Raw genomic sequence first — 44,907 nt, 5'->3', positions numbered from 1 at the left:
TTTCCCACAACCGCTCTCTCCAGCAATTCCAAACACTTCCCCCTTCTTGACTTCGAAACTTACTCCATCAACTGCTTTTACAAATCCGATTGGGGTTGAGTAGTAAATCTTGAGATTCTCAACCTTAAGCATCTCACTCCCTCCTCAACCTCGGATTAAACACCTCCTCAAGACCAAGGTTCACAAAGAACAACGCCGTGATTATGAGAGTTATAAACAGTCCTGGTGGAATGAACCACCACCACCAGCCGAACTGAAGGGCGTTGTGCATAATTGCTTTTTGAAGTATTACTCCCAGGGAGACCATAGTTGTTGGTCCTAGTCCTATGAAATCTAGGGTTGCTGAAGCCAAGATTGCTCCACTAACTTGGAGGATCCCAGCCATGAAGATGTAGGAGATCATATTGGGAAGAATGTCTTCCATTATTATTCTGAGATCTCCAAGTCCCATTATCTTAGAGAGGTGGACGAATTCCCTATTCTTTAGCGAGAGCGTTTGTGCTCTAACTGATCTAGCTACCCATGGCCAGTTTGTTAATCCTATTATAAGGGCTTGAATTTCGGGGCTTCTAGCTTCAAGATAAGCGGCCACTAGGATTAGGAGTACTATTGAGGGAATTACCAGCATTATGTTGACGAACATCATTAAGATTTCATCTACTAGACCTCCCTTGTAACCTGAGACAAAACCTATTGTTATTCCCATTAGCGTCCCTATTATTGCGGCTAAAAACGCTATCCATAGAGATGTTCTGAGGCCATAGACGAGCTGAGCGTAGAGGTCTTTTCCTTCCTTATCTGTTCCCAGGATGTGCAGGACTTCGACGCTTTTTCCAGTGTATGTAGTTATGTTTTCCCTGGTCATTGGAGGAAGAGTTTTAGTTGAGTAAGAGGCAATCTTGATTTTACCCACTTGTTCATAATACAACCCATCACTTGCAAATGATGTAAAGAGTGGGCCGATTAGCCCAAAGATTATGAATGCCATCAATACTCCAAATCCAAACTTGAATTTGTTATTTTTGAAGGCAAGCTTTATTGTTTCCATTCATCATCCCTCCGTATAGCTAGCCCTAACACGTGGGTCAATGAGGGCATAGACGATATCTATCACGAAGTTGGCGACGAGAACTGAGATCACGATCATTAGAAAGCCTCCTTGAAGAAGGAAGTAGTCCTGGCTCATTGCAGCTCTCATTAAGAGAACTCCCACTCCTGGGTAGTTAAAGACGATCTCAGTAGCTATTGCTCCTGCTACCATTAGACCGAGCTGGAGTGCAAGTCCTGTAATTTGAGGCAGAATTGCATTCTTGTATGCGTGTTTTGTCATTAACTTTTCACTTGCTCCAAGGGCCTCCAAGTATCTTACGTAATCTGCTTCTAACTCGTATATTATCATATTTCTCATACCAATTGCCCAGCTACCAATCATTACAACAAATAAGCTGAGGAATGGCATTATCCAGTGTTTAAGGAAATCCACGATGAATCTTAGAGAAAGGCTTGGAACTAGGTTAGGGCTGTAGGCGCCTTGATAAGGAAGAATTCCGGCTTTTACGCCAACAAAGTATACGAGGAGCATTGCAAACCAGAAGTATGGCATGCTGGCTAGGAAATAAAATAGGGGCATCATATATGTGTCGTATCTTTTGTTCTTGCCTGCTAGTGCCCCCAACCAGTTTCCTATCACCCAGCTTAATACTATAGCTGGGAACAAAATTGCAATGTCATATGGGAGGGCATTCTTAAGTAACCTTGAAACGGGAGCTCTATAAAGTATGCTGTATCCCAAATCCCCTTTGAAGAGGGCCACCCAGAAGCTAACAAACTGAGCGTAAAGGGGCTTATTTAATCCATATAATTCTTCATAAAATCTCAATAATATTTCCCTCTCTTGGGGAGATAATCCTAAGGCAGAATTAATCATAATTTGAATTGGATCCCCGGGCATGAGCCTGGGAAGTAACCAGTTTAAAGTTACAGCAAAAATAAACGTCAGGAGGTAAACAATAATTTTCCTCTTTAGATATTCTTTAAACCCCATAACACTCCCCCCTAGAAAAATTTAGAAAAAGAAGAAACTCAACGCCTCCTCCTTCTTAGAAGGAGTGGGACTACAGCTAGACCTACTAAAATTGCGGGCCCACAAATTCCTTCAGTTTCTGTTGGTGACGTTGCAGTCTCTGTTGGAGTTTGAGTTACTGTAACGGTTTGAACTACTGTTTTAGTTTTCTCCTGGGTAACTGTCTCGGTCTTCTCCTGGATAACTGTGGAAGTAGTTGGGCTTACTGCTTTTGCTGGTCTAACTCCCAGGAAGGCTAGAGCTGTACCCCAGGTACCAAAGCCTGGCCAGAAGATGGGTACACCATACGGATTGTCTTCATTTGGCCAGTTGGCCCAGTATTGGGTGTTTGCTTCATAGAATAATGTACCCATGTAGAGTGGGACTGCTGGAATGTCTTGGAGCCATATCTTTGTCAGCTCGGCAAGAAGTTGAACTTGCTTTGCTTCATCTGGTGTCTTTGCAAGTTCATCGAGCAACTCATTTGCCTTTGAATTGTAGTAGTTGCCAAAGTTTGCTCCACCCTTCTCTTGGTCACTCTTGTAGTAGAGGAGGTCGTAATAGACGCTGTATGGATCGGGCTTAAACGTTCCAGCCCAGTGCATTGTTAAATCAAATTCACCTGCTTGTTGCTTGCTAACCATTGTTCCCCAATCGTACTTCTTGACGTCAACCTTTATTCCCACTGCTTTTAGCTGGTTAACTACAATTTCTACAGCCTGCATCCAGTCACTACATACTCCACATGCGGCAAATGTTAGAACAAGATCCTGTCCATTATACTCCCTTATTCCATCTCCATCAATGTCTTTGATTCCAGCTTGGTCTAATAGTTCAGCGGCTTCACTTGGGTTACAGTACTTCCATCCATACTTCTCAATTAGCTGGCTAACCCCTATCTTCTCCTTCCATGGCTTCATGACGTTACCCAGTGGAGTTTGGTCTGGGAGGTCACTGATTGGACCTTGTTTGACTATTTGAGAGGGACAAATTGCCTCAGCTATGGCCTTTCTTACAAGTGGATTGTCTAGAGGCTTGTGCTTAACGTTAAAATACATGATAACAGGAACAACGGGTGGGAAGTAGGGTGGCCTATCGAGCCAGCTGACTATGTAGGGGTTCTGCTTCTTGAGTTCAACTATATCCACGTAATAAGTACCTACATCAAGATCCCCCTTAAGGAACATGTTTGCTGCTTGATCATTTGAACCAACGTAAAGCTGGACTATGTACTTGGGACTTGGTAGTCCAAAGTACTTCGCACCCCACCAATCGTCGTTTCTCACGAATATTGCCTTTTGTTGTTCGACAACTTTGTAAAGTTTATATGCCCCTGAACCAACCAAGTATTTTTGCTCAGCTCCCAAGAATGTCATCTGGGTGACCTGTTGGGGATCGAGATCTTTGAAGATGTGTTCTGGAAGAATTAAAACACTATAAAGCTCGTTTCTCCATGCCCAGACGTTTGGAGTCCCACTAAAAACAAATTGTACTGTTCTGTCGTCTACAACTTTAATCTCAGTAAGTCCATACCTTGACCAGTCCTTAAGTCCGACTTTCTCGTAGTATTCAAATGAGAACTTAACATCATTAGCTGTTAAAGACTTGCCATCTTGCCATTTAGTTCCTTCTCTTAGCTTAACTTCAAATACATTGTTGTTTACCCACTTTCCATAGTCTGCAAGCCAAGGAATGAGTTCTGTTTTCATGAAGTTCAACATAAACAGTGGTTCAAACACCAACCCGGCTATTGGTATTATGTTACTCCCCTGAAGGGGATTTGCATTGGTTGGCGGGGAGCTATTGGCGGTATACAGTGTTTCTTCTCTTGGAAGTTCTTCTGCTGCAAGAACTACTCCAAGATTGCTCAAAACTAGGGCAGCAACTAAAACTGTAGCAAGGTATTTCTTCATAGCATGTCACCTCATTATAATTTAGTCAGATTTATAAAAAATTGAGATCCTATATAAACTTTTTGGTTATAACTAGGTAAGGATTGAACGTGCCAAGTCCTATAGCTAGATTTAATATGGTGGAAGATGCAAAATTATAAAAACACTGAAACATATAATTCTGTAAGGGGAAGTTTATGGAATTTTACTGGGGAGTCGTTCAATCGGCATTCCAGTTTGAAATGGGAGATCCCTATAGAAAAAACATAGACACTAGAAGTGATTGGTGGCATTGGGTCAGAGACCCATACAACATTAAAAATGAGCTCGTCAGTGGAGATTTACCTGAAGAAGGAATAAACAACTATGACCTTTATGAGATAGACCACAGATTGGCCAAAGATCTAGGTTTAAACGCTTACCAATTAACGATAGAATGGAGCAGAATTTTTCCATGCCCTACTTTTAGCGTAGATGTTAAGGTTGAGAGGGATGGGTATGGGCTGATAAAAAGGATAAAGATAAAAAAAGAAAACCTGGAGGAACTTGACCAACTCGCTAATCATAGGGAAGTAGAACACTACCTAAATGTCTTAAGAAACTTAAAAAAGCTTGGATTCACAACATTCGTTACATTAAATCATCAGACTAATCCAATATGGATCCACGATCCAATAGCAGTTAGAGCAAATTTTCAGAAGGCTAGGGCAAGGGGATGGGTAGATGAGAAAACAATAGTGGAATTTGTAAAATATGTTGCCTATGTAGCTTGGAAGTTTGATCAATACGTTGATTATTGGGCAACATTTGATGAGCCGATGGTAACAGTTGAGCTCGGGTATTTGGCACCGTACGTTGGCTGGCCTCCGGGGATCCTTAATCCATCTGCAGCCAAAAGAGCGATAATTAATCAGATAGTGGCTCATGCTAGGGCATATGATGCAATAAAAGAATATTCATCTAAACCTGTTGGAATAATCCTCAACATAATTCCGGCGTATCCATTTGATCCAAATGATCCCAAGCATGTAAAAGCCGCAGAGAACTATGATCTTTTCCACAATAGGTTGTTCTTAGAGGCGGTAAATAGAGGAAATGTTGACCTAGAAGTTACAGGTGAATACACCAAAATCCCACACTTAAAGAGAAATGATTGGATTGGAAACAACTATTACACCAGAGAAGTTGTTAAGCACATCGAACCAAAATATGAAGAGTTGCCATTAGTTACATTTGTTGGAGTTGAAGGGTACGGATACTCTGGAAATCCAAACAGCATATCACCAGATAATAATCCAACAAGCGATTTTGGTTGGGAGGTATTTCCCCAAGGTCTCTATGATTCTACTCTGGAAGCTGCAGAATATAAAAAGGATATCTTCATAACAGAAAATGGTATTGCTGATTCAAAAGATATACTAAGGCCAAGATACATTGTTGACCACGTTAGAGAAGTTAAAAGGTTGATAGAAAATGGAATAAAGGTGGGAGGATACTTCCACTGGGCACTGACTGACAACTATGAATGGGCTATGGGATTTAAAATTAGATTTGGGTTATACGAAGTAGATCTAATAACTAAAGAAAGAATTCCAAGAAGGAGAAGTGTTGAAACATATAAAATGATTGTAGCGGAGGGGATTGAATGAAGACAATAGCAGTCGATGAAACTACGTGGAAAAAAATTAAGATGCTTAAGGACAAAATGGAAGCCAGATCATATGATGAAGTCCTGCAAAGACTAATAGAGACTTGGCATCTCGTTGAATTGGACAAAAAAGTCGATAAAATAATACTAAATGACGAAGAAGCAGAAACCTTAATCACCATGCTAAAGAAAAAGAAGGGGAGTTAAAAATGCCCCTCCCACCAGATATAACTTTTGATAGTCCAGCCTTGATAAAAATGCACTCCCAAAGTATGAAAAGAATACTAGAGATAACGGTGGCGAAGTTTACAGTAAATTTGTCGATAGTTACTGTATATCGTTACCTTACTGCAAGAGCATATCTAAAGAAGAACATTGAAGTTGAGCTAGATGTGCTGAAAGATATCTACAACATAGTACCCCTCACCAGAGATATAGCTATAAAAGCTGCTCAAATTGAAGCAGATTTAATGAGAAAAGGCGTAATTCCTGATATGGAAGATGTATTGACAGCAGCAACGGCGATATATACAAGGAGTTTACTAATAACCGATGATTTAAAAAGATACGAACATATGAGAAGATTTGGGCTTGACACGATGCCCTTGGATAAATTTGTAAAAGAGATAAAATTAATGGTGGAGAAAGAACTTATATGAGATCAGCAAATGGAGTTATGTGGTAGAATAATCCGGGCATTATTCTAAATCCTTCTCCGTATCTTGCTCCTATCTTCTCTCCATAGAACATGGTCACGGTTCTCAAGAAAGGTTCCCACGTTTCCCAAATATCGTCTGTAAATTGACTCCTATGAGCTCTTATTGCTTTCAGCTTTAACTCCATGAGGTCAGTTATATCTACGATGTAATTCGGCTTGTGAGTGTAATAGAGAGCTATAAAGGACACTGAGTGCGGCTTTAGGCCGATGTCTATATCGATATTTGAGAAGTTCGGAAGTTGTGAAAATGCTACAGATTCTATTGCAAGGAATCCTGTTCTCCTATGATCTGGATGAGATTCGTATGGTAACCAAGGGTCAGGAGCAAAGACACCATCTGGCTTCTCTTTTCTTATTATCTTTACAAGATCCTTTCTAACTTCTCTGGAGTATGGGAGTTCGGTATCCCTATAATTTAGCCAGTATATCTTTCTAACTCCCAGAAGTTTTGCACTTTCTTCCTCTTCTCTTCTTCTTATAAGGGCTAATTCGTGCCCAGATAACTTCTCATCAGTAGTTCCCATGTATCCATCAGTCATGCAGATGTAGATTACCTCAACTCCCTCATCTGAAAGTTTTTTTATAGTTCCACCCATTCCTATGGCGCAGTCATCGGGATGTGGCTCAATGCAGATAACTTTTTTAGCATCTTCAAAGGGATTCTCCAGGTTAAATTCCAGCACTTCTTTAAGTAGCTTATTAAATGCCTCCTCGAATGTACTTACATTCTCAAACATAGCAAGCCACCACTACAATATAATTTTTCATATCTTTATAAATCTTTCATATTTCATAACAATATTGACTATTATAGGGAACATTATTAAATCTTCTTCGAGAACTCTAAATTAGGGTGGAAAATATGGTAAGCTCGAAGTTTAAGGAGCTCCTTTATACCCTGGGAATTCCCGAAGATAAAGTAGAGATTCTTGAAGCTAGGGGCGGAATTATGGAGGATGAGTTTGAAGGCATTAGATATCTTAGGTTTAAGAATTCAGTTGGAAAACTGAGGAGGGGAACTGTACTTTTTGAAGACGGGACAACTGTTTTTGGCTTTCCTCACATCAAGAGGATTGTAAACCTTTCAGCTGGAGTTAGAAAAATCTTTAAGTCCTCTGAGTTCTACGTTGAGGAGAAAGTTGATGGGTACAATGTTAGAGTTGTGAAGTTCAAAGATAGGATTCTCGGAATAACTAGGGGAGGATTTATTTGTCCTTACACTACCGAAAGAATTGCTGAATTCGTTCCAGAAGAATTCTTTAAAGATCATAAGGATTTGGTATTAGTTGGGGAAATGGCAGGCCCTGAAAGTCCTTATCTGGTGGAAGGGCCTCCATATGTAAAAGAGGACATCCAATTCTTCCTATTCGATATTCAGGACATCAAAACAGGTAGTAGCCTGCCTGTAGAGGAGAGACTCAAGCTCGCCGAAGAGTATGGTATAAATCACGTGGAGGTCTTTGGAAGATACTCCTATAAAAATATAGATGATCTCTATGAGTTAGTTGAGAGGCTTAGCAGAGAGGGAAGAGAAGGAATAGTTATGAAAAGCCCAGATATGAAAAAAATTGTAAAGTATGTGACGCCTTATGCGAATATTAACGATATAAAAATAGGTGCAAGAGTATTCTACGAGCTTCCTGGGGGATATTTTACTAGTAGAATTTCAAGATTAGCCTTCTACATAGCGGAAAAGAAAATTAGGGGGGAAGAACTCCATAACTTGGCATTGCAACTTGGGAAAGCTCTGCTTCAACCTCTTGTTGAGGCCATTCACGACGTTACCCAGGGAGATGTAATTGCAGAGAGATTCAGAGTTAGAGTTAGAAAAATTGAGACAGCATATAAGATGGTAACACACTTTGAAAAACTAGGGTTGGAAATAGAGATAGAGGATATTGAGGAGATAGAGGGAGGATGGAGAGTTACATTCAAGAGAGTTTATCCTGAAGCTACAAGAGAAATAAGAGACCTCATAGGGGGGAAGGCATTCGTTGATTAATGTGCCTTCCTTAATTATTAAATTTTTTTTAATTACTCTGTGATTATATTGTGATGGAATTCTATTGATGGATTATAATATATTCCTAAATAGTGGAACATTTGCCGGAAGATTTTTATAGTATAATTTTAACTTAATTGTAGTAGTACACATTTCATTGCTCTGCTCTCATGGAGGGATGCCAATGTATGAGGCAATTTTTGATCTTGAAGCAATTACCCCACTCTTCATGCGAGGTGCTGATGCTAGAAGTCCTGAGTTTAGCTCTGCTAGTGTTAAAGGGGTTATGAGGTGGTGGTTCAGGGCTTTGGCTGGAGGATACTTTGGGAATAATATAGAAGCTCTCAAAGAAGTAGAGGAAAAGATTTTTGGCTCTACTAGAAACAAAAGCAGAGTTTTTGTTCGAGCTGAAGTTGAAGATGTTAAGAAAGGAAATATATACCGACAAGCTTCTAGTTGGGCAGATAAAACCATTATAGTATGGTCAGAATATGTTGATTATTTCTTCTTTTCAGTGTTAGACAAACGCAGAAATAGAAAAACTAAAAAAATAGATATAAAAACTCGTTTCGAATACTTTGATGTAGGCTCAAAGTTTAGTATTTCCTTATCTTCTACTGATGAAAGATATTTCCGTCTAGCGGAAGCTTCTCTATGGATGACAATAAACCTCGGAGGTTTTGGTTTTCGAGCAAGACGAGGGGCAGGAAGTTTGAAAGTAACAAATGCTGAGGGAGATGTTACTTTAAATTTCACTAAATTCGATTCCCTGAAAAAATTCTCCCAGGAACTTTCTAATGTTGTTTCCCAGTTTAATAAAGCTATTAGAGAGTTGGATATTAAATTTGAGCAGAGTGGTAGGGAAAAGGAGCATTATCCGAACTATCCAACGTTTGATCAAGAAAATTCATTAGTATTCACAAATGAAGAGTGGGCTGCTTCTGGTAAAAAAGAAACGTGGATAAAAGCTCTTGATAATTTTGGTCGCTGGTATTTGGGTAGAAGAAGGGGTAGAAAATTCATTGACGGATTCAGATTCAAGTTTGCTGACTACACTCTGTCTCATGCCCTTGAGAAAGTCAAAGAGGACAGTATAATTAAGACAGTCAACTCTGAGCCTCTAAAAGAAAAACGTTACTATCTTGGGTTGCCAATAAGATATGCAAACTACGGAACGACAGTGTCTGGTTGGTCAGGAGATTTACCACTAGAGAATAAAAAACTAAAAAAGATAACATTGTGCATAGAAGAGCCTCTGGATATTGGCTGAGTCTTATTGATATAAATGGAACAATATACCCAACAGTCACAGTGTTTGCTTATCAGTTTTATCCCAACTATAGGGGAGCCTTTTATTTTGAGAAACAAGACAACAAAACAAAAGCCAGAGGCTTAATATACATTTATGAAGATAACTATTCGGCATATCTCTTTTACAAAAGGTGGATTGAAAATATAGTTCAAAATAGTGACAAGGGAAAATTCGTAGTTCTCTGGCCAAAAAAGAGCTAGATTACTGAGTTAAGCTCAGTAATTAACGGAAGGAGCACTACAAGCAACAGTTTAATAAAAACATCTCTTCTTAACAACTTTTTAGAGAACTCCCGAAAAGAGCGACTTAAGTAAACACGCTGGTTTCTATAGTTTTAAGAAAGGAAGAGAAGTACAAAATAGAGCAATCAAAGGATATGTAGACTACAGTTTGCAACAATATTTTTAAAATCCTCTCCTAACATTCTCACGGGTAGGACAATGAACATGTTGGTGGAGGTTCTACTCTTTGTTGTAGGCCTAATGCTTTTAGTTAAAGGTAGTGATATATTTGTTGAATCAGCCACGAAAATCGCCAAATCATTTGGTGTTAGTGAGTTTTTGATTGCCCTTGTTCTTGCCAGTATAGCGACAACCCTTCCAGAAGTTACAGTTTCAGCAATTTCCTCATTTAAGGGTGAAAGTAGCATAGCTCTTGGAAATGCTGTGGGGAGTGCTCTCGCTAACATAGCTTTGATACTTGCGGTCTCTGCTATGATTATGCCTTTAAATGTGGACAAAATAGCACCAAAGAATTCTCTCATAATGCTTGGAATCACAATTTACGCGTGGCTTTTGATGTTTGATGGTGTGATAAGCAGAATTGATGGCTTGACATTAATTCTTCTATATTTCGCATTCTTGTACTACCTCTATAAAAAGCACATTAGCCTTGAAGAGTTGAGCGCCCAGGAAAGGGGGAATGTTATAAAGAATGTTGTGATTCTGTTTTTGTCGGCGGGGCTTGTTATATTTGGTGCAAACCTTGTGGTTGATAGTGCCGTTGAGATAGCAACTTCCCTGGGAGTTCCTAAGGTTATCATAGGAGTTACTCTAGTTTCCATTGGAACCTCTCTTCCCGAATTTGCAAACTCCCTCACTGCAACGCTTAAAAAGATCCCCAACATAAGCGTCGGAAACATAATTGGGGCAAATATTCTGGACATTCTTATGGTAATCGGGATTGCTTCATTGATAAGGCCAATTGTCGTGGATGACTCTATAAGGAGTATAGTCATGCCGATAACCCTTCTCGTCATGGCAATATTAACAGTGTCCTTATATAGAAATCACAAAGTTGGCAGGAAAACTGCCACAGTACTTTTGGCAATCTATATGTATTTCCTATATCTCCTCGTCCAGGGAAAAGTGTATATACCTCAATGACAAATTTTCTTTGAAATGAAGATACTCCCGAGTATAGCATACCTGAGAGTTCAGAGGCAGGTCTATTTAGGATATTCAATGGCATTAGCTGGATGGATAGGGGAGTATATTTTGAATTATGGTTCATTACCAAAGCCAAACTTCATCCGAAAAGCACTTTCGAAGCTTGGCTTCTCTCACTTTTCTGAAAATTGGGAAGAAGACGCATTTTTGCTCTTTTATCAGAGAAAATCGACGGGAGTAACCGCAACTTGGGATTTAGAAAACGAAAAGTTAATTCTTCAAGTATTTCCACTGAAGACAAGATTATCAAAAGGAATAACAATTAGGGCAGAATATCTGGAATTTTACAATCAACATGTTGTTTCAATTGAGCCAGCACAAAAGCTTCCTCATGGAATAAGGAGTATAGGAATTAATCCTTTGATAGTAGGGGATAGTGAAATCCTAACTCTCCCCTATTGGGGTATGGTGCATGAAGATTGGGAAAACGACTTGAAAATTCTTGTAATGAAAGATGAGATATTTGATAGCCTTTTAAGAGAGGAGTACAGATGTCCAGTATGCTTTTCTCCCTTAAGAAGAGAGGGTAGTGCGCTTGTCTGTGATAGATGTGGGTTTATTCACACTCCAGAAGAGGGTCTCGAGGAAGTAATAGAAAGGTTCACTGTTGAGGAGTTCTCTTTTTGATCTTCCAAAATAAAATGAGAACTTAAGAAGCCTTTGAACGTGTGGAGCCTTTTTGAAGTGTTTTGAAGACTAGTGGGCTATTATTGAGCTTCTTTTGTTTCGTAAAATTTATAAGTGCATGAATAAAGCAGTGATTGGGCATAGCCCCGTGGTGTAGCGGCCAAGCATGCGGGACTTTGGATCCCGCGACCCGGGTTCGAATCCCGGCGGGGCTACCATCGTTTTCTTTTAAAAATCTTTTAAACGTCAAAACCTAAACTTCTATTAGGTGGGAAAATGTACCTAACAAAAGAGGAAGAACTAGCTCTTTCTGGAGAATATGGGCCTGCAATACAAAAAGCCATGGAGATACTTGTTGCCCTGGGTGATATCTACAATGCAGACAGGTTAATACCAATAAAAAGCGCTCAAATAGCAGGAGTTAGCTATAAAAATATTGGCGATGAAGGAATAGAATTCCTTAGAGACTTTGTGGAAGCTGGAGCTAAAGTTTCGGTGTATACTACCTTAAATCCAGCGGGAATTGGCGATGAAGACTTTATGGAAAAGCAAGCGGAAATAATTGAACTTTACAGGAAGATGGGAGTTGAAATTACATCCACATGCACTCCCTACTATGGGCCTAACCTTCCAAAGTATGGAGATCATCTAGCTTGGAGCGAAAGCTCTGCTGTAATCTTTGCAAATTCTGTTTTAGGGGCTAGGACAAATAGGGAAGGAGGCCCCTCAAGCTTAGCTGCAGCAATTGTGGGAAAAACTCCCAACTATGGACTTCATTTAGAGGAGAACAGAAAAGCTACTCATATAATTGAAGTAAAAGATAAGCTAAAATCTCGCACAGAATATTCTCTTCTCGGCTATAAAATTGGAGAGATTGTCGAGAATGGAGTTCCATACATAAGAGGAATAGCACCTACAACCGAAGACTTGAAAGCTTTAGGGGCAAGCATGGCAGCTAGCGGTGGAGTTGGATTGTATCATGTAGAGGGATCCACCCCTGAGTGGAGAGGGGCAATAGTTGACAAGATAGAAAAGATCGAAATTGGAAGAAAGGATTTAGAGGATGTCAGGCAGAGATTCTCCGTTGATTGGGGAGATGTTGATATAATCCTCTTAGGGTGTCCTCACGCTTCATTAAGGGAAATAAAGGAAATAGCTGAATTGTTGAGAATGAGAGATAAGCCTTTGAAGATACCTCTATTTATCACAGTTAGCCGGGGCATCAAAGCCTTGGCGGATTACTTGGGATATACCGAGATCATTGAAAGGTACAACGGAAAGCTTTTACCTGACGTTTGTCTTGTTGTTTCGCCAATAAAGGAGTGGTATTCTGGGGTAGCAACGGACAGCGGAAAGGCGGCATTTTACCTAAAATCTTTTGGGCTAAAAGTTCTTCTTGATACAACTGAGAACATTATAATGGGGGCTCCATGATGAAGCTCAAAGGGAGGGGGATAGTAAAGGGAGTTGCAGAGGGTGAACTAGTAGTTTCAAGGAAGCCCCTTTCATTTTTAGGAGGAGTGGATCCAAACACGGGAATAATCACTGATCCTGAAAGCGACATACAAGGGGAAAAGATAACAGGAAAGATACTTGCATTTCCCAGGGGAAAGGGATCAACTGTTGGGTCATATGTAATCTATGCTCTCGCGAAGAAAGGGACTGGACCTAAAGCTATAATTGTCGAAGAGGCAGAGGCAATAGTGGCAGTGGGCGCTATAATCGCAGGAATTCCCCTAGTAACTGGAATTGATATTTCAAAATTAAAGAGTGGCATGAAGGTAAGAGTCGATGGTGAGAGAGGGGAGGTGGAGATTATTGCCCAGGGGGATTTATGAGTGCGTTAACTGCAAGCATAGAGAAGTTTTAGACAAAACCCAGCCTCTCCTTCCTGGCAGATGTCCTGTTTGTGGAGGGGATATGATACTTGTTGGTTATGAGCTTGACATAGAGGAAGAGGAGAAGCCAAGCTTTGAGGACTTCCTAAGAGAGCACTATGACCTTGGCGAGTTAATTGAGCATAGGGGAGAAGTTTACGCTTACGAGGTTCTTGGAATAAAAACTGAAAACTTTGAGGAAGTTTTGAGAGAAGCTGAAAAATTTGGCTATTGGCTTGCTCTTAAGAGAAGAGAGGGGAAAATAGTTCTTTATGTGTTCCCAGCTCAATTATATGAAGACAAAGAAAATCCTCTTGTTGGAATTGCTTTGTTCATACTAACACTTCTAAGTACGTTCTTTGCTGGCTACATTCTCTCCTTAAATTACGTGAAAACACTTGAAGACCTTAACCTTCCAGGAATTAAAAATTTGTATTTGAATGCCTTGGCCTTCTCCCTGGGAATAATATCCATTCTAGGAAGTCATGAAATGGGACACAAAATAGCGGCCACAATTCATAACGTAAAATCCACATTTCCGTATTTCATTCCATTTCCATCTTTTATTGGAACTCTTGGAGCAATAATTAGGGTGAAATCCCCAATTCCCACCAGAAATGCCGCAATAGATCTTGGAGCTAGTGGTCCTCTTGTTGGGCTTATTGTCGCCATTCCCGTTACAGCAATAGGGCTTAGGTTATCCCCCTTAGTCCCCGTCGATTACCTTCAGGGGGAAGGAACTATATACTTTGGTATGAACTTGATATTCTATGGGCTGTCAAAGCTGGTCATTGGAGATGTGCCGGAGGGCTTTGGAATTATCCTTCACCCACTGGCAATAGCTGGTTGGGTGGGAATCCTTGTGACGTTCTTGAACCTTCTTCCAGCGGCTCAACTAGATGGAGGACATATAGCGAGAGCCTTCCTTCCTGAAAAGGTTCACAGAGTCCTAACTTATGCTTTGGGTTTTGTAGCTATAGGACTGAGCTACCTTTGGCCAGGATGGTTCTTATGGGGATTGTTAATTCTCATTATGGGAAGGGTAGGAAACCCAGGGGCCTTGGATGAAGTGACTCCCCTTACGTGGAGTAGAAAAGTATTGGCCATTATAATTTGGGCAGTATTTATAGCGTCAGCAACTTTAGTTCCGTTTTCAACATCCAGCTGAGCGGAAATCTTTTATCTTTATTTATCTGGAAATAAAAACAAGCTTAACATGAAATAAGGGAGGGGACTAGATGAGAATTGAGATAAAATTATTGCCACTTCAAGATAACCCAGTGATTCCGTTCAACTACAACTACGAGCTATATTCCCAAATAGTCGAAAAGGCTGGGGCTATAGAACCAAGAATAGTGAAGCTTTTGGAATCCCCTCACGGGTATTGGACGTTTTCAAGAATAATCATAAGAAAGAGAGAGATAATACCCGAGAAGGGAATAAAGATTTTGTCGGATGATATCTCTCTCTACATTTCATCCTCAAACAAGGAGATAATTAAGGGAATCGTAGAGGGTATTGAAAAAAGCCCAGAATTTAAAATAGGCGATGTAGGATTTTTAGTTGCGGACATAAAGGCTCTAAAGAGCAAAGAAATAAAAAATGTAAACATATTTTCAACATTAAGCCCTATAGTAGTTAGAACTGTGAAATTTGAGGGTGATAAGCTTAAACATTGGGATCTTTATCCTCACGATGAATTGTTCTTAGACAGGCTTAGAAAAGTGATGCTCCTGAGATATCATGAGGTTATGGGAGATTTACCTGAAGATAAAGACTTCAGAATTGAACTCATAAAGTTCAAGCCTACGAGACTTATTGTCAAGGATTCATACATTAGAGGATCTCTCATGGTGTTTAGATACTATGGATCCAAAGAAATTGCAAAATTTGGGTACGAAAATGGATTTGGAGAAAAAACGAATCTAGGATTTGGAATGGTGAAGATTATAGAAGAGCAATAACCAGAAGGGCTAATAACATTTCTACTAACCATGTAGATAGGACAAGACGGGGTTCAGTAGCTCTCCAAACTTTGTTTAAAGCTCTAATCATAATTCCCAGGAAAGAGGTATATGGAGGGGGCAACAAAGTTCCATCTTCTAAGACTTTTGTTTTTCCAATGGACTTTCCTTTGAATCTGACCTTCATCTTTAAGAGAAAGTCAATTATGTGGGGAAGCAAGAGAATAGTGGCTTGAGTCTCAAGGCCAGAAGTTATCGTAACTAGTCCTATTAAAGCTCCAAGAGATAAAGTTCCAGTGTCTCCTGGGAAAACTTTTGCAGGGTATTTATTCCAGATTAAGAATCCCAGGCCGGCAAAAAATCCTATAAGAGCGAGCTCTTTCATGTTTTTGGAAAGTACAAACAGGGCAAATAGAATTATAGATGATAATCCAACCTCTAAACCGTTAAATCCTGCAAGTAAGTTCACTAGATTTGCAACAAATGGAACATAGAGCCAAAGGAAAATTATGGCAAAGATGCCTAAATATACTTTGTGGTTAAATACAACCAGAAAGTTCCGTTCCAGGTTAAAGAGGACTGGCATTGAAACTAGTATTGTTAAAAAAACTTTATGTGACTGCTTTAGGTTTACAAGGTCATCTATGACTCCAACAACCCCTACAAGGAGAAAAACTGAAACTATCCAACCAGGGATGTTGGTAAAAAAAGAAGCTAATGAAATCGAAATTAGAAGTGCTAGTCCTCCCATCTCCGGGACAAGAACTTCTTGCACTTTATGCACATCTCTTCCAACTATGTTGGCTTTTTTCATTAGAGATGCAATGTAAGGAGTTAGTGTGAGGGACAAGAAAAATGCAACAATGCTTTCAATGATCATCTTTCAGCCTCCTAACTTCCTCTATAATTTCCCTTAGATACCTCGAAATTTCCAATTTCTCTAGGTCTTCCAATGCATTCCAAAACTCACTTAAGTTTTTAGCGCCGGAAAGTTCGTACTCATATGCCTGGATTATCATGTCAAGTTTATCAGCAATCTTGACTAGCTGTCCCTCTAAAGTTAATGCTTTTGAATACTCTTCGAATAACTCTGTATATTCCGGAAGGACGTCTTTTAGGGCTTTTGCTTCAGCTTCTTCTTTATTTAGATATTTTTGAGCAGAAAGGGGGAGATCTGTAATAATGGCCTCTCCGAGGTCATGAATTATTGCTATTTTTAGGGCCTTTTCGACATCGATTTCAACTCCCTTCTTCTTTAGTTCTTCGGCTAGGAGGAGGGTTATGAATGCTACTCTATATGAATGATCGGCGACACTCTCTGGATTTGGAACTCCTTTAATTAGCCAGCCCATCCTGGGAATTCGTTTTAATTTTCCAGCTAGAAGGATTAGGTCTATCATGCTTTCATCCCTACTCTTCGCTTATATACACAGCACCATTAGTTTCAATTGCCCTTGCAATTATTCCATCTCCAACAAAAACTCCATAAACCTTCACTTTCTCCCCCGCCTTTATGTAGGGGGTTCCAGCAAACTCTATTTTTAAGCCCGAGATCTTGAAAGTTGTTCTGTAACTCGGCAGTTCCATAGGTAAAAATTCTATGATAGGCTTGTTCTCTATCTCTCCTTCAATGACAATGTTTTTCCCCTTGAATTTCCCATTTCTAAGTTCCTCTGGAGTCACTATATAATAAAAGTGGTGTCCCAATTTTACCCGTTTCATGTTCCTCCCTTCCTTATCTTTTATATCCCCCAAGCTGGAATAAATTGTGGGGTGAAATATGATAAAGGTTGCGATAATTGGTGCTGAAAATGTAGGTAAATCAACCTTGATGAATGCTCTCTTAGGAGGGAAAATCTCAGAAGTCTCAGAAGTTCCAGGTACCACGAAGGGAACAATAAAGAGAGCTTTTGGAAAGATAAAGTTGCCGAAGACAATTAAGAACCCTTTTGGTGGGGCAGATGAGCTTGTACTGATAGACACAGCTGGGTTATTTGACCCAGAAAAAGAAATTAGGGGAAAAGTCTTGAGCGAGGAAGCATTTAAAGAGCTAATAAACGAGATAATAAGGGCTGATATAATTATTCACATGATAGATGCAACGAAGGGCCTTCACAGAGGAATGGAAAAGCTTCACTATATCCTCAAGTTTAGATACGAAAAGCCAATCATAGTTGTGATAAATAAAATTGATTTAGTTCCCAGGGAGAAAGTTGAAGAGTTGGCAAAGATAGTCGAGAAAAGACTCGAACAGAAGCCTATACTCCTATCCTTAGTCACGTATGAGGGATTTAACGATCTTCTTAAGGCCCTTGTTCACTATGCCCAATATGCAAAGTAATTACCAAGGAACACTTTTCCATTTCATCTTGTACGCAAGGACATTGGTCCCCCAGTGGATAAGAGGAGTGACCACTAAGAGAAGTAGAACTTCTCCTGTAGGAATTGTATGTACTGGGTATGCAAAGCATAGTGCTGAAATTAGGAATCCCCACTGATCTAGACCCACTGCAGGATAACCTGGGGGCAAATTGAGCCTCCTTTTTATGAAACTTCCAATTAGATCTCCAACTAAGGCTCCAAGAGCCAAAAGAAAGGAAACTTTGAAGGCCAGGCTAAGAGAAGGGTAATAGGGATAAATTATTTGCTGTATAACTCCAATAAGCGTTCCAACTGTTAATCCCCCTAAAAATCCCCTCCACGTTTTGCTGTCTCCAAAGATTCTTCTTCCATCTCTCCAAGTTTTTCCAAAGTCAATAGGAGTTCCCCCACCTAAAATAACTGGAGAAGAATTAGCAAAGTATGCGGGAAGAATATACCAGAAAGCTTCAAGAATTGGATGCATTTCATTCACCAGCCTTTAGTTTTAATACCTCCTTTGCAAATGCCTCCAAAACCTCTTTCCTCTTTCCTTCGAAGAATTTAATTGAACCAGCATAGCTGTGTCCTCCACCCTCAACCCCAGCATCTGGGAGTTTTTCTGCTAGAATCTTCACTATCTTGTTAAGGTCAAAGTTGTACTTGGCCATTCCATCACTTGCTCTTACAACCGCAAAGTCCGGTCCATAGGCTAAGGTTAGAATTGGCGAATCCTCTCCATATTGTTCTTTGAAGTGATCGTGAATAATCCCTGATAGCTTCCCTGGGCTTGGATACTCAAACTTTGGAGCATAGAGCTCAACATCAATTGTGTTAAACCTAATGCCATTTGGAAGAACGACGCTCTTTACATGAGGAAGGACGGCTTTGAGGACTTTTTCCTGCTTTTCTTTGACTTCTGGGTAAATTCCCTCAACGAGCATTCTATGCCTCTGCAGGTTCCCAGTTATTAAAAGGATCTCCTCAATTATTCCCCTTCCATCCATGAACTTCCAATAAAAGGCTTCGTGGTCGATAACTTCAGCAATCTTTTTGAGGTCTTCCTCGTCGAGTCCTTTCTCCTTTGCATACTCCAAGTACTGGTAGAATTCTGGTGCCTTGCTCCTATCTCCCGTTCCTGCAATTGCTGGTAAGTGCTTAATTCTATCTTCAACCTCTGGGTTTATATAACGTGCTACTTCCGTGGCTAGCATTCCTGCAGTGAGCTCATAATAACCACGCTTCACGTGATGTGGGTTTACATGGACATCAACGTATTCATCAACCTTAGCTTTGTCTTCACTTATCCAATCTCTTGGATCATGGTGGTCTATTACTACTATCTTTACTCCATAAGCCTTTAGCCTCTTATAAGCTGGAATATCCTCTGTTGTTCCTCCGTTATCTACTATTACAACTAAGGGCAGCTCATCTCCAAATCTCATGTGGTCTTCCATCATAAATATGATATCCTTAAGCACATCTTCTAGTTCATAGAAGGGGGCCCTGGAAGGTCTTCTCTTGAAGAGATGCCACCTGGCTTCTGGATCTGGGGCCACTTTTTCAATTAGCGGGATTATCGCAGTTTCTAATGCTACCCCAGCCGTGTATCCGTCCGTATCGGCGTGATGCCTTAGAATTATTGGCCTACCCTCGAAGATAGCCCTCCTTATCATGAAAGCCGCCTTCATGATCTTTGGCTTCAATGCCTCGAGAACCTCGCTCTTAACCAAGAAGCCAACGTCACTTGGCTGGGCTCTCCTGTCTAATTCTTCCTCAATTTTTCTCTTGACTTCTGCAGCATCTGGCCCCCAGAGCCTGTACATGTCTATAACTTCTACTTGTATACTTCCTGCGTGGAATGAGACTTTCCCTATGATCTCAACTATGTCGCCGACATTGATGTTTGGATAAGCCCTTACTCCAGGAGCTTCAAATGCTGCAGCCCATGTTATTCCAGTTCCATCAGTTAAGGTAAAAACAGTTGGACCCCCAGTTACCTGCACTTGCGTGACCTTTCCCCTGATCTTTACTGTTCTACCTACGAGTTCCTCTTTTAGCTCTTCAATTGGAGTTACTGGAAGCTCTTTCTTTACATGAACTTCCCTATATTTTGTTAGAGGGGCTTCCAGAAAGTCTATCTCTCTCTTGTCAGGCCTTACATCGAGAACTTGCACTATTATCTCATCACCGAGCTTGTATTCTCTCTTCCCTAAGAGGTCTTTTTTCTTTATTAACCCAATAACGTGCTTGTTTAACTTTACAAACACTCCAAACCTCTCTACCCTGTCAATTACACCTTTATAGTAGCTTCCAATTTCCACATCTTCATAATCACAAGCATTGTCAAGAACGTACACTACTTTGAACTTTCTTTCACACTCAGGACAAACCCAAGTTGTTTCCATCCCAGGTTCCCAGGGGCCTTTAACCTTTCCACATATGTCACATGCAAGTACTTTTCCAGTTCCTCCGCAAGTTGGGCAAGTGTCATAAACTGGAACTGTTCCCTTTCCATGACACTCTGGACAAGGAATTTCGTCTACCTCTTCATCCACTCCAAAGTTCTCTAAATTTCTGTATCCTTTTAGATGATCTGTGAGCTTAAAGTCAGCTGGAACATAACCCCAACCATTACAAACTGAACACTCCTTTTCTCCAACTTTAACTTTTCCACTTCCCCCACATTCTGGACAATCCTTGACAGCCATTTTCATCACCTCTCATACCTTCATTACGTAGAAGTATCTCGCAAGAGATGAGTGCACTCTCTGATAAAACCTATCAATTACTTTAAATCCTATGCTCTCCGCAACATCAATGGCATCAAAATCTTCAGGGAAAGCTATGCTTAAATACCCCTCGAGTACTTCATACATGCTCTCTAGGGCCTTTTTATAGAGCATATCTCTTTCCATTGAGAGTGTTGTTGAAGACCCATAAGGAGGATCGGTTGCTATGGCTTCAAAAGTTTTTCCTGGGAATGCTTCCTTAATTCTGGTGGCGTCACCAACTTTAACTACGTAGTCTTTAATTCCGTAGTACTCTAGGTTTATCTTTGCTCCCTCTACCATGTCTTCCCTTATATCTAAACCATAAACTTTAAGCCCCATTAATCCCGCTTCAATTAGCATTCCTCCTGTCCCCATAAATGGGTCTAGCAACTCCCTTGTAGCTCGGGTAAGATTTACCATTGCTCGAGCGATTCTCGGTGGCAAAGCTATTGGTCTTGAAAATGGTCTTCTGTCTGCTTTTCTGTTCTCGAATTCTTTTCCTTTAAATTCTCTTATTCTAACTCCAAGCCAGAGTTTTTCTCCACAGTAAATCCTAATAACAGTAGTTGGGCTTGAGAGGTTAACTTTGAAGCCTTTTGAATATATTGTTCCCCCAATTATCTTGTCTAGGTCTTGGATATCATAAATACAATTCGCCATTCTTTCTTTTCTTACGGCGAAACTCCCCTTAATTACACCCTCCCAATTGCATGATTTTGAAAATTCTATTATCTCCTCTGGTGAATCTGATGAAAAGAGCAAAATTCCATATTCATGAGCCATCCCGAGTCTCTCAAAAAATTTCAGATCTTCTACTTCTCCCCATACAAACAAATAATCCTTCCCATTTACTTTACCCTTTCCCAGTTCCGAAAGGGCCTCCACCTCTGCAACGGCCATTTCAGGGATATTTCCCAAAATTTCAACATAGAACTTCATCAATGCTCAAATAAAAAAGAAGGTTAAAAAATTATCTACTGAGAACCTATAACCTTAATCCTTACCTCTACGCTGTCTGTCATGCATTCATTTCCTGAATCCCCATCGAACTTGAACCTAAACTTAACTGGTAGCACTTCTTTTTCCTTTAGTTTTCCTGAAAATATCAAAATATCTTTGCCTGCAAGTTTGTTTAGCTTGCTTTTGACTATTTCACTTCCATTTGCAATGATTGTGGCTGTTATACATTTGCTTAGCTCCCCTACATCATCAGTTAAGTCAAAAGGCTTTTCTGCAGGGGATAATTCGTCTTCTCTGTCTACAATATACAAAACAATTGAGATATTTGAAACCTCTACATTGCCATAGTTCTTTATGTAGAAACTAACATCTTCCACGTCTCCAGGCTTCATGTCTTTAAGTTCAAAGAGCTTTAGTGTCTCATAAAACCTGTTGTTGTCCTTTCCTATCCTAATGTCGAATTCTCCACTGGATATGCTGTTTCCCTGGGAGTCAGCTATATCCAAAAAAGATCCCCTTGCTGTCGATGCTAAAATAACAATAACCCCAACAACGAGTATACCAAGTATTATTTTGTTATTTTTAATCTTCATTTTTTACCACCTTCAAAAGTTTTTACAAAAATTTGACGGCGTTCTTCTTTATAAATTTTATGATAGGATATAAAAGAATTTGAGAAACTAAAACAAAAATACAACTAAAAATAGTAAAAATCAGGCCTTTAGAAGCTCCCTAACAGTTCTTCTCACAGCCTCGTAGCTATTCATTTTGGGCTTCCAACCAGTGGATTTTGCTTTAGTTATGTCGAGTAACATGAACTTTACATCCCCTTTCCAGCCTCTTCCACCGTCAACTCCACCCGTGAACCGGAATTCTGGATTTAGGCCCATTTCTTCACTTACAATTTCAGCTATTTCCTTAACTGTAATCCAGTCTTCATTACCTAGGTTATAAACATCGTAGATTTTTCCTTCTTTTTTAAAGTACTCAAAGATGTGAAGCATTCCCTCGACAGTATCACTTACGTGGAGGTAGCTTTTTCTCTGAGTTCCGTCTCCAAGAATTTCTAAAACCTCAGGATTCTTCTTGAGTTTGTTTATGAAGTCGTAAATTACTCCATGATTCGCCCTTGCCCCTATTATGTTTGCAAGCCTAAATACTACTGCATGGAATTCGAATATGTGGGCATATCCACTAATTAAGGCCTCTGCAGCCAGCTTTGCACCTCCATAGACGCTTATTGGCTCTAGGGGACCATAATCTTCTGGTGTTGGAATGACTTTCGCATCTCCATATACCGTGGAAGATGATGTAAAGATGAGATACTTAACGTTTGAATCTTTTATTGCCTGGAGGAGGTTGTATGTTATTAGAACGTTTGTCTCGTAGAGAAGCTCTGGGCTTTGAGCACTTATCCTAACTTCTGGGTTTGCTGCTAGATGATAGACAATATCAACGTCTTCTACAGCTTCTTTTACAATATTTGGATCTCTCATATCCCCTTTTATGAACTCAAATCTGCTGTTATCTAACCACTGCTCTATGTTCTTAAGACTCCCCGCACTTAAATCGTCGAGGACTCTAACTCTATAGCCCCTTTCCATTAAGGCATCTACAAGGTGTGAACCAATAAATCCTGCCCCTCCAGTGACTAATACCTTCATATTTCTTACCTCCTTGTTGGTTGAAATACAAGATATATAACTAACAAAGAGCCGGCCATTATTATGGAAATATATTCCCCAGGAAGCTCAATAAGTTCCCCAACTAGGGCAGGGGAAATTATTAAGCTGAAGACTGCAGCGGGTATTAAAATACTATGGAAATTCTCTATATGAAGTAAGCCCGCTATAATTAATCCCAAATAATAAAAGTAGTCTCTAAGTACTCCCAGGAAGAATAAAGGTAAGTAGTATAGATCTGTCTTTTGTAACTTTTTTCCCTCAATGCTCTCTTTTAAGGCCAATAGAGAAGGAATTATGGCCATCAATGTTGTTTTTATTGTTTCATATGAGATAAGCTCTTTGACTTCCACAAACTGAAACGTTATAATGGTGTACATGACAAATAGCAAATAAGTAAGATCCCTACTTCTTCTTCCGACTAAATAAATCAGTGGAATTAGGAGTACGGCTGGATTTCTTAATATTGCCCCTCCAGTTAAAGAAGTTATGACTCCTATCATTCTAATCCCCTCAGCACTTCCTCATAATCGTAAGGTTCAAGATCTATAACTGGAACAATGGTAGAAAACTTCCTAAGCATTAGCTCTCTCTCCTTATAACTTTCATAAAGCATTTTTAAAACTTCTTTGTCTACCTCATATGGGTAGAATAGGACGGGATTTGGTGAGAAGATAATAATTTTGTGTTTTTTCTTTAGCATAACAACCAAAGAATATAGTAAAGATGTGTTGCTCATTAAGTCTGTGATTATAAGCAGATAGGAAGGACTTTTTATTGAAAGTAAAGCTTCTGCAATCCCTACTTTTTTCGGAAAAACTTTTCTTAGAAACTTTCTTCCTTTTTCTGAGAATGAAGATAGACTAGCTTTTAAACTAGAGATACCACGTTCCCTTCTGACTTTTAGATCACTTCTTATCTTCTCTAGATGGGCAACTCCCTTTCCAGGTTCAATAACCTTGTATCCTCCTTCCCAATACCTTATAAGCCCCACTCTATATCCCGCCTTTACAAGGAGTCCAGTGAGGTAAAGGGCGAGAGATGAGCCATAGTCAATCTTGCCTTTTCTCATTTCTCTTGTTTCATCTAATACAATGTAGACATCACTGTCTCTTTCCTTCAAAAATTCTCTTATAATTAGTTTCCTAATTCTAGAACTTGCCTTCCAGTCTATTCTTCTTATGTCATCTCCAGGATAATACTCCCTTAGCCCATAAAAGTCAACGGTTTCAGATCCAATAAGAGCTCTTTTGTAAGACTCCTTTAGCCTAACATTTCTGGCCTCTTTCACACCCTCCTTAATTGAATCCACAGAAGGAACTACGCCAATGTTCATCGAGGCTTCTTCGGTTTCAAAATTCAAAAGCCCATATAGATCTTGAACTAGGAGGGAAACCCCAATATTATAGGAGCCCTTGAGTAGTGGGGTTACTTTTAGCTTAATAAACCCTCCTCTCTTTATTGGAACTTCTTTCAAACCCTCCACTTTAACTTCAAAGGGAACCTTGACAATTGGTTTAATTATTGTAGGACTTCCATTATTTCTTATTTTTATTAGGAAGTCATACTGTTTTCCTTCTTCAAGCTCCCCGGGCCCTTCAATTTCAAATGAAATTTTAGGAGAAAAGGAAAAATGAGCGAGTTTTATATAGGCTATAATCCCAGCTCCAAAAAGAGGGCCAAATAAGCTTCCAGTAAGAAATCCATGAAGTGCTCCAAGAAGAGAAAGTGTAACGAGAATGTCCTCTCTCTTCATATGGGCACCTCAACCTTATCTAAAATTTCCTTGATTACTGTATCTCCTTTAATCCCCTCTATTTCATATTCAGGCTTGACTATAAGCCTGTGAGCGAGAACTGGAATCGCCATTGACTTCACATCATCGGGAATAACGTAGTCTCTTCCTTCTAGAAAGGCCTTCGCCTTTGCTGCGTACAATAGGTGTTCAGCTGCTCTAGGTGAAGCTCCTACTAAAAGTCTTTCATCCTTTCTGGTCTCGACAATTATTGAGTGGAGATATTTGAGAACTTCTTCACTTGTCCTAACTCTTTTTACAGTTTCAATCGCCTCAAGGATTTCAGATTTTGAGAATATAGTTTTGACTTCATAGAACTCTCCTTTATCTTTCCTTTTAAGCATCTCCAATTCTTCCTCAATACTTGGGTATCCTACTTTGATTTCAAGAAGAAATCTGTCTATTTGGGCCTCAGGAAGGTTGTAAACTCCTTCAAATTCAAGTGGATTTCTAGTGGCAATTACCAGGAAAGGTCTTTCCAAAGAAAATGTTTTTCCCTCTATAGTAACTTGTCTCTCTTGCATGGCCTCTAGTAAAGCTGATTGAGTCTTTGGTTGAGCTCTGTTGATTTCATCTGCTAAAACCACATTTGCAAATATTGGTCCCTTCTTTATTTTCCAATTTCCATCAACTTGGTCATAATATACGGTCCCGAGAATATCTGCAGGGAGAAGGTCTGGAGTTAATTGTATTCTTGAAAATTTTAGCCCCAAAGCCTGGGCAAAACTCTTAGCTATTGTGGTTTTAGCTACTCCAGGTAGTCCTTCGATTAGTACGTGGCCCTCTGCAAGCAGAGCTACAGCTAGAAGCTCTATAACTTCATCTTTTCCAACGACAGCTTTATGAATTTCTTTTTTGAGCTTTAGAAGGAATTTTTCCCCTGATACCACTCTCACCAAGCCTCCTTGATTTTTCTATTCCTCTAATAATCTTTTTAAGTATTCTTTCATCGTACCCTTCCTTTTTGAGCTCCTCAATAATGTCATCAATTGTTGTTTTTTCCTCTCCAAAGATTCTGTTAAGGATCTTATTCATTAATTTTAGTCCAAGCTTAATAGTTTTTGTTGCCATTCCACTTTCTATAAATAGGGCAATAAGAGTTACCGTAGAGATTACTAAGAAAGCTAACTGTTTGTTTACCTCCCTTCTAATTGTAACGGTTCCTGTCTGAACAATATTAAATCCTGAGTGATGAGCTTCATCAATATATGCCGGATACTCCACATATGCCTCAACAAAGCTTTCTATAAACTTGGAATTATATTTGAACATTTCGTTTGTGAAAACACTTGGGTCTGAAAACAGGACTATTTTTCCCTTTCCGTAATCTAAAGTTGCCATGATGGAATACTGACGAAAGCTTCTCCCGAGCATTGTGATTTTACTCGTAACTATGCTTCCGTTTGACCAGGTTATTACTGAAGGAACGTTTAAGATTATCATCTCAACATTTTCTAGGTTCTCATCGTTAATTCTAACCACAACTGGAAAATTGTAATTTTTTGAATAGAAAACGTCTATTGGCTGAGTTTTGGCAAATCTAACAGATAAGTTTAGGCCTTCTAAAATCTCGTTTCCAGTTCCAAAATCGTCTATAAGGATAAGAATTCCCCCATTTTCGAGGAATTCTTTTATCTCTTCAATTTCTTGGCTTGAATAGCTTAAGTCTGGCCCTAAAATTATTAATGTTCCCTCTCTCTTGCCCAACTCAAAGGAATTAAATGAAATTAAAATGGGATATATTTCACCCCCCTGGAATAAGACTTTTGCAAAGGAGGATGCTCCCATTGGAGAAGGATTGAAAATGCTAAATGGAGTCGTATTTGTAAATAGAGGGACCGTTAAGGGGGATATCATGAAGAATATTCCAATTGCGATAAGCGAGAAGTATATGGCTCTCCTCATAATTCACCACCTAGGACTTTAGTAACTATAAAGTTTGACAAAGCCCTAAAGAACTTACCTATAATAGCTCTTGTTAGTTCCATCATACCATATACGTGGACTTCATGAATTGCAGTTAATTCTTTTAGATACCTTGAAAATGGTTCATTGGAAAGAATGCTATAGAGCTCTCTAGGAGTTAGACTTGGCTTAAGATTGTACTCTGTAATTAGGGAATGATAGACTTCCCTATAGGCTTCCCTAACTGAAATTTGTTTGGTTTCATGGTCTTCCTGGGTCAAAAGTTCAGGTTTTATGGGAATCCCGAACTTGGTTCCTTGTGTTCTTGAAAATCGGAGGAGAAATACAGCTGTAATTACTATCCCTAAAATTCCTAGTATCTCAATGACTGGGAGTGTGTATACCTCAACTACCAAGGTATTTGATCTAGCAGGGGTATAGATTTCATTTCCTGGGAAAAATACGTAAATCTCGTGCCTACCTGGAGAGTTAATTGTTAAGTTGAATTCTCTGGTAAAGGGAATTACAGCCGTTAAATTTTTGTCAACGTAAACATATAGGGGTTCAACTTTTGCTGTGGAATTTATTCTAACTGTGTAAATTTCGCCTTTTTTGACTCTTTCTTCTCCAGAAATTCTTATATTGACTGGAATTCTCGTGAATATTGCTCTAACGCTTGAATTACATCCCTTATAAATTTCATTGCCGGGGTACACAATTGTTATTTCTAGCGCTTTTGGATAGTTAGAAGTGATATTGAATGAAAATTTGCCGAGTTTGTTAGTTTTGAGAGTTACATTTAACGGAAAAATGGATATACTCTGATTTGGAATTGGATTCCCAAAATAATCTACTAAAATGCCAGAAATCTCTATAACATTATAAATATGCGAGTAAACTTTTTCAGGAACTAAGATATTTGTTGGCATCTTCGTTACGTTAAATACTAACATGTTAGACTTGACTATAGAAGTTCCATTTTGCCCTGAAGCATAGGCAGTGTAAATTCCAAGTTTAGAGAATTTATAAACTACTGAGAATTCTCCTGTTTTGTTTATTGGAATAATAACCCCGCTAATGTTTAAATAGACATTTTTCAGACCTGGATTGTTACCAAGGATAATTACCTCTTCTAAAACAAACGGATTTAAGTCTGTGGCAGTTATTATAAATCCCTCATTGGCTCTTATTATAAATCCCTCTTTGGCTCTGTATTTTTCTAATGCTTTCTCATAAATGGTGATCAGGCTGTTTATTCTTTCAAGTTCTTCCCTAACATCTTCTATATCCAACTTCTTAACATCCCCATTCTCTCCTATAAATTCTAATTTTCCTATCTCTTCTAAGCTATATTCTGTTTCTTCAACGCCAACTTTCATTAACTCTATTCCAGATTTTGCCTTTGTATAAGCAACATAACTTTTTGAGGACTTTAGATCTTCGAACCATGTTATGAATACCGTATTTCCCTCTACTATTTTGCTAATTCCATTTCTGAGAGTTATAAATGGTGGCAGGAAATAGGGCATCTTTGTTTTAATTCCTTGGCTTTCATAATAGGAAGACTCCTCTATTGTCCTGTTTACTATTTCATCAAATATCCTAAAGTTTTCCTTAGTTAAATTCTCTAAAACATCCCTGGATAATTGTAGGAGAGAAGAGAAAAAAATGTAAGCACCTTCATCATTTTCTCTAGCCTTTTCATATTCTAGCTGTCTCTCAACGGCGAATATTGGAGATATCATTGTTATTAAAACTACCAAGATTACTAAAGCTTTTTTCATATTCACCGTATCAAAAGCAATAAGAAAGATTTATTAAAGTTAACGGTTCGCTATTTTCCGATGAATCTACTAAAGCCACAAATAGCAGGTGGAATAGTTGCCATAACAACTGGAATTCTTACATCTCTAGCTGGAGTATTTGCGGGAAATGTCCAGATTATAAATATTGGATTAGCTGGAATATTAATCGGAAGCACAATTTTGGCTCTAAAGTCTAGTGACTACATTAAAAAAGATACCTTAGACACGGTTCTTTCCTCTTATCACTTAATCCTTAGGGAAATTGTTAGGGATTTAGGGCTTGAAGGAAATGCCCTCTATATTCCTCCTTATATAAATATGCCAAGGGGTGGAATTTTTATACCTTTGAGAGAGGATTTTGACTTAGATTTGGGAAGATTACATGAAGATGAAGTGTTCCTAACATCAACAGCTAACGAAAGACAGATGGGATTAGTAATCAGACCGCCTGGATACTATCTCATTAGAAAATTTGAAGAGCACTTGGAAGGGGAATTAAGTGGTATTGGAGTGGCTGGAGTCGAAAGTGTGGCATCTTCAGTTCTTAAATCTCTAGGGTTAGCAGATAGAGTTTATATTGAGGAAGAAGGAGAGAAAATTACTGTACATGTCTCCCCAACAAATATTTCATTCTGCAAGAGAAACATTGAAGACTGCCCCAAAGTTGCATGTCCAGTGTGCTCGTCCATATTGCTAGGACTCGCTAAGGCCACAGGAGAAGTTATATATGTGGAGGAGGTCTCAATTCATAAAAATAAGGACATCAAAATTACCGCTAAGAGGTTAGGAAAGGTGAAAGGTGCTTTGTAGGGTGTTAAAAATGGATGTTGAGGACATTATATTGCTTTTTTCTTCCTCATGGATAGTACTTTCGGCAGTAATGAGTAAAAGCATCGATGTATTCTTAACTCTCTCACTAATCGGTCTTCTCATTGCCTTAGAAATTGGTTCTCTTTTTCTATCCAAAGAGCAAAAAGAAAATATGAAGCCTCTAATTGAGATTCTTCTGGTGGCCTTTGTCATAATTGTTCTAAAAAAGGTCTATGAGGTGTTGAGTGGATGAAGATTGATAAAAGGTTGATGGTTATTGTTGCAATTGCCACCCTTTTTAGGATGATACCTTTTAGGCTTAAATATCTAGTCGGTTCTGATCCTTACTTTCATCTGGCTTACATTGAAGAGGCTCTCAAGGCTGGAGAATGGTTCAACTTCTTTACCTATGCTGGAGGTCCCTGGGGATTACAAGTTAGGCTGTTTCACCCCTTAGGATTGTGGGCGACTCCTGCCTACATTTACAAACTCTTCAGCTTCCTGGGAATTTCGCTTTATACGGCTTTTAGGGTAACTCCAGTCATATTTGGAGTTCTAACTGTTGTGTTCTTCTATTTAAGCCTTAAAAAACTCTACAACAGAGACGTGGCCTTTATAGTTGGTCTATTTCTTGGTGTGAACTATGGGCATATTTTCAGATCGATGGCGAACTATTATAGGGGAGATAATTACATGCTTTTCTGGTATTCAGTGGCTTTATTGGGGATTGCCCTGGGATTAAAAACAAGAAGTAAGTATAGATACTTATTTTACTTGCTCCCTGGGATAGCAACAGGGTTTGCTTCAGCATTCTGGCAGGCTTATTATCCAATTTTTGTTTTCGTACTTGCAGGTGGCCTGCTCCTTGGAGTTTATGCATACCTTAAAAGTCCAAAGCTATTCCTTGATTCAATTTTAATAGTTCTATCTACCGGTCTTGGGGTCCTAATAGCTAACATCTTGGGGGATAAAGTTGGATACGGGATGTTAGGATATACGGATTGGATGGGAAAGAAGGTTGCCGAGACCTTTGGTTTGGAGTTTGGCTTCATAAAAGATGCATATTTGTTAATTCACGTAAAGTATCTCCTCCCTCTCTCTTTAGTCTTTCTGGGATTTTTGATCATTACAAAGAAATTAAATCCAAAAATTAAGGTGGGGGTATTGGTTGGAGGATCAATTTTGGCGTTTATAGTTATGCTAGTCAAGTTTCCAGCATTAAAGGACTTATCAACAGGCTTTGGCACATTTAGGGAAGTTCCAATTTCTGAAACGCTCCCTCCCACTTTGGATGATCTATGGAGAGCATACAATATTGCAATTTTTCTTGCTGCTCTTTACATTTTGAGACTAAGAAAAATTAGGAGTGGAGATGCAATTTTATTAGGGTACGTTATTACTTCGCTTTGGATGCTAAGGTACTGGACAAGGTTCCTCTTCACTGCAGCACCAGCAGTTGCGTTCCTTTCTGGGATTGGAGTTTACGAGCTAACAAGGCGTATAAAGGAGAACAAAATTAGAATAACCTCTTTGGGAGTTGTAATTTTGCTATCTTCGGCATTTTCTCTTGGAGAAGTCTACAGCGTAAAACCGTTTATGAATGAAAACTGGGAGAAAGCTTTGATATTCATAAGGGAAAATTCAAATGAAAACGATATCGTGTTGACTTGGTGGGATTGGGGACACTTCGTGACTTATTATGCAAGAAGAAGTCCTGTAGCCCAGGGAAGTCCAAATTCTGGGGTTGCTGGATACTATCTTGGATTAGTTGATAATGGGTGGGCGCAGAGTTTGGGAGTGGATTATGTGATAGTGTCCCTCTATGATATCCTAAAGTTTGAGGCGATAGTCGATACGGCAAAGCTCTCCCGAAAATGGGAGAATATTAGCAGGGCCGACTATGGAGTTGATTTCTTAAAGTTAACGGAAAGCACAGGGAGCATTTTAAGATTTGATTCTCAATATTCTACCCTAATTGTGAAAGAGGGAAATATTAGGGTCATTTTAAGTGGAAAGGTTGTGTATCCGAGGGAGGCTATAATTGAAAGTAATGGAAGAATAAAAAATCTGAAATATCCTGCCAGGAGTGGGGTATATGTATATGTAAATCTTGATTATGGCTACGCTATCCTTGCGAATGAAAAAGCTTGGGAGACTAATTTGCTCAGACTGTTCACCCAGAGGACAGGAGAAAATTACGAGCTTGTTTATTCTGATGGTGGATTTGTAAAAGTATTTAGGTTTGTTCATCCAAACGTGGTTTTTAGGGGAAATAAGTTTATCTTAACTGGGAACGGGACAGGATTGGGGTTATATGGGTATTTAGACAATGGAACTTTAGTCTTCAAGAAATGGTATTCAGTAAAGAACATGCAAGAGTTTGAGCTTCCAAATAATTTAAATGGAAGTGTCGTTGTGAGATACGTTTATACTCAGGGAAAAATTGTATTGGATAGAGGAATTGTGAGGGTAAAGAATTAATCTTTTTCAAGCTTCACTCTAAGTTCTTCGGCGAACCAATTTACCCTCTGTGGGAACGGGATTTCGATTCCTTCTCTGTCCAGGGCTTCTTTTATTTTCTGTACTATCTGAGTTCTAACGTCAAACCATTTTTGAGTCGGTGCCCAAGCTCTGACAGCTATGTTAACGCTGCTATCCCCCAGATTGTCAACAAAAACCATAGGCTCTGGTTCAGCTAACACGTAAGGCATTTCATCTAAGACTCTTTTAATGACTTCTATGGCTTTTTGAGCATCTTCTTTGTAAGCTATTCCAACAACTATATCAACTCTTCTAGCTGGATATTTCATCAAATTCTTAATATCACTGTTAAACAGCTTTTCGTTTGGTATTCTAACAAGTAATCCATCCCAGGTTCTAATTCTAGTGGAGAAAATTCTTATGTCATGGACGATTCCAGAATATCCAGCAACTTCAACGGGATCCCCTATCTTTAGAGGTTTGTCGAAGTACATGAATATTCCCGAGATGAAGTTTGAAACAACAGTTTGGGATGCGAAACCGAGGACTATACCCGTTATTCCCGCAGCTGCAATTATTGTGGATAATCTACCCGTCAATCCCATGATGTTTAAGGCCAAGAAGAATGCCAAAGTAACTAGGACATAGAAAAATATCTTTGCCTTTATTTGAGCATCTGGTCCTCCTTTTATTGCTAAGTATTTTTGTGCTCTCTTTCCTATTTGATAAGCTACATAGAACAAGAGTAGCCCAGTTATGAGGGAACTGAGTTTGCTTCCAAATACTTCAATATCCAATATCCCAAGGGCATCAAGTGCATACAGTACAGAACCTATTATTATGAAATTTCTCACGAGCTTTGCAGTTTCTTCATTGAATATCCATATGTACTTGGTGCTCTTTGATAGGGATAAAATCCACTTGTATATTAGCCCACTTATTATAACCCCCACGGCTACTGCAACCAATGCATTAATTATTCCTTCCCAGGGGATGTTCATAGCCTACCACCTCATCCTAAAGCTTATACTTCTCTCACTTCCTACGACATTCAGTCCTTCCATTGGGGGTTTTCCTGTATTAATGACTTCTAAATCCTTCTCAATGATCACGTTAATTAAGGGATAGAACGCCTTATCCTCTGAGTAATACATAGTGTCGAAAAGAGGAAACACGATTTTCTCAACAAATCCCCATTCCTCAGTTCTGTTTTCAATTATTACCTTTATATTTCCAATTCCCACTGGTTTCTTGTTTATCATTGACTTTGCATACCTGGCAATAACTCCACTTTCTAAACTGCCATAGAGTGCATATTTTTCTCTTCCAACGTTAAACCTATCGATCTCAACTTTACCAGTTTTTACAGAAACTTCAATTGGAACACTTAGAAAGCCTTCAATCTTTTCATGAGGGGCAATGGATAGTGGAGTTTCGAGCCTTACCATCATTAGCTTAACTCCATATCCAACTGCAGGGGCTGGAAGGAATGAAATCTTATCCCCAACTATTATTACCTTCTTACCTTCCCTAGTGTAGACAAAGTACTCGTTGTCTTTTTTAATTTCCACACTGACTTCTCCAAAGTTGAATTTTGTGTTATCTCTTAATGATATTTCCCCAAACATCATTTCTTAATGTATGAGACAACTTTATTAGTGTTGCTAAAGAAAATATTTTTGTGTGGGTCGAAGTCTTATCTTATCATAAATACAACCCTCCACCAAGGCCCCTTTTCAGAAAGGGAAGCTTTGAAGTTGTTGGAAAAAGGCTAGTTTTCAAACTAAAACCTCTTGGAGAGATTATGCTTAACTTAGAATTCCTCACAAAGACTGAGGGGGTTTTGCTGACATTTTACAATCCACCAAGGAGAGGAATAAGGTTTGTTTTTCCGAAGAACTTTGAAGTTCTAGTAACGGTTGGTAGAAATCCCCTTGTTTATAGTATTGAAAACTTAATAAAACTCGCTGTTTCTGTTTATTCCTCCTTACTTGATAGTGTTCCTCTTGAAAGAGGAATTTTGAGGATAGTGGGGGATAACGTGGCTATAGTCACTGATCGTGGAATTTCCCAGGTAAGAGTGGAAGATCTAGAGGGAGAAATAAGAAGAAGAGTAGAAGAATTCCTAGGTGTTATAGAATTTCTTAAGTCCAACAATACTCAGTAGTGAAGCCACTAAGAAAAATCCTACCCCACATATACTTGGCAAAACTTCATCTTTGTGAAGGACTATAAATGTATTACTTCCAGTCCCGATTGCAATGTAATCTTGGGAAATTCCCATACTCCTAACATATCCAACTGGCATTTCTCCTTTTATTTTTCCATTTTCAATAACATACAGGCTACCCACACTGTATATGGTTCCATTTTTCTCTTTAAATTCGCCTGCACCTACGAGGAGTCTTCCATCCATAAGTCCGAGTACTTTTCCTCTGTATGGTATTTGAACCTTCCATAAGATTTCTTTTTTATCAAGGTCTATTGTTACCACATTCCTATTCCCTGCGACATAAGCCACGTTGCCAGAAACTAAAATATCTTCAACAAAAAATAGCGTCAAGTTTCCAACTACTCTCCCTTGGGAATCAATTATGTAGACATGTCCACTCTCTCCGTATCCCGTTCCCACCACTGCTTTTCCATTCCATACTTCGATATCTCTCACCCATTCTCCAAGAGATACGTTCCACAATAGCTTACCATCTTTGGAAATACCATAGACACTGCCGAATTTCTCTTTACCAACAAAACCCGAGGGATACCCTGTTCCTACGTAGATAACTTCTCCAACCCTAACTCTGCTTGCCATTTCTGTCAGATTCACCCTCCATACTTCTTCCATTGTTGAAAGGTTTACCTTATACACTATTCCCTTACTTTCTCCTGAGAAGACGTCACCCGTAGCTAGATAAGCATAATCTCCGTCCAATGTAAAGTCATAGAGCTTATATTTTGTGAGGAATCTTCCTGTATAATTTCCCGAAGAGTTTAGCTTTAAGAGCCCTCCCATACTGCCCACTAGTATTTCTTCCTTCCAAGGAACGAGTTTCGTTACAAATCCAGAATCTATCTCCCAGAGTTTTGTTCCATCTAGCTTATATGCTCCAATAGTTCCCAGGTAGTATATTCCTATTAGACCTGAGCTATTAGCCACCATCCTATAAGAGCAAGCAGCATAAACTGTAGAATTCTGAATTGTAATTGCTTCGATGCTCTTTTGATACTCTATATTTTCACATATTTTTCCTTCCCAGGCCTGTACAAAGGGGAGCAGAAGAAATAATACAATGAGGGAAATGAATTTTTTCATTTTTACACCTCCTGAACTTTTTCATTTGAATATACAATTATTCTCGTTCCATTGTTTTGACTCTCAAGGATTTTTTTGAGGGGGAAGTTGTTTAGATATACTTTGTATTCTCCTTGGAACTCCTTAATTTTAATTTCTTCTGGTCCAGATATGGGTATAATCCTTATTTTGTTTCCCTCAACTCTGAACTCAGTTTTTAAAGGAACCTTCACTCTAACTACTGTAATAACGTTGTTTGTTTTTTCTTGGGAAAGTATGTAGAAGGATAATGAGAGAGTTATCAACAAAAGAGCAATTGGAATGTTTATTTCAAAGTTTAGTGCCATATCCTTGAGAAAGTAGAATAGTAAACCACTAGCTCCCACTACAACTAGAGAATACCCGAATCCCAATGTGAAATCTTTCCAGTTTAGGTTAATTCTTTCATATTTTCCCCAGGTATCTGAAATAAAGGCGAGAGAGAGCAAAACAACTGTGATGAATTCATCTTCAGATGTATAATGAAGTGGGATCATTCCCAATATGATGCCCGAAAATTTTGGGAAAAGCTCTTTCATTACTGGGCTGTTTAGAAGCCATATGAAAGTTGTCATGAAAAAGTATGTTAATGATAAAGATTGGAGAGAGTAATCTGAGAATATAAATGCAATTGTCATTAGCCCGAAAATTATAAGGAAGAACGTTTCTGGAGCTAAGGGTATTTGCAAGTATTCTAATCCTAAACTAATTAATTCCTTGAGTACACTAACGTTTTCGACAGCCTCCATTATTTTGTAAAATATTATCAACGTCAAAATAACTCGGACGATTTTCATCATGCGGTCATCACCACCTTAAGGAATGCCTGTCTAATGTCGTGCTTTGATACATCCCACAATATTGCTGGAAACTTTAACTCACTATGCAAGGATTTCTTCTTTAAATTTACTAGGATTCCCTCATTGGGCATTATCTTCTTGTAGAGTGAAATGTCAACTAAAACTACATTTCCCTTTATTTTCTTTAGCTCTTCTATGATTTCCTCTGTAACGTTTGTTATCAAGATTATTGTGGGAGCATACCTCATAAGAACTTGGGAAGCCTTTGAAAATGCTTCATTTATTGTTTCTTCAACTTTGTACTCCGCTCCTAATAAAGCCTTAAGTATCGTCTCTCTATGAGCTGATGAAGAGGAGGGAGTTACTAGCTTTTCCTGACCTATTACGTATAGTCCCACATTATTCCCTTTAGATAGATAAAAGGTTGCAAGAGCATACGCTAAATCAACTGCGTACTCAAGGGGATTATCTACGTGAGAACCGAGGTTTTCCATTCTTGAATCTAGGAATATCATTATGCTTCTCTTTCCTTCCCTCTCAAATTCATTAACCAACAATTTTCCAGTTCTTGCAGTTGCCTTCCAGTTAATAAACTTAAACGCATCTCCATAGACATATTCTCTTATCTCTTTAAAGTCAGTTGTTAAAGCTCCTGTTAAGGAGTATAGCATCACTGGGGATTTTTTAGTTAGGACTTTCTTTGCCCTTACGACTCTCCCAATCCCTGGGGAAGGAACAACAGCTATTTTTATTGGCTCTCCGGTAAGGAAATAGCTCATTGGATAAAACTTAAGGAAATGAATGCAAAACACTTCTACTTTAGGAAGCTCAAATTCTCCTCTTTTTAGTGGGACTAAGGTGTAGGAAATTTCAAATTTCCTCTTGAATGGGTGAACAAAAGTTGTTGTCGATGTCTTCCCTTCTACTTTAAAGGAGGCTGGGGGGTTATCTCTCACAAGGACGATTCCAATCCCCTTTCTAACCTTAACCTTAAGTGTTACATTTATTCTCTCTCCGACTCTAGTCCTCGTTTTCTCTATCTCTCTCTCAACAGTGACATCTTTTGGAGGTTCAAGAATTAAGCCCAGCATAAGCACTACTAACGGAAAGAAGGCTAAGTTAGGAGACGTTCCAAATAACAGAGAGAGTAAAATAAACACCACGAAGAGCGAACCGAAAAAGTTTGTCCCCCTCATGGCCCTTCCTCAGTACTTTAAATCTTTTGGAACGGGGACACTCTCAAGAGCTTCTCTCACAATCTCAATTTCTATCCCCTTTTCTAGCGAGTATTCTGGTTTTAGGAAGATTCTGTGAGCTAGTGCTTCAATTGCGAACTCTTTTACGTCATCAGGAATTACATAGTCTCTTCCTTCCACGTAGGCATTTGCTTTTGCGAGCTTCATTAAGGCCAATCCACCTCTCGGGCTTGGGCCTGCCTCAACCCTCTCATCTTCTCTTATTGTCCTCACGATTCTAACTATGTACTTAAGTATGTCCTCGTGAATCTTGACGTTTCTCTCAACGTCTTCCTGCATTTTTAGAAATTCACTCTTTGTAATTGCAGGCTTTAGGTCAGTTGTGGGGTCATCTTTTCCCCATCTTAGTCTTGCCTTTAGGATTTCCACTTCTTCACTTTCATTCTTTGGGTAGCCAATGCTCATTCTAACCAGAAATCTGTCTAACTGGGCCTCTGGAAGGGGATAAGTCCCCTCGAACTCAAGAGGGTTTTGAGTTGCTATTACAAAGAATGGCCTTTCTAAGACGAATGTTTCTCCTTCTATTGTCACCTGTCTTTCTTCCATTGCTTCTAGAAGCGCTGACTGGGTTTTTGGTGGGGCCCTATTTATTTCATCAGCAAGCAACACATTTGTAAATATTGGCCCTTTGACTATTTCGAATGTTCCCTTCTCTGGTCTCCAAACTTTTGTACCCAAGATATCCGAAGGTAGTAGGTCTGGTGTGAACTGAACTCTCCTATACTCCAATCCCAAGACTTTGGCGAATGCCTTTGCTAAGAGTGTTTTTCCTAGCCCTGGGTTATCTTCAAAGAGTACGTTTCCGTTAGCGAGTGCAGCACTTAAAACTTTTCTAACGACATCTTCATGACCTACAAAGGCAACGCTAATTTCCTCTACTATTCTCTCCAGTTTAGCTGACATTCTTATCAATCCTCCTCAAAATTTCTTCTATAATCTTTTTTCTTCTTTCAATTTCTCTCTTTTCCATTTTCCTAATCCACCATCTTGGAGCAAGTGCTGAATATCTTCTTCTTTCGTATTCAACTATAGGCCTTAGAATCTCCTTAAGGGTATCCTCTTTAATTCCCGCCTTTGCCGCATTTAGGGCTATATAGGCTAGTATTCCAAGTTTGTCCTCCCTAAAAACGAACTCCTTTACCAGTTCTTCGGCTTTTTGAAGCAGCTCGTCTCCAGAGGTTAGAATCTCAACCTCGTGCTCGAGCTCTCCAAAAATAACCTCTTCTTTCGATTTCTTTGAGGGGAGGGAAAGAGCAATATAAGCGGAAATTGCAAGGGCTAGAAAGAGTGATGAGAGCTTAATTATGAAGGAGATGAACTCTGTAACTCCAGGGATCTCAATGTAATAAATTCCCAGGAGGAGGCCGACAAGAATGAAGCCTAAAATGTTTCTCCTGAAGAAATCTCCGCCAAGAATTTTGAGCTCTTCTAGGCTTGCAAGGATATAGGCAGGTATTGCGAAGAGTAATGCAATCTTGAATGCCTCTGAAAGGGGAGGCAAAAGCTCCATAAGTGAGTAAAACACTATTGCTATGCCTGCTCCTCTAACTGGAAAGCTCAAAAAATCAGGTAGTTTGGGAGCAATTAAGGCAAGTCCAACTCCAAGGGAAAGAAGTGAAAGCTCAAACTTTGGAAATAACGTGATAGGGAGGTAATACACGAAAAATTGTATCCCAAATACAAGTGCAAGATACTTTGCATACCTTTTTCCTGAGATTATTTGGGCTACCTCTCCTAGTATTGCAAAGACTATTAGGGCACTAATGCTGATAGTAAAATCTTTTAGTATCTCTATTCTAGGGATTATGTAGTACGCTAAGCCACCTAGGACTATGTAAAACGCAAGTGTGGGGATGCTTTCCTTTACTCTCTCCTTGAGCACTTTCCACCAACCTCCTTAATGAAGGTGTAAAATTCTCCCTCAGAGATTTTTTTAAGGCCATATCTAATCTTTTCGAAGATCTCTACAAGTTTGTTCACTCCAAAGAGCTCTCTTGGTGTTTTAGTTTCTTTTCCATTTAAGCATTTCACGAAGAGTTTTATGGCTACTTCTTCTCTGCTTTTTAGTATCTTGATGGTTTCTGTTGTTGAGAATATTTTTCCTGCCTTTATAGAGTATTCCCCTGGGGATAGTTTAAGTTTAAACTCTTTTCCTATGCCTACAAGCTTTCCGTTAATGAAAACTTTTGTCCGTCTGCTGATTTTAATTTTCATCTCCTCTTCCTGGGAATATATAGGGGGGTATCTATCAAACTCAATTATTGGTCGGAGGAAGTGAGAGGCCATAGAATATAACAAGAACCCAAAAATAATAAGGGATGCACCTAAAGCGAAATAAATGTATAGGGGATAGCGGTAGACCTTCACCTCGAATGTTTCCATCTCAAATCCATTTCTACTGGGAAAGACTACGTACCCTGAGAACTTTCCTGTGGATATGGGAACTATAGTGAAGTAGGCAGTTCCTTGTTTGTTCGTCCTGTTTGTAAGTGTTTTGTTGAATAGTGTTACGGTAACGGGAACGTCTGCGAGAGGAGTCCCATTCACATAGGCAAGAGATATTATGAGAACGTTACTTCTGTTAACTACCATACTCGTCCCGCTGATTTTTGCAACTACCCGCTGGAGAACTACTACTCTCCCCCTTCCAATTTTAAAACCCTCATATAATAGTTCAAAGGAATAAACGCCGTTCATGTCCTCATCGGCTTGGAGAGATAAGGAAAAATTCCCAGGTTTAATTGTGTGGTAACCAAAATCTCCTTTTACCTCTATTATTCCTTCTTTTATCCCTTCGACTGTCCCATTAACTTTAAACTTCTCCCCTGCATACACCTGAGGGGGATAATAGAGGGTAACCTTGACCACCGTTAAATTCCAAGAGATATTATCTCCTTTAACAAATTCGTTACCCTCGTATACTAAAGAAATTTCATGGGTTCCTGGGTCTAAAGTGGGTAGCCATACTGAGAATTCCCCTTTTTCTCCAGTTTTCACGCTGGCATAGAAGTTCCCGTCAATGTATGTCTTTATCTCCTCGCCCTTTAAAATTGCTCCTCCTACAGTTCCCAAGAAACCCTCAACTTTAACTGGGCGAGCTAAAGTAATTGAGGTTTTATTTACGTAAATCTTTGCCTTATCTATTATCCTTATTTTTGGATCGCTTGTTGAGTTTCCATAAAGCTCCGTTCCAAGGTAAACAGCTACCAGGTTGTATTCTCCTATTTCTGGAGGGGCTTTACATTCCGCTTTAAACCTTCCATTTTCTACCTCCCCACCGCCAATTTCGACCCCTGGGGAGTTCTTGTTCTTTCTTATTTCCATTCTAACTTTTCCTTCTGGGACTGGAAATCCCGAAAGTGTTTTTACAGTTCCTTCCACTGTAAAGTTCTCCCCAGGAGTTACAGAAGAGGGCCATTTAGTAATCTTAGTTTCCGTTTTATACGCAACAATGACTGGAATCTTAAACTCCTTTTTTACTTTTCCACATTCAAGCTTTGCCTGAATTGTATATTTCCCAGGTTTGTCCCCATAAACAATAATCTTGTCTTTTGAAATTTCGGTTCTTAAATTGGGAGATATCAAAGTAATTGTGGGAACATTTTCTGCGATGATTTTAATTTCTCCAACCTCTCCCTCTAAAATTCTTAAGGTCAGTGGATATAGAGAGCATTTTTCGGGTGTAGGGGTTGGTGTAGTTGTATTTGATTGGGTTTCTTGAGTGGGAGTTTCTTCTAGTGACATTGGAGGTGTAGCATCGAATATTACCCATCCAATATCCTTAAAATAAACTTCGGCCCAGGCATGAGCTTGTATTATTCTTACTTCTTGTTTTCCTGGCTTAGGTTCAATATGATAGCCAACTACAAGCCTTGCTGGTATTCCATTAAGTCTTGCGAGGATGACGAATGCTGTATTAAAGTCAAGACAAACGCCTCTTTTAGAATAAAAGAGAAACCATTCAACTGGATCTATCCCAGGAGGAGCCTCTGGGGCATCTAAATCGTATTTATAATTTTCCATTAGAAACCTTTCTATGGCCTTTGCTTTCTCATATGGGGACTCTATTCCTCTAGTTATGTTAAGGGCCAGCTCCTTGACCCTTTCCTCTAGAATTGGCACTTGAAGGTACTTTTCAATCCTCTCAACCTGGGCATTTTTAAGAACCTCCTCATCTATATCATACTTGATAACAGTGAAGGAGTAGCTGGTGACTGGATACGACTTCGGCCTAAAGAGATTGTATTCCTGATTGTATAGAGAAGGAATTGAAACTTTTGTTGTGTATAGGGCGGTGAATAAATTCCCACTCAAAATTGGGGATTTCAAAACAACGTTTACATTGTCGTAATATACCTTATAGGGAACTTTTGGAGATTGAATCACAACCGCTCCAGAGACTTCCGTAAACTCTCTCCCTTCACTCTTCCATGAACCTTCCTCATATACTGTGTAAACGTTTTGCCTTAGATATTCAACAACTCCCACATCCTGTTCTACTTCCATTACAATGGGATTCTCTTCTCGGAGTACTCTTTCAAAATTCTCTCTCAGAGAGTTTTCTCTTAAATCCAGCTTGTTTAGTGTTATTTGACCAGGTAACTTGCTAATTCCAATCTGAGGAGAAGATGGTGTCTCTATACTAATCAGTATAGGTTTTGCAGAGGAGATCAAAAGAGATCCTATAAGGCCTAGCAGGATTACTGCAATGAACCTTCTCATGCAAAACTCTACGAGAAATTGGTTTATATAGTATATGGTAAAAAGGAGAAAAAGATCAAGTGACTACCTTCTCCAATTCGTCGAGCTCAATTGCCCTCTTTATCTCCAATGCTATTCTTCTTCCAGTGCTCATTGGTTTTCTCCAAAGGGAGTTGCCATAGGGATGGCCCATGGCCATGTGTATGTTCGTTCCACCACCTGTTCTTGGCGCTACGTCATAGATGTAGAAGTTCAGATCTTTATCAACTGCAGTCTGAAGGGTGAAGGGGCCTATTATCCCTGGAGGATAGTACTTCTTAGTAGCCTCTACATACTTCTCAGCCATGTCAAAGACCTTTTCAAGGAGACTCTCCCTTAATGTTGATGAAGCATGACCGCAAACCGTGTATTCTGGCTCAAATTGCCATTCTGGAAGAGTTAACTGCTGGGCTGCTGGAAGTCTCACGTGTCCATCCAAGCTTGTCTCAAAACGCCAATCAATTCCCAGAAGTTCTATTTCCTCATCGATTGGGGAATAGAAGAAGTCGAAGTTGAAGACTGGGCCAATTATGTACCTTTCTATTCTTGCTTTCTCTAGGTCTTCTCTTGTGATTACACCAAGCCTTATTAACTTTTCTGACTTTTCTTTGAACTCTTTATAGCTTGCTGCCGTGAAGAATCCTCTTTCAAGCCTTTTCTTTGCGTGAGGGAGCTTTACTATCACTAGACCAACCTCATCAATCTCCTCGGGCTTAACTTCTTCTGGATAAGGTAGTTTTGCTTTCTCTAGTAACCAATAGTAGCTCTTCTCCTCACTTCTCTCTTCCGTCCTTAGGAGTGACCTTGTTCCAAACATTGGCACCAGGAATTCGTTTTCGACTCTGTCTATTCCAGTATAAACAACGAAAGATCTATTGGGGATGAATATTACATTTCTCTTTCTGAGTTCTTCTTGAATGTCTATAATCTGTGAGAACTTCTCCAGAACTATGACTTCATCGATGAACCCCTTTACCAAGCCGTCTCTTGTTTTCCTCAGCTTAAAATACTTCTCATATGTCTTGTGCCTTCCCCTTTGGGCAACTACTAGGGTTGGAAAGCCTTCTTCCTTTGCCCCATCAGTTATGTCAAGGGCTGAATGACTTCCTATTACTCCTATGGTTATTTTTTCCTTGTCATATTTCTCTAAAACCTCCAGTATTTGCTCTCTTGATATCATCTTCCTCCACCTCAGCAAGAATTAACATCAAAATCTCCTCTGAGAGATTTCATAATTTTTATTCTCTTTTCTATGCTTTCTCTTGTTCCGACATCTTTTCTATAGAAGATTGGTCCTTTAACATGCCTTATGGCTGATTGAGCGATCTTTTCAGCTTCTTCAAGGTTTTCTGATACTCCAACTACAGCCAATGCTCTAGAGCCCAGGAGGGTGTAGTTCTCATCTATAGAAGCAAAAATTAGTCTTGCCCCTTCTTCCCTTATTTTATCTTCGTTTACTTCGATTCTAACTCCCTTAATTGGGTTTTCTGGATATCCCTGGGGGGCTATGTACTTCACAACGGTTGCCATATTTGAGAACTTAACATCTCTTAAATTGCCGTCAATGATTCTTTCCGATATTTCAACGAGATTATCCTCTAGAATTGACAAAACGTTTATTGCTTCGGGATCTCCAAACCTCGCATTGTACTCTATTATCACGGGCCCGTCCTTCGAGAGCATGAATTGACCGTAAAGTATGCCCTTATAGGGATATCCCTCTTTATACATAGCTTCTACAGTCTTTTGCAATGTTTCTAGGGCTTTTTCCCAGTCAGATTTAGTTATGAATGGGAGTAAGTGATTTGAGCAGGAGTAGCTTCCCATTCCACCTGTAATAGGCCCTACGTCCCCCTCGTAGGCGTGAGGATAGTCTTGAGCTAACGGCATTGGGACTACTTTTTTGCCATCGCTAAACACTTGAAATGTGAATTCGACACCATCAGTTCTCTCTTCAATAAGTACTTTTCCGTCCTTTCTAATTAGATATTCGGCATATTCCTTGGCTTCTTCATTGTCCTTGAGTTGGTAACCAACAACCTTGACTCCCTTTCCACCTGTAAGGCCGAGAGGTTTCACGACGACGGGCTTTCCAAACTCATCAATCCACTCTTTCATTTCCTTTGGATCGTCAAAGACTCTAAACAATTTTCTCCCTGGGATTTTGTTCCTCTCCATGAACTCTCTTGCCCAAGCCTTATTAGTCTCTAACCTTGCGGCCTCTTTAGTGGGCCCTACGGCGGGAATTCCTCTTTCTTCTAGGGCGTTAACTACTCCAGCTTCAAGTGGAGCTTCTGGCCCTATGAATGCGAAGTCAACTTTCCATTTCTCTGCAAATTCAACGACTTTTTCTACATCAGTTTCCCTTGCTAAACCATAGTCTTTGGCGATTCTAGCAAGTCCTGGGTTTTTATGTTTCGAAACTACATAGAGCTCTGCTCCTCCTTTTACAAGGGCTTCACCAATTGCGTGCTCTCTACCTCCCCCACCTACTAAAAGAACTTTCACCATGCTTTCACCATTTATATGTCAAAAAGCTTGCATATTAATGGTTTTCGTTTACATATTTAAGTCAATTAAAACAATGCACTAGAGTTGTTTATGGAATACTTTCAATAGACGTCACTTACCTACACAAATAACTATATATACTTGTTATG

44 protein-coding genes, 1 tRNA gene and 1 pseudogene are annotated in these 44,907 nt (G+C 39.4%); 18 read left to right on the top strand and 28 right to left on the bottom strand.

Annotated features, from left to right (window positions below; translation table 11 throughout):
* From PWP39_RS02680 to PWP39_RS02665, 4 genes and pseudogenes are all read right to left on the bottom strand, one after another.
* Window positions 1–132, bottom strand: a pseudogene (locus tag PWP39_RS02680) (ABC transporter ATP-binding protein); the annotation flags it as partial.
* Between the two features lies 1 nt (window position 133).
* On the bottom strand, window positions 134–1,048 hold the full coding sequence (locus PWP39_RS02675) for an ABC transporter permease (RefSeq protein ID WP_288072420.1): 915 nt from the start codon (window positions 1,046–1,048) through the stop codon (window positions 134–136).
* 3 nt (window positions 1,049–1,051) lie between these two features.
* Window positions 1,052–2,044 carry an ABC transporter permease gene (locus PWP39_RS02670; RefSeq protein ID WP_288072417.1) on the bottom strand — a complete coding sequence of 331 codons (993 nt, stop codon included), beginning with the start codon at window positions 2,042–2,044 and terminating at the stop codon, window positions 1,052–1,054.
* A gap of 38 nt (window positions 2,045–2,082) precedes the next feature.
* Entirely contained in the window at window positions 2,083–3,975 is a 1,893-nt protein-coding gene (locus PWP39_RS02665; protein ID WP_288072414.1) for an ABC transporter substrate-binding protein, read from the bottom strand.
* 176 nt (window positions 3,976–4,151) lie between these two features.
* On the opposite strand from PWP39_RS02665, the gene bgaS reads away from it, so the two are divergent.
* Genes bgaS through PWP39_RS02650 form a run of 3 tightly spaced genes read left to right on the top strand, consistent with a single transcriptional unit; the run spans window position 4,152 to window position 6,261 of the window.
* Window positions 4,152–5,603 carry a beta-galactosidase BgaS gene (gene bgaS / locus PWP39_RS02660; protein ID WP_288072411.1) on the top strand — a complete coding sequence of 484 codons (1,452 nt, stop codon included), beginning with the start codon at window positions 4,152–4,154 and terminating at the stop codon, window positions 5,601–5,603.
* Window positions 5,600–5,809, top strand: coding sequence for a hypothetical protein (locus PWP39_RS02655; protein WP_288072409.1), 210 nt, complete (start codon window positions 5,600–5,602; stop codon window positions 5,807–5,809). Before bgaS ends, PWP39_RS02655 begins: the two co-directional genes overlap by 4 nt.
* A 2-nt stretch (window positions 5,810–5,811) precedes the next feature.
* Window positions 5,812–6,261 (top strand): type II toxin-antitoxin system VapC family toxin, encoded by a 450-nt coding sequence (locus PWP39_RS02650; protein ID WP_288072407.1) that lies wholly within the window; start codon window positions 5,812–5,814, stop codon window positions 6,259–6,261.
* On the opposite strand, the gene PWP39_RS02645 is transcribed toward PWP39_RS02650, so the two are convergent.
* On the bottom strand, window positions 6,254–7,057 hold the full coding sequence (locus tag PWP39_RS02645) for a PIG-L deacetylase family protein (RefSeq protein ID WP_288072405.1): 804 nt from the start codon (window positions 7,055–7,057) through the stop codon (window positions 6,254–6,256). The two genes, PWP39_RS02650 and PWP39_RS02645, sit on opposite strands and share 8 nt — an antisense overlap.
* Window positions 7,058–7,182: 125 nt before the next feature.
* Between PWP39_RS02645 and PWP39_RS02640 the strand changes: the two genes are divergently transcribed.
* The 10 genes from PWP39_RS02640 (at window position 7,183) to cas6 (ending at window position 15,550) form a co-directional block, all read left to right on the top strand.
* Window positions 7,183–8,322 carry an RNA ligase gene (locus tag PWP39_RS02640; RefSeq protein WP_288072403.1) on the top strand — a complete coding sequence of 380 codons (1,140 nt, stop codon included), beginning with the start codon at window positions 7,183–7,185 and terminating at the stop codon, window positions 8,320–8,322.
* A gap of 184 nt (window positions 8,323–8,506) precedes the next feature.
* Window positions 8,507–9,592 carry a type III-B CRISPR module RAMP protein Cmr1 gene (gene cmr1, locus PWP39_RS02635; RefSeq protein WP_288072400.1) on the top strand — a complete coding sequence of 362 codons (1,086 nt, stop codon included), beginning with the start codon at window positions 8,507–8,509 and terminating at the stop codon, window positions 9,590–9,592.
* The gene (locus tag PWP39_RS02630) at window positions 9,562–9,834 is read left to right on the top strand and encodes a hypothetical protein (RefSeq protein ID WP_288072397.1); all 273 of its coding nucleotides are present in this window, start codon (window positions 9,562–9,564) and stop codon (window positions 9,832–9,834) included. Before cmr1 ends, PWP39_RS02630 begins: the two co-directional genes overlap by 31 nt.
* 246 nt (window positions 9,835–10,080) lie before the next feature.
* Entirely contained in the window at window positions 10,081–11,019 is a 939-nt protein-coding gene (locus PWP39_RS02625; RefSeq protein ID WP_148267972.1) for a sodium:calcium antiporter, read from the top strand.
* Between the two features lie 15 nt (window positions 11,020–11,034).
* On the top strand, window positions 11,035–11,709 hold the full coding sequence (locus PWP39_RS02620) for an eL43 family ribosomal protein (protein ID WP_011011462.1): 675 nt from the start codon (window positions 11,035–11,037) through the stop codon (window positions 11,707–11,709).
* 142 nt (window positions 11,710–11,851) lie between these two features.
* Window positions 11,852–11,927: transfer RNA gene (locus PWP39_RS02615), tRNA-Gln, on the top strand.
* A 58-nt stretch (window positions 11,928–11,985) separates the two neighbouring features.
* Window positions 11,986–13,143, top strand: coding sequence for an aconitase X catalytic domain-containing protein (locus PWP39_RS02610; RefSeq protein ID WP_011011503.1), 1,158 nt, complete (start codon window positions 11,986–11,988; stop codon window positions 13,141–13,143).
* Window positions 13,143–13,547 carry a DUF126 domain-containing protein gene (locus PWP39_RS02605; protein ID WP_011011504.1) on the top strand — a complete coding sequence of 135 codons (405 nt, stop codon included), beginning with the start codon at window positions 13,143–13,145 and terminating at the stop codon, window positions 13,545–13,547. The genes PWP39_RS02610 and PWP39_RS02605 overlap by 1 nt, the downstream gene beginning before the upstream one ends.
* On the top strand, window positions 13,501–14,754 hold the full coding sequence (locus PWP39_RS02600; RefSeq protein ID WP_011011505.1) for a site-2 protease family protein: 1,254 nt from the start codon (window positions 13,501–13,503) through the stop codon (window positions 14,752–14,754). The genes PWP39_RS02605 and PWP39_RS02600 overlap by 47 nt, the downstream gene beginning before the upstream one ends.
* A gap of 70 nt (window positions 14,755–14,824) precedes the next feature.
* Window positions 14,825–15,550 (top strand): CRISPR-associated endoribonuclease Cas6, encoded by a 726-nt coding sequence (cas6, locus tag PWP39_RS02595; RefSeq protein WP_011011506.1) that lies wholly within the window; start codon window positions 14,825–14,827, stop codon window positions 15,548–15,550.
* Here the strand turns inward: cas6 and PWP39_RS02590 are convergent.
* The 3 genes from PWP39_RS02590 to PWP39_RS02580 are packed head-to-tail and all read right to left on the bottom strand — an operon-like array spanning window position 15,534 to window position 17,272.
* Window positions 15,534–16,430 carry an MraY family glycosyltransferase gene (locus PWP39_RS02590; protein ID WP_011011507.1) on the bottom strand — a complete coding sequence of 299 codons (897 nt, stop codon included), beginning with the start codon at window positions 16,428–16,430 and terminating at the stop codon, window positions 15,534–15,536. The two genes, cas6 and PWP39_RS02590, sit on opposite strands and share 17 nt — an antisense overlap.
* The gene (locus PWP39_RS02585; RefSeq protein ID WP_011011508.1) at window positions 16,420–16,950 is read right to left on the bottom strand and encodes an HD domain-containing protein; all 531 of its coding nucleotides are present in this window, start codon (window positions 16,948–16,950) and stop codon (window positions 16,420–16,422) included. The genes PWP39_RS02590 and PWP39_RS02585 overlap by 11 nt, the downstream gene beginning before the upstream one ends.
* A gap of 10 nt (window positions 16,951–16,960) precedes the next feature.
* Entirely contained in the window at window positions 16,961–17,272 is a 312-nt protein-coding gene (locus PWP39_RS02580) for a hypothetical protein (protein WP_014835135.1), read from the bottom strand.
* 58 nt (window positions 17,273–17,330) lie between these two features.
* On the opposite strand from PWP39_RS02580, the gene PWP39_RS02575 reads away from it, so the two are divergent.
* The gene (locus PWP39_RS02575) at window positions 17,331–17,891 is read left to right on the top strand and encodes an Era-like GTP-binding protein (RefSeq protein WP_011011510.1); all 561 of its coding nucleotides are present in this window, start codon (window positions 17,331–17,333) and stop codon (window positions 17,889–17,891) included.
* On the opposite strand, the gene PWP39_RS02570 is transcribed toward PWP39_RS02575, so the two are convergent.
* The 10 genes from PWP39_RS02570 to PWP39_RS02525 all read right to left on the bottom strand — a co-directional run bounded on the left by PWP39_RS02570 (window position 17,892) and on the right by PWP39_RS02525 (window position 28,769).
* Entirely contained in the window at window positions 17,892–18,395 is a 504-nt protein-coding gene (locus PWP39_RS02570) for a CDP-2,3-bis-(O-geranylgeranyl)-sn-glycerol synthase (protein ID WP_011011511.1), read from the bottom strand.
* Between the two features lies 1 nt (window position 18,396).
* The gene (locus PWP39_RS02565; protein WP_288072386.1) at window positions 18,397–20,619 is read right to left on the bottom strand and encodes a DHH family phosphoesterase; all 2,223 of its coding nucleotides are present in this window, start codon (window positions 20,617–20,619) and stop codon (window positions 18,397–18,399) included.
* A gap of 12 nt (window positions 20,620–20,631) precedes the next feature.
* Entirely contained in the window at window positions 20,632–21,621 is a 990-nt protein-coding gene (locus PWP39_RS02560; protein ID WP_011011513.1) for a TIGR01177 family methyltransferase, read from the bottom strand.
* A gap of 35 nt (window positions 21,622–21,656) precedes the next feature.
* Complete coding sequence (locus tag PWP39_RS02555; protein ID WP_011011514.1) at window positions 21,657–22,235, bottom strand: methyltransferase; 579 nt, start codon at window positions 22,233–22,235, stop codon at window positions 21,657–21,659.
* A gap of 120 nt (window positions 22,236–22,355) precedes the next feature.
* Window positions 22,356–23,306, bottom strand: a complete 951-nt coding sequence (locus PWP39_RS02550) for an NAD-dependent epimerase/dehydratase family protein (RefSeq protein ID WP_011011515.1) — start codon at window positions 23,304–23,306, stop codon at window positions 22,356–22,358.
* Window positions 23,307–23,311: 5 nt separating this feature from the next.
* On the bottom strand, window positions 23,312–23,827 hold the full coding sequence (locus PWP39_RS02545; RefSeq protein WP_011011516.1) for a hypothetical protein: 516 nt from the start codon (window positions 23,825–23,827) through the stop codon (window positions 23,312–23,314).
* On the bottom strand, window positions 23,824–25,080 hold the full coding sequence (locus PWP39_RS02540; RefSeq protein WP_011011517.1) for a DUF58 domain-containing protein: 1,257 nt from the start codon (window positions 25,078–25,080) through the stop codon (window positions 23,824–23,826). Before PWP39_RS02540 ends, PWP39_RS02545 begins: the two co-directional genes overlap by 4 nt.
* Window positions 25,077–26,009, bottom strand: coding sequence for an AAA family ATPase (locus PWP39_RS02535; RefSeq protein WP_011011518.1), 933 nt, complete (start codon window positions 26,007–26,009; stop codon window positions 25,077–25,079). The genes PWP39_RS02540 and PWP39_RS02535 overlap by 4 nt, the downstream gene beginning before the upstream one ends.
* Entirely contained in the window at window positions 25,960–27,024 is a 1,065-nt protein-coding gene (locus PWP39_RS02530) for a DUF4350 domain-containing protein (protein WP_011011519.1), read from the bottom strand. The genes PWP39_RS02535 and PWP39_RS02530 overlap by 50 nt, the downstream gene beginning before the upstream one ends.
* Window positions 27,021–28,769 carry an Ig-like domain-containing protein gene (locus PWP39_RS02525; RefSeq protein WP_288072382.1) on the bottom strand — a complete coding sequence of 583 codons (1,749 nt, stop codon included), beginning with the start codon at window positions 28,767–28,769 and terminating at the stop codon, window positions 27,021–27,023. Before PWP39_RS02525 ends, PWP39_RS02530 begins: the two co-directional genes overlap by 4 nt.
* A 99-nt stretch (window positions 28,770–28,868) precedes the next feature.
* Here PWP39_RS02525 and PWP39_RS02520 point away from each other — a divergent pair, with 99 nt between their 5' ends.
* Genes PWP39_RS02520 through PWP39_RS02510 form a run of 3 tightly spaced genes read left to right on the top strand, consistent with a single transcriptional unit; the run spans window position 28,869 to window position 32,120 of the window.
* Complete coding sequence (locus tag PWP39_RS02520; RefSeq protein ID WP_011011523.1) at window positions 28,869–29,639, top strand: DUF7982 domain-containing protein; 771 nt, start codon at window positions 28,869–28,871, stop codon at window positions 29,637–29,639.
* Between the two features lie 10 nt (window positions 29,640–29,649).
* A complete protein-coding gene (locus PWP39_RS02515) occupies window positions 29,650–29,892 on the top strand; it encodes a DUF8044 family membrane protein (RefSeq protein ID WP_014835138.1) in 243 nt (80 codons plus the stop codon).
* Complete coding sequence (locus PWP39_RS02510) at window positions 29,889–32,120, top strand: STT3 domain-containing protein (protein WP_011011525.1); 2,232 nt, start codon at window positions 29,889–29,891, stop codon at window positions 32,118–32,120. Before PWP39_RS02515 ends, PWP39_RS02510 begins: the two co-directional genes overlap by 4 nt.
* Here PWP39_RS02510 and PWP39_RS02505 read toward each other — a convergent pair.
* Window positions 32,117–33,121, bottom strand: a complete 1,005-nt coding sequence (locus tag PWP39_RS02505) for a mechanosensitive ion channel family protein (protein ID WP_011011526.1) — start codon at window positions 33,119–33,121, stop codon at window positions 32,117–32,119. The genes PWP39_RS02510 and PWP39_RS02505 overlap by 4 nt on opposite strands.
* A gap of 3 nt (window positions 33,122–33,124) precedes the next feature.
* Window positions 33,125–33,748: a DUF432 domain-containing protein gene (locus tag PWP39_RS02500; RefSeq protein WP_014835139.1), complete on the bottom strand. Its 624-nt coding sequence runs from the start codon at window positions 33,746–33,748 to the stop codon at window positions 33,125–33,127.
* A gap of 53 nt (window positions 33,749–33,801) precedes the next feature.
* Between PWP39_RS02500 and PWP39_RS02495 the strand changes: the two genes are divergently transcribed.
* Window positions 33,802–34,287 carry a hypothetical protein gene (locus PWP39_RS02495; RefSeq protein WP_011011528.1) on the top strand — a complete coding sequence of 162 codons (486 nt, stop codon included), beginning with the start codon at window positions 33,802–33,804 and terminating at the stop codon, window positions 34,285–34,287.
* Here PWP39_RS02495 and PWP39_RS02490 read toward each other — a convergent pair.
* From PWP39_RS02490 to purD, 8 genes are read right to left on the bottom strand one after another with little or no spacing between them, the layout of a single operon-like run.
* Window positions 34,246–35,433, bottom strand: a complete 1,188-nt coding sequence (locus tag PWP39_RS02490) for an outer membrane protein assembly factor BamB family protein (RefSeq protein ID WP_011011529.1) — start codon at window positions 35,431–35,433, stop codon at window positions 34,246–34,248. The two genes, PWP39_RS02495 and PWP39_RS02490, sit on opposite strands and share 42 nt — an antisense overlap.
* Before the next feature lie 2 nt (window positions 35,434–35,435).
* A complete protein-coding gene (locus PWP39_RS02485; RefSeq protein WP_237718481.1) occupies window positions 35,436–36,248 on the bottom strand; it encodes a hypothetical protein in 813 nt (270 codons plus the stop codon).
* Window positions 36,248–37,447, bottom strand: a complete 1,200-nt coding sequence (locus PWP39_RS02480) for a DUF58 domain-containing protein (protein WP_011011531.1) — start codon at window positions 37,445–37,447, stop codon at window positions 36,248–36,250. Before PWP39_RS02480 ends, PWP39_RS02485 begins: the two co-directional genes overlap by 1 nt.
* Window positions 37,448–37,456: 9 nt before the next feature.
* Entirely contained in the window at window positions 37,457–38,410 is a 954-nt protein-coding gene (locus PWP39_RS02475) for an AAA family ATPase (protein ID WP_011011532.1), read from the bottom strand.
* Window positions 38,400–39,389, bottom strand: coding sequence for a hypothetical protein (locus tag PWP39_RS02470; protein ID WP_288072373.1), 990 nt, complete (start codon window positions 39,387–39,389; stop codon window positions 38,400–38,402). The genes PWP39_RS02475 and PWP39_RS02470 overlap by 11 nt, the downstream gene beginning before the upstream one ends.
* Window positions 39,371–42,229: a transglutaminase domain-containing protein gene (locus PWP39_RS02465; RefSeq protein WP_288072370.1), complete on the bottom strand. Its 2,859-nt coding sequence runs from the start codon at window positions 42,227–42,229 to the stop codon at window positions 39,371–39,373. The genes PWP39_RS02470 and PWP39_RS02465 overlap by 19 nt, the downstream gene beginning before the upstream one ends.
* Before the next feature lie 55 nt (window positions 42,230–42,284).
* The gene (locus PWP39_RS02460) at window positions 42,285–43,427 is read right to left on the bottom strand and encodes a formate--phosphoribosylaminoimidazolecarboxamide ligase family protein (protein WP_011011535.1); all 1,143 of its coding nucleotides are present in this window, start codon (window positions 43,425–43,427) and stop codon (window positions 42,285–42,287) included.
* Between the two features lie 11 nt (window positions 43,428–43,438).
* On the bottom strand, window positions 43,439–44,755 hold the full coding sequence (gene purD, locus PWP39_RS02455; RefSeq protein ID WP_014835140.1) for a phosphoribosylamine--glycine ligase: 1,317 nt from the start codon (window positions 44,753–44,755) through the stop codon (window positions 43,439–43,441).
* Window positions 44,756–44,907: the final 152 nt, after the last annotated feature.

Source organism: Pyrococcus sp. (assembly GCF_030153625.1).
GTDB lineage: Archaea > Methanobacteriota_B > Thermococci > Thermococcales > Thermococcaceae > Pyrococcus > Pyrococcus furiosus.
This window is presented reverse-complemented; position numbering and strand designations above follow the sequence as displayed.

Bases quoted from the DNA above. Each gene is read 5' to 3' on its own strand.
- PWP39_RS02675 (WP_288072420.1), bottom strand. From the start codon at position 1,048: ATGGAAACAATAAAGCTTGCCTTCAAAAATAACAAATTCAAGTTTGGA.
- PWP39_RS02670 (WP_288072417.1), bottom strand. From the start codon at position 2,044: ATGGGGTTTAAAGAATATCTAAAGAGGAAAATTATTGTTTACCTCCTG.
- PWP39_RS02665 (WP_288072414.1), bottom strand. From the start codon at position 3,975: ATGAAGAAATACCTTGCTACAGTTTTAGTTGCTGCCCTAGTTTTGAGC.
- bgaS (WP_288072411.1), top strand. From the start codon at position 4,152: ATGGAATTTTACTGGGGAGTCGTTCAATCGGCATTCCAGTTTGAAATG.
- PWP39_RS02655 (WP_288072409.1), top strand. From the start codon at position 5,600: ATGAAGACAATAGCAGTCGATGAAACTACGTGGAAAAAAATTAAGATG.
- PWP39_RS02650 (WP_288072407.1), top strand. From the start codon at position 5,812: ATGCCCCTCCCACCAGATATAACTTTTGATAGTCCAGCCTTGATAAAA.
- PWP39_RS02645 (WP_288072405.1), bottom strand. From the start codon at position 7,057: ATGTTTGAGAATGTAAGTACATTCGAGGAGGCATTTAATAAGCTACTT.
- PWP39_RS02640 (WP_288072403.1), top strand. From the start codon at position 7,183: ATGGTAAGCTCGAAGTTTAAGGAGCTCCTTTATACCCTGGGAATTCCC.
- cmr1 (WP_288072400.1), top strand. From the start codon at position 8,507: ATGTATGAGGCAATTTTTGATCTTGAAGCAATTACCCCACTCTTCATG.
- PWP39_RS02625 (WP_148267972.1), top strand. From the start codon at position 10,081: ATGTTGGTGGAGGTTCTACTCTTTGTTGTAGGCCTAATGCTTTTAGTT.
- PWP39_RS02620 (WP_011011462.1), top strand. From the start codon at position 11,035: ATGAAGATACTCCCGAGTATAGCATACCTGAGAGTTCAGAGGCAGGTC.
- PWP39_RS02610 (WP_011011503.1), top strand. From the start codon at position 11,986: ATGTACCTAACAAAAGAGGAAGAACTAGCTCTTTCTGGAGAATATGGG.
- PWP39_RS02605 (WP_011011504.1), top strand. From the start codon at position 13,143: ATGAAGCTCAAAGGGAGGGGGATAGTAAAGGGAGTTGCAGAGGGTGAA.
- PWP39_RS02600 (WP_011011505.1), top strand. From the start codon at position 13,501: ATGGTGAGAGAGGGGAGGTGGAGATTATTGCCCAGGGGGATTTATGAG.
- cas6 (WP_011011506.1), top strand. From the start codon at position 14,825: ATGAGAATTGAGATAAAATTATTGCCACTTCAAGATAACCCAGTGATT.
- PWP39_RS02590 (WP_011011507.1), bottom strand. From the start codon at position 16,430: ATGATCATTGAAAGCATTGTTGCATTTTTCTTGTCCCTCACACTAACT.
- PWP39_RS02585 (WP_011011508.1), bottom strand. From the start codon at position 16,950: ATGATAGACCTAATCCTTCTAGCTGGAAAATTAAAACGAATTCCCAGG.
- PWP39_RS02580 (WP_014835135.1), bottom strand. From the start codon at position 17,272: ATGAAACGGGTAAAATTGGGACACCACTTTTATTATATAGTGACTCCA.
- PWP39_RS02575 (WP_011011510.1), top strand. From the start codon at position 17,331: ATGATAAAGGTTGCGATAATTGGTGCTGAAAATGTAGGTAAATCAACC.
- PWP39_RS02570 (WP_011011511.1), bottom strand. From the start codon at position 18,395: ATGCATCCAATTCTTGAAGCTTTCTGGTATATTCTTCCCGCATACTTT.
- PWP39_RS02565 (WP_288072386.1), bottom strand. From the start codon at position 20,619: ATGGCTGTCAAGGATTGTCCAGAATGTGGGGGAAGTGGAAAAGTTAAA.
- PWP39_RS02560 (WP_011011513.1), bottom strand. From the start codon at position 21,621: ATGAAGTTCTATGTTGAAATTTTGGGAAATATCCCTGAAATGGCCGTT.
- PWP39_RS02555 (WP_011011514.1), bottom strand. From the start codon at position 22,235: ATGAAGATTAAAAATAACAAAATAATACTTGGTATACTCGTTGTTGGG.
- PWP39_RS02550 (WP_011011515.1), bottom strand. From the start codon at position 23,306: ATGAAGGTATTAGTCACTGGAGGGGCAGGATTTATTGGTTCACACCTT.
- PWP39_RS02545 (WP_011011516.1), bottom strand. From the start codon at position 23,827: ATGATAGGAGTCATAACTTCTTTAACTGGAGGGGCAATATTAAGAAAT.
- PWP39_RS02540 (WP_011011517.1), bottom strand. From the start codon at position 25,080: ATGAAGAGAGAGGACATTCTCGTTACACTTTCTCTTCTTGGAGCACTT.
- PWP39_RS02530 (WP_011011519.1), bottom strand. From the start codon at position 27,024: ATGAGGAGAGCCATATACTTCTCGCTTATCGCAATTGGAATATTCTTC.
- PWP39_RS02525 (WP_288072382.1), bottom strand. From the start codon at position 28,769: ATGATATCTCCAATATTCGCCGTTGAGAGACAGCTAGAATATGAAAAG.
- PWP39_RS02520 (WP_011011523.1), top strand. From the start codon at position 28,869: ATGAATCTACTAAAGCCACAAATAGCAGGTGGAATAGTTGCCATAACA.
- PWP39_RS02515 (WP_014835138.1), top strand. From the start codon at position 29,650: ATGGATGTTGAGGACATTATATTGCTTTTTTCTTCCTCATGGATAGTA.
- PWP39_RS02510 (WP_011011525.1), top strand. From the start codon at position 29,889: ATGAAGATTGATAAAAGGTTGATGGTTATTGTTGCAATTGCCACCCTT.
- PWP39_RS02505 (WP_011011526.1), bottom strand. From the start codon at position 33,121: ATGAACATCCCCTGGGAAGGAATAATTAATGCATTGGTTGCAGTAGCC.
- PWP39_RS02500 (WP_014835139.1), bottom strand. From the start codon at position 33,748: ATGTTTGGGGAAATATCATTAAGAGATAACACAAAATTCAACTTTGGA.
- PWP39_RS02490 (WP_011011529.1), bottom strand. From the start codon at position 35,433: ATGAAAAAATTCATTTCCCTCATTGTATTATTTCTTCTGCTCCCCTTT.
- PWP39_RS02485 (WP_237718481.1), bottom strand. From the start codon at position 36,248: ATGAAAATCGTCCGAGTTATTTTGACGTTGATAATATTTTACAAAATA.
- PWP39_RS02480 (WP_011011531.1), bottom strand. From the start codon at position 37,447: ATGAGGGGGACAAACTTTTTCGGTTCGCTCTTCGTGGTGTTTATTTTA.
- PWP39_RS02475 (WP_011011532.1), bottom strand. From the start codon at position 38,410: ATGTCAGCTAAACTGGAGAGAATAGTAGAGGAAATTAGCGTTGCCTTT.
- PWP39_RS02465 (WP_288072370.1), bottom strand. From the start codon at position 42,229: ATGAGAAGGTTCATTGCAGTAATCCTGCTAGGCCTTATAGGATCTCTT.
- PWP39_RS02460 (WP_011011535.1), bottom strand. From the start codon at position 43,427: ATGATATCAAGAGAGCAAATACTGGAGGTTTTAGAGAAATATGACAAG.